This window comes from Enhygromyxa salina (assembly GCF_002994635.1).
In the GTDB taxonomy this organism is placed as follows: Bacteria; Myxococcota_A; Polyangia; order Nannocystales; family Nannocystaceae; genus Plesiocystis; species Plesiocystis salina_B.
On the sequence record NZ_PVNL01000001.1, the window covers coordinates 1 to 57671 of the forward strand.

General features: G+C 68.1%; 48 protein-coding genes (1 of these 48 running past the window's edge). 27 read left to right on the top strand and 21 right to left on the bottom strand.

Annotation, left to right across the window (positions count from 1 at the left end):
* Positions 1-314 precede the first annotated feature (314 nt).
* From ENSA7_RS00005 to ENSA7_RS00015, 3 genes are all read right to left on the bottom strand, one after another.
* Entirely contained in the window at positions 315-1214 is a 900-nt protein-coding gene (locus tag ENSA7_RS00005; protein ID WP_106087117.1) for a TIGR01777 family oxidoreductase, read from the bottom strand.
* Between the two features lie 85 nt (positions 1215-1299).
* Positions 1300-2136, bottom strand: coding sequence for an ergot alkaloid biosynthesis protein (locus ENSA7_RS00010; protein WP_106087118.1), 837 nt, complete (start codon positions 2134-2136; stop codon positions 1300-1302).
* Positions 2133-2597 carry a nuclear transport factor 2 family protein gene (locus ENSA7_RS00015; RefSeq protein ID WP_106087119.1) on the bottom strand — a complete coding sequence of 155 codons (465 nt, stop codon included), beginning with the start codon at positions 2595-2597 and terminating at the stop codon, positions 2133-2135. The genes ENSA7_RS00010 and ENSA7_RS00015 overlap by 4 nt, the downstream gene beginning before the upstream one ends.
* A gap of 141 nt (positions 2598-2738) precedes the next feature.
* Here ENSA7_RS00015 and ENSA7_RS00020 point away from each other — a divergent pair, with 141 nt between their 5' ends.
* The 5 genes from ENSA7_RS00020 (at position 2739) to ENSA7_RS00045 (ending at position 8064) form a co-directional block, all read left to right on the top strand.
* Positions 2739-3308, top strand: a complete 570-nt coding sequence (locus ENSA7_RS00020) for a TetR/AcrR family transcriptional regulator (protein WP_244923669.1) — start codon at positions 2739-2741, stop codon at positions 3306-3308.
* A gap of 184 nt (positions 3309-3492) precedes the next feature.
* Positions 3493-4626, top strand: coding sequence for an OmpA family protein (locus ENSA7_RS00025; protein WP_106087121.1), 1134 nt, complete (start codon positions 3493-3495; stop codon positions 4624-4626).
* Between the two features lie 103 nt (positions 4627-4729).
* Positions 4730-5161, top strand: a complete 432-nt coding sequence (locus ENSA7_RS00030) for a tellurite resistance TerB family protein (protein WP_106087122.1) — start codon at positions 4730-4732, stop codon at positions 5159-5161.
* Positions 5162-5273: 112 nt separating this feature from the next.
* On the top strand, positions 5274-6881 hold the full coding sequence (locus ENSA7_RS00040) for a hypothetical protein (protein ID WP_181232802.1): 1608 nt from the start codon (positions 5274-5276) through the stop codon (positions 6879-6881).
* Positions 6882-6918: 37 nt separating this feature from the next.
* On the top strand, positions 6919-8064 hold the full coding sequence (locus ENSA7_RS00045; RefSeq protein WP_146157144.1) for a choice-of-anchor L domain-containing protein: 1146 nt from the start codon (positions 6919-6921) through the stop codon (positions 8062-8064).
* Positions 8065-8106: 42 nt separating this feature from the next.
* On the opposite strand, the gene ENSA7_RS00050 is transcribed toward ENSA7_RS00045, so the two are convergent.
* Positions 8107-9303 carry an MFS transporter gene (locus ENSA7_RS00050; RefSeq protein ID WP_219907883.1) on the bottom strand — a complete coding sequence of 399 codons (1197 nt, stop codon included), beginning with the start codon at positions 9301-9303 and terminating at the stop codon, positions 8107-8109.
* Between the two features lie 108 nt (positions 9304-9411).
* On the opposite strand from ENSA7_RS00050, the gene ENSA7_RS00055 reads away from it, so the two are divergent.
* Positions 9412-10416, top strand: a complete 1005-nt coding sequence (locus ENSA7_RS00055; RefSeq protein ID WP_106087126.1) for a LysR family transcriptional regulator — start codon at positions 9412-9414, stop codon at positions 10414-10416.
* Between the two features lie 175 nt (positions 10417-10591).
* On the opposite strand, the gene ENSA7_RS00060 is transcribed toward ENSA7_RS00055, so the two are convergent.
* The 4 genes from ENSA7_RS00060 to ENSA7_RS00070 form a co-directional block, all read right to left on the bottom strand.
* Positions 10592-12382, bottom strand: a complete 1791-nt coding sequence (locus ENSA7_RS00060) for a lysyl oxidase family protein (RefSeq protein WP_181232804.1) — start codon at positions 12380-12382, stop codon at positions 10592-10594.
* Positions 12367-12918 (bottom strand): hypothetical protein, encoded by a 552-nt coding sequence (locus ENSA7_RS42910; RefSeq protein WP_181232806.1) that lies wholly within the window; start codon positions 12916-12918, stop codon positions 12367-12369. Before ENSA7_RS42910 ends, ENSA7_RS00060 begins: the two co-directional genes overlap by 16 nt.
* Before the next feature lie 55 nt (positions 12919-12973).
* A complete protein-coding gene (locus tag ENSA7_RS00065; protein WP_106087128.1) occupies positions 12974-13894 on the bottom strand; it encodes a hypothetical protein in 921 nt (306 codons plus the stop codon).
* Between the two features lie 162 nt (positions 13895-14056).
* The gene (locus tag ENSA7_RS00070; protein ID WP_106087129.1) at positions 14057-15688 is read right to left on the bottom strand and encodes an alkaline phosphatase family protein; all 1632 of its coding nucleotides are present in this window, start codon (positions 15686-15688) and stop codon (positions 14057-14059) included.
* Between the two features lie 158 nt (positions 15689-15846).
* Here ENSA7_RS00070 and ENSA7_RS00075 point away from each other — a divergent pair, with 158 nt between their 5' ends.
* From ENSA7_RS00075 to ENSA7_RS00085, 3 genes are read left to right on the top strand one after another with little or no spacing between them, the layout of a single operon-like run.
* A complete protein-coding gene (locus tag ENSA7_RS00075) occupies positions 15847-16482 on the top strand; it encodes a TetR/AcrR family transcriptional regulator (RefSeq protein WP_106087130.1) in 636 nt (211 codons plus the stop codon).
* Between the two features lie 30 nt (positions 16483-16512).
* Positions 16513-17373 carry a DUF4159 domain-containing protein gene (locus tag ENSA7_RS00080; protein WP_106087131.1) on the top strand — a complete coding sequence of 287 codons (861 nt, stop codon included), beginning with the start codon at positions 16513-16515 and terminating at the stop codon, positions 17371-17373.
* A 6-nt stretch (positions 17374-17379) separates the two neighbouring features.
* A complete protein-coding gene (locus ENSA7_RS00085; RefSeq protein ID WP_106087132.1) occupies positions 17380-19770 on the top strand; it encodes a hypothetical protein in 2391 nt (796 codons plus the stop codon).
* A gap of 3 nt (positions 19771-19773) precedes the next feature.
* Here the strand turns inward: ENSA7_RS00085 and ENSA7_RS00090 are convergent, their stop codons facing one another.
* Complete coding sequence (locus tag ENSA7_RS00090; protein WP_146157145.1) at positions 19774-20463, bottom strand: tellurite resistance TerB family protein; 690 nt, start codon at positions 20461-20463, stop codon at positions 19774-19776.
* A 587-nt stretch (positions 20464-21050) separates the two neighbouring features.
* On the opposite strand from ENSA7_RS00090, the gene ENSA7_RS00095 reads away from it, so the two are divergent.
* Genes ENSA7_RS00095 through ENSA7_RS00100 form a run of 3 tightly spaced genes read left to right on the top strand, consistent with a single transcriptional unit; the run spans position 21051 to position 22003 of the window.
* On the top strand, positions 21051-21443 hold the full coding sequence (locus ENSA7_RS00095; protein WP_146157146.1) for a DUF6531 domain-containing protein: 393 nt from the start codon (positions 21051-21053) through the stop codon (positions 21441-21443).
* 50 nt (positions 21444-21493) lie between these two features.
* Complete coding sequence (locus ENSA7_RS41915; RefSeq protein ID WP_181232808.1) at positions 21494-21730, top strand: hypothetical protein; 237 nt, start codon at positions 21494-21496, stop codon at positions 21728-21730.
* 45 nt (positions 21731-21775) lie between these two features.
* On the top strand, positions 21776-22003 hold the full coding sequence (locus ENSA7_RS00100) for a hypothetical protein (protein ID WP_146157148.1): 228 nt from the start codon (positions 21776-21778) through the stop codon (positions 22001-22003).
* A 312-nt stretch (positions 22004-22315) separates the two neighbouring features.
* Here ENSA7_RS00100 and ENSA7_RS00110 read toward each other — a convergent pair whose 3' ends face one another.
* The 6 genes from ENSA7_RS00110 to rsmD form a co-directional block, all read right to left on the bottom strand.
* A complete protein-coding gene (locus ENSA7_RS00110) occupies positions 22316-23347 on the bottom strand; it encodes an alpha/beta hydrolase family protein (RefSeq protein WP_106087137.1) in 1032 nt (343 codons plus the stop codon).
* 161 nt (positions 23348-23508) lie between these two features.
* Entirely contained in the window at positions 23509-24342 is an 834-nt protein-coding gene (locus tag ENSA7_RS00115; protein WP_106087138.1) for a hypothetical protein, read from the bottom strand.
* Between the two features lie 80 nt (positions 24343-24422).
* A complete protein-coding gene (locus ENSA7_RS00120) occupies positions 24423-26156 on the bottom strand; it encodes a tetratricopeptide repeat protein (protein ID WP_146157149.1) in 1734 nt (577 codons plus the stop codon).
* 150 nt (positions 26157-26306) lie between these two features.
* Positions 26307-27419: a 3-deoxy-D-arabino-heptulosonate 7-phosphate synthase gene (locus ENSA7_RS00125; RefSeq protein ID WP_106087182.1), complete on the bottom strand. Its 1113-nt coding sequence runs from the start codon at positions 27417-27419 to the stop codon at positions 26307-26309.
* Positions 27420-27493: 74 nt separating this feature from the next.
* The gene (locus ENSA7_RS00130; protein WP_106087140.1) at positions 27494-28714 is read right to left on the bottom strand and encodes a pyridoxal phosphate-dependent aminotransferase; all 1221 of its coding nucleotides are present in this window, start codon (positions 28712-28714) and stop codon (positions 27494-27496) included.
* Positions 28711-29427, bottom strand: a complete 717-nt coding sequence (rsmD, locus tag ENSA7_RS00135) for a 16S rRNA (guanine(966)-N(2))-methyltransferase RsmD (RefSeq protein ID WP_146157150.1) — start codon at positions 29425-29427, stop codon at positions 28711-28713. Before rsmD ends, ENSA7_RS00130 begins: the two co-directional genes overlap by 4 nt.
* Here rsmD and ENSA7_RS00145 point away from each other — a divergent pair.
* Positions 29426-31042 (top strand): polysaccharide-degrading enzyme, encoded by a 1617-nt coding sequence (locus tag ENSA7_RS00145; RefSeq protein WP_181232810.1) that lies wholly within the window; start codon positions 29426-29428, stop codon positions 31040-31042. The genes rsmD and ENSA7_RS00145 overlap by 2 nt on opposite strands.
* Positions 31043-31049: 7 nt before the next feature.
* Here ENSA7_RS00145 and ENSA7_RS00150 read toward each other — a convergent pair whose 3' ends face one another.
* Positions 31050-33143 carry a hypothetical protein gene (locus tag ENSA7_RS00150; protein WP_106087143.1) on the bottom strand — a complete coding sequence of 698 codons (2094 nt, stop codon included), beginning with the start codon at positions 33141-33143 and terminating at the stop codon, positions 31050-31052.
* A 95-nt stretch (positions 33144-33238) separates the two neighbouring features.
* On the opposite strand from ENSA7_RS00150, the gene ENSA7_RS00155 reads away from it, so the two are divergent.
* On the top strand, positions 33239-34357 hold the full coding sequence (locus tag ENSA7_RS00155) for a GNAT family N-acetyltransferase (RefSeq protein WP_181232812.1): 1119 nt from the start codon (positions 33239-33241) through the stop codon (positions 34355-34357).
* 3 nt (positions 34358-34360) lie between these two features.
* Here ENSA7_RS00155 and ENSA7_RS00160 read toward each other — a convergent pair whose 3' ends face one another.
* Positions 34361-35632: a lipopolysaccharide biosynthesis protein gene (locus ENSA7_RS00160; protein ID WP_106087145.1), complete on the bottom strand. Its 1272-nt coding sequence runs from the start codon at positions 35630-35632 to the stop codon at positions 34361-34363.
* A gap of 206 nt (positions 35633-35838) precedes the next feature.
* Between ENSA7_RS00160 and ENSA7_RS00165 the strand changes: the two genes are divergently transcribed.
* The 4 genes from ENSA7_RS00165 (at position 35839) to ENSA7_RS00180 (ending at position 43316) form a co-directional block, all read left to right on the top strand.
* Complete coding sequence (locus tag ENSA7_RS00165; protein ID WP_106087146.1) at positions 35839-36924, top strand: hypothetical protein; 1086 nt, start codon at positions 35839-35841, stop codon at positions 36922-36924.
* Positions 36925-37555: 631 nt separating this feature from the next.
* Entirely contained in the window at positions 37556-38290 is a 735-nt protein-coding gene (locus ENSA7_RS00170; protein ID WP_244923666.1) for a hypothetical protein, read from the top strand.
* Between the two features lies 1 nt (position 38291).
* Positions 38292-42479, top strand: coding sequence for a pilus assembly protein (locus ENSA7_RS00175; RefSeq protein WP_244923667.1), 4188 nt, complete (start codon positions 38292-38294; stop codon positions 42477-42479).
* Between the two features lie 42 nt (positions 42480-42521).
* Entirely contained in the window at positions 42522-43316 is a 795-nt protein-coding gene (locus ENSA7_RS00180; protein ID WP_106087147.1) for a thymidylate synthase, read from the top strand.
* Between the two features lie 58 nt (positions 43317-43374).
* Here the strand turns inward: ENSA7_RS00180 and ENSA7_RS00185 are convergent, their stop codons facing one another.
* Positions 43375-44094: an SGNH/GDSL hydrolase family protein gene (locus ENSA7_RS00185; RefSeq protein ID WP_106087148.1), complete on the bottom strand. Its 720-nt coding sequence runs from the start codon at positions 44092-44094 to the stop codon at positions 43375-43377.
* Positions 44095-44164: 70 nt separating this feature from the next.
* Positions 44165-44698, bottom strand: a complete 534-nt coding sequence (locus ENSA7_RS00190) for a hypothetical protein (RefSeq protein WP_146157151.1) — start codon at positions 44696-44698, stop codon at positions 44165-44167.
* 67 nt (positions 44699-44765) lie between these two features.
* Here ENSA7_RS00190 and ENSA7_RS00195 point away from each other — a divergent pair, with 67 nt between their 5' ends.
* Genes ENSA7_RS00195 through ENSA7_RS00205 form a run of 3 tightly spaced genes read left to right on the top strand, consistent with a single transcriptional unit; the run spans position 44766 to position 49417 of the window.
* Complete coding sequence (locus tag ENSA7_RS00195) at positions 44766-45602, top strand: peptidoglycan-binding domain-containing protein (protein WP_146157152.1); 837 nt, start codon at positions 44766-44768, stop codon at positions 45600-45602.
* Positions 45595-46701, top strand: coding sequence for a pentapeptide repeat-containing protein (locus ENSA7_RS00200; RefSeq protein WP_181232814.1), 1107 nt, complete (start codon positions 45595-45597; stop codon positions 46699-46701). Before ENSA7_RS00195 ends, ENSA7_RS00200 begins: the two co-directional genes overlap by 8 nt.
* A gap of 46 nt (positions 46702-46747) precedes the next feature.
* Positions 46748-49417, top strand: coding sequence for a metallophosphoesterase (locus ENSA7_RS00205; RefSeq protein ID WP_106087152.1), 2670 nt, complete (start codon positions 46748-46750; stop codon positions 49415-49417).
* A gap of 24 nt (positions 49418-49441) precedes the next feature.
* Here ENSA7_RS00205 and ENSA7_RS00210 read toward each other — a convergent pair whose 3' ends face one another.
* A complete protein-coding gene (locus ENSA7_RS00210; RefSeq protein ID WP_106087153.1) occupies positions 49442-51388 on the bottom strand; it encodes a membrane dipeptidase in 1947 nt (648 codons plus the stop codon).
* A 141-nt stretch (positions 51389-51529) separates the two neighbouring features.
* On the opposite strand from ENSA7_RS00210, the gene ENSA7_RS00215 reads away from it, so the two are divergent.
* The 5 genes from ENSA7_RS00215 (at position 51530) to ENSA7_RS00235 (ending at position 56383) form a co-directional block, all read left to right on the top strand.
* The gene (locus ENSA7_RS00215; RefSeq protein ID WP_106087154.1) at positions 51530-52024 is read left to right on the top strand and encodes a dihydrofolate reductase; all 495 of its coding nucleotides are present in this window, start codon (positions 51530-51532) and stop codon (positions 52022-52024) included.
* A gap of 141 nt (positions 52025-52165) precedes the next feature.
* Complete coding sequence (locus ENSA7_RS00220; protein ID WP_106087155.1) at positions 52166-52981, top strand: hypothetical protein; 816 nt, start codon at positions 52166-52168, stop codon at positions 52979-52981.
* Between the two features lie 41 nt (positions 52982-53022).
* Positions 53023-54024, top strand: a complete 1002-nt coding sequence (locus tag ENSA7_RS00225; RefSeq protein WP_146157153.1) for a hypothetical protein — start codon at positions 53023-53025, stop codon at positions 54022-54024.
* A gap of 65 nt (positions 54025-54089) precedes the next feature.
* Complete coding sequence (locus tag ENSA7_RS00230; protein ID WP_106087157.1) at positions 54090-54965, top strand: hypothetical protein; 876 nt, start codon at positions 54090-54092, stop codon at positions 54963-54965.
* A gap of 8 nt (positions 54966-54973) precedes the next feature.
* Positions 54974-56383 (top strand): ArsB/NhaD family transporter, encoded by a 1410-nt coding sequence (locus ENSA7_RS00235; RefSeq protein ID WP_146157154.1) that lies wholly within the window; start codon positions 54974-54976, stop codon positions 56381-56383.
* Positions 56384-56387: 4 nt separating this feature from the next.
* Here the strand turns inward: ENSA7_RS00235 and ENSA7_RS00240 are convergent, their stop codons facing one another.
* Positions 56388-57293, bottom strand: a complete 906-nt coding sequence (locus ENSA7_RS00240) for a hypothetical protein (RefSeq protein ID WP_106087159.1) — start codon at positions 57291-57293, stop codon at positions 56388-56390.
* A gap of 353 nt (positions 57294-57646) precedes the next feature.
* Between ENSA7_RS00240 and hflX the strand changes: the two genes are divergently transcribed.
* Positions 57647-57671, top strand: the start of a protein-coding gene (gene hflX / locus ENSA7_RS00245; RefSeq protein ID WP_106087160.1) for a GTPase HflX. Its footprint extends 1352 nt past the window's final position; 25 of the gene's 1377 nt are visible here — the first part of the coding sequence; the start codon lies at positions 57647-57649; its stop codon lies off the right edge, out of view.

Consider the following 57671-nt stretch of genomic DNA (forward strand, 5'->3'; position numbering starts at 1 on the left):
GGTGTCCCCCGTCTCAGTCTGCGCCTGAGTGTCAGCTCCGGTCTCACCAGACGAGCCATCCGAGACCAAGTCGTCGCCACACGCAACGGTGAGCGAGAGGGACAGAACCGAAACAACCATGAGATGCTCGCGGGAGCGCATCGCGCGATCATAGCCAAGATCACTCAGTGTGATCAGGGCCGGGCCGAGCCGTGGCGCCAGATCGCGTTGGAGACGAACTCAGTGCCAGTTTCGGGACCGCGCAAAAATCTATAGCGGGCCACACGCTCATCGTGCCGAGTCGCCGACCGGGCGGTCGCGATCACAGCCCGCGCTCAGCTCAGAAGCTCCCGCAGCGCGGAATCGATCGCTGAGAATTCAAATTCGAACCCGGCGGCGAGCAGGCGCTTGGGCACCGCTCGCTGGCTGTCGAGCAGCAGCGCCTGGCCCATCTCCCCGAACAACACCCGGACCCCGAGCTTGGGCACGCGCATGAAGGTTGGTCGCCCGAGCACCCGACCGAGCGCCGCAGTGAACGCCGCGTTGTCCACGGGGTTTGGCGCGGCCAAGTTGTACGCGCCGATGCAGTCGTCGTGATCGAGCAAGTACATCAACGCCGCGGCGACGTCCCGCACGTGCACCCAGGCCATCCACTGATCACCGCGGCCGATCTCGCCTCCGAGCCCGAGCCGAAACGGACCGAGCATCGTCCCGAGCGCGCCGCCGTTCGCGTCCAACACCACGCCGAACCGCGCCAGACACAGTCGAACGGGAGGCCCCGGGAGCTGCTCCACCTCCCGCGCGGCGGCTTCCCAGGCCTGGGTGACGCCAACTAGGAATTCATCCGCGCTGCCTGGCTGGCTGTGTTCGTCGAGCGGCTCGGCGCCCCGGTCGCCGTAGATCCCCACCGCCGAGGCGTTGATCAACACCCGCGGCCGCTCGCTCGCCGACGCGATCGCCTTGACCACCGAGCCGGTCGCGTTTGTCCGGCTCTCCAAGATCTTGCGCTTCTTTGTGGCCGTCCAGCGCCCGGCGATGCTCTCGCCGGCGAGGTTGACCACCGCGTCGAAGCCCGACAGCGCGTCGGCAGCATCGAAACCGCGGCGGGGATCCCAGCCGATCATGGACGGCCCCGGCGAGCGCGACACGCCCACGACCTCGTCACCCCGCTCGCGCAGGGCCGCGCTCAGGGCTCCGCCGATCAGTCCTGTCGCCCCTGTGATCGCCACGCGCATGCTCGACCAGGCTAGCAGGACTTTGCCCGCCCGCGGTGGCGGGCCTGCGCCTCGTGAAGCACGACGAGGCGCGGGCCGGTACGGACTATGAACGCCAGACGCTGGCTTCGCGCGCGGCGAAATCCTCGAAGCGCCCTGGCGCGCGCCCCAGCACACGCAGCACGGCCTCGGACACCCGGTCTTCGGCCCCGGCGGCGATCGCCGTGTCCATCGCCGCGAGCGCGTCCGCGTACGCGGGGAGCATGCCCATGGCGACCATCCGATCGCTCAACTGGGCCTGCGTGAGCGTGTGGTGGCGGACGGGGCGGCCGGCCACGCGCGAGAGGATCGCGGCGACCTCGTCGTACGACAGCGTCCGCGGCCCGGTCAGGATCAGATCTTCGTTTGTGACCTCGACGTCGGTCAGCGCCCGAACGGCGACCGCGGCGATGTCCTCGGCGTCGATGAAGCCAATCCGCCCCTCGTTCGCGGCCGTGTAGAGCAGGCCCTCGTCGCGGATGGTTGCGAGGTGCTGCGCCTCGGAGAAATTCTGCATGAACCAAGTCGGCCTGAGCACGACCCACTCGGGCGCGTGGCGTCGCAACCACGTATGGACCTCGCCCATCATGGGTCCGCCCTCCTCCACTGACGACGCGCTGAGCAGCACAAAACGCTGGACCCCTTGCTCGAGCGCGCGCTCGAGCAAGGGGGCCATGATCGGCAGCTGCTCAATCGCATCGGTGGGCGCGAGCACGTAGATCGCCGCGACGCCGTCCAACGCGGCCGCGTGGGTCGCGTGATCGGACCAGTCGAAGCGCACGACCTCAGGCCCAGCTGGCGAGCGTGACGTCGTTCGGGGCTCGATGCCGCGGGAGCGCAGCTGGGCCGCGATGCGCCGGGCGGTCTTGCCAGATCCCCCGGTCAAGAGAACGCGGCCGGTCATTGGGCTGCGCCCCCACTCGCGGCGCGCAGGGCCTCGACCCCACCCACAGCCGAGAGCACGATCAGCGGGTTCCAGTAGTCGCGGTAGTGGACGATCTGCCCCTCGCGGACCCGGATCACCGATATGTAGCGCTGATTGTAGGGCTCGCCGGTTTGCACGCCCCGGCCCGTGCAGCCGAACTCGAGCACGAATACGCCCGCCTCGCGGCTCGGGTGCACGACCAGATCGTGCATCTCGTCGAACTCGAGCAGACCCGCGACCTGCTCGAGGTGGCGGGCCAGCGCCGGGCGGCCCTCGAGCCGCTCGACGCTGCCGGTCGGGCTGTACGGGAACTCCATCACGACGTGGTCCGCGAGCATCTCGAGGAAGGTCGTGGCGTCGGTCCGCAGGGCGTCGCCTAGGGCACGCCGCAGGAGGTCGGAGAAGCTCGAGATCGGGTCTGGAAGTGGGGTCGAGTTCATGGTGTTGATCCTGACTGGATGGAACGGTATCGTTCCGACCAAGATATGAGCCAAGACCGGACGAAACGCAAGCGTTCCGACGCTCCGGCGAACGATGAGTCGACAGATACATCGACACGGGCGCCGAGCGGCGCGGCGGTGATGCAGCCGACCGTGACCGCCGCGCTGACTCGGGCGCTGTTCGAGGAATGGGCCGCGCGCGGCTACGCGGCCATCAGCCTCGAGCGCGTCGCCAAGACCGCCGGCGTGGGCAAGGCGGCCCTGTATCGGCGGTGGTCCTCGAAGCTTGCGATGGTCAGCGAGTGTTCGGAGCAGCTCGGGATCGAGCTGGCGACGATTCCAGACACCGGCACGCTCGAAGGCGACGTCCGCAAGCTACTTGGCGGCCTGCGACGGCTGCTTCGCCACCCGATCGTCAGCCGAATTTTGCCGGACCTGCACGCAGAGATGCCCCGCAATCCCGAGCTGGCCCAGGCGATCCGTGGGCGCCTTCAGACCGAGCGCCGCCGTCGAGCCGCGACGATCGTCGAGCGAGGGATCGCCCGAGGCGAGCTCGACGAGCGTGTCGATCCCGAGCTGGTCAATGACATCCTCGGCGGCGTGATCTACTGGCGGATGATCGTGACCGGGGGCCAGGCCGACAGCCGCTATCTCGACCGTCTGACTCGCTTCGTCGTCGCCGGCATCCGTGAACAGGTCTCGCGCGAGTGAGCGCGAACCGGTGGCGCGGGTCTCGGGGCGTCCGTGAGCCAGTTCAAGCCAGCTTGGTCATGTCGCCCGCCCCGCGCCGTCGCGCAGTCCGTCGGTCAGAAGATCGACCATGCGCTGACTGTGGAGCGCTCCCCTCGTCCGCCGAGTCCTCGTCTGATGTAGGATCGCGGACCCACAGCTGCCGATGACTCTCCCTGGTACTCACGCGCTCGGTCTCGGCGTGTTGTTCACGCTCTTCGCCAGCGCGTGCGTGAGCGTGCCGCTGGCCGACCCGGTCCAGTTTGCGGTCGACGACGACCAACTCCGCGACGCCGGGGCCCACCGCGAGATCAACGCGGCCGCGCAGTCCCTCAGCGCCGATCCGGCCCTGCATCTGCTCATCGTCGGTCACGCCGACGAGGACAACACGGAGGACTACAACCGCGCGCTCTCGCTGCGCCGGGCCGAGAGCGTCCGCGCGCGCATCCTCGTCGCGGCGCCCGATCTCGAGGCCCGCGTGCGCGTCGAGGCTCGCGGCGAGTGGGACGCCACCGACCCCGGGTCCGACGAGCAGGCCAAGTCCCGCAACCGTCGGGTCGAGCTGCGGTTTTACTACCCACGCCACTGCGAACCCTCGTTCGACGCCGCGTTCTTGGCCTGCGAGTGGTCGCGCCTGCCCGAGCCCCCGCGAGCGCCCGCGCCCGAACCAGCGCCCGACGAGCCGGGCCCCGAGCTCGAGCCCGAACCAGCGCCGCCGTCGGCCCCGTCACCGCGCCAGCGCCAGGACTTTCGCGGGCCGTACTTGTTCGGCCTGGGCGGCTACGCGATAAGCTCGGGCGAGTACCTGCGTCAGCACGGCCGCTGGGGGGTCGGCGGTGGCTACCTGTGGGGGATCGGCGACGAGTTTCGGATCGCGCTGGGCATGCAGTTCGACCACCTGATTGACGTCGGCTTCCTGTTCGCGCAGTCCGGCGGCTGTGCGCCGTTTTGTTCGCGGGTCGATCGCAGCCAGATCCGCGTGGCGCCCGAGCTGCGGATCGGCGGCGCGCGCGGGGGCCTGTGGGGGTGGCTGCGGCTCTCGGCCGGCCTGGTCATGCAGCACAACGAGGCGCGGCTGGGCCAGGAGGCCGACCAGCCCGAGCCGGTCGAGCTCACGGCGGCGCGCTGGGATCCAGGGGCCGTGTTTGGGATCGGCCCCGGGATCGCCGTGACCCTGACCGCCCACCTGTTCTTGCTGATCGACGCGACCGTGAGCTACTCGGTGGTCCCCAGCGCCGGCGGAGGCGGGGGCGGATCAGGCATCTACGACGCTGGCGCAGGCCTGGGCTGGGTTTTCTAGCGCGGGCGCGCGCGGTCTGACACCCGGAGATCGCGCAAATTTGGTCCGGCGGACAGGACGCTTCCCAGCGCGCCCGCTCCTGGGTTACGCTGCGCGCCAAGCCATGTTCGATTTCCCCATCGCCGAGCTGATCACGCCTGAAGAACAAGTGGCAGTCGCCCGCTGCGTCGCGATCATGGCGTCGAAAGACGACGACGTCGCCGACAGCGAACGGCACTTCGTCGAAGAGCTGATGGGCCAAATGATGCTCCTCCCCGAGGAGCGCGATCGCGTCCGCCACGAGTTCGACAAGCCCAACGACATCGTCGAGGTCGCCAAGGGCGTCAAGCATCGCGAGGCCCGGATCTTCTTGTACTACCAGGCCGTGTGCGCCGCGATGGCCGACAATGTGCTGGTCGAGGGTGAGATCGACGCGCTGCTGTCACTCGCCCAGGCGTTCGAGTTCGACACCGAGGTCGCGCGGCTGTTCGTGACGTGGGTGCAAGACAGCCTCGAGCTGCGCGAGCGCGGCCAGCAGCTCCTGATGGAGCTGTAGTTCCGTACTGCTGCAACCCCGAACGAATCTCGGGCTCGAGGTACCGGGAGGCCGTCGTGCATTGCACCACGGACTTCTAGGTTCAGATCCGCGCGGGCGGTAGGCTCCCGCCATGCCCATCACATCTGCTCGCGCGTTCGCGTTGCTCAGCTCGCTCGGGATCGGGATTGCCTGCACAGACTCCGGGGGCAGCGCCGAGACCTCGAGCGCGCAGACGGATGACGGCACGGGCGCTGGCGACGGTGATGGCGACTCGGGCGATGGCGATGGCGACTCGGGCGATGGCGATGGCGATGGCGACTCGGGCGACGGCGACGGCGACCCGGGCGACGGCGACCCAGGTGACGGCGACGGCGACTGCGAGCCGATCGTCCTGAGCTCACTCGAGGCGTTCCCCACGGCCTCTGGCGCAGGATCGATCGCCAGCGGGGGTCGGGGCGGCGCGGTCCTTCACGTGACCAACCTCGCCGACAGCGGGCCCGGCAGCTTTCGCGCGGCGATCACCGCGACGGGCCCCCGCACGATCGTGTTCGACGTCTCGGGCCGGATTGACCTCGAGTCTCGAATCGAGCTGATCGACGTGCACAGCGATCTCACGATCGCAGGCGAGACCGCCCCCGAGGGCGGGATCACGATCGCAGGTAATACGCTGCTGTTCGCGGGCGGGTACGACCTGCCCACGCTCCCAACCGACAATCTCATCATTCGCCACACCCGGTTCCGCAATGGGAGCTACACGGGGGAGCCCGACGTCTACGACCACAACTGCATCATTAGCGGTGGGACTGACCGGTTCATCTTCGACCATGCATCATTTAGCTTTTGTGACGACCAAGCGATCTCGATGATCTCGCCGTGGGGTCCGCTGCAAGACGGCACCGTCCAGCGCAGCATCTTCTCGGAGAACGCGACGGCGATCATCTTTGGGCTCGCAGAGGTCTATCCGGCCGACCGGATCAGCACGCTGGAGAACTTGTTCGTGCATCAGAGTCACCGGACGCCCAACATCGGCGATGGCGGCAGGTACGACGTCATCAACAATGTCGCGTTCAACTGGGGCGGACGACTGACGAACGTCAACGGCGCCAGCCCGGAGGTCAACTATGTGGGCAACCACCTGACGGCGGGGGATGACTCGGGCGCGAACAACAAGGTCCAGCTCGGCGGGGGCGACCACAGCCCCTCGATCCATACCGCCTACAACTACCACAGCGTGCTGTATCCGGCGCCGCAGCTGGACGACCGTGGCATCTGGTCCGACTTTTGGACCAACGACCCCGTCGCCGACATCTACTTCACCACCACCGCGCACCCGCTGCTGCCGAGGACGAACGTCCTCGACGCCCAGGCGGCCCGCGAGCTGGTGTTGGCGGATGTCGGCGCCAACGCGTTTGTCAGCGACGATGGCGTCCCCGGTCGCTACCTCGACGACTATGACGTCGAGCGGATCAACGACGTCGTCAATGAGGTCAGCCGCGATCCGTTCAACAAGTCATGGACCCAGCCGGTCCTGCCGCTCAACACCCGCGCTGACGGGTTCTACTCGTCGTTGCCGGACATCCCCGCGTTCTTCGTGGAGGCCCACGGCATCCGCTCCAACGCGGACGTCATCGACGAGTACTCGTTCGGTGCGTGCACGATCGTGAACGCAGCAGGCTACAGCGCCTTCGAGATGTACCTGTTCTTCGCGGCCGGCGACTGGGATCGGCTGCAGGGCTGACCGGGCCCGGGGTTTCGGATATGCTCGGCCGCATCGCATGACTGGCCGCGCACGACTCTCCAGCCTCACACTGTCGCCCCTGGTGCTCGGCCTGCTCGTGAGCGCGGTTGCGTGTGGCGGCGAGGCCACTGGCGGGACCTCGCCGTTTGCCACGGCCACGCTCACCAACGCCAGCGCCAGCGCCAGCGACACGAGCGGCGGCGATGGCGACGGCGATCCCGGTGACGGCGACGGCGATCCCGGCGACGGGGACGGCGATCCGACGCTGTTCGACGTGGGCAGCGGCGAGGGCGACGGCGACGGCGACGGCGACGGCGAGTGCACGCTCCCGCACACGCCCTGCGACGCCGACACCAGCGACCCGTTCAACGCGATCGGCCTCGGCTGCGTCGGCGAATTGCAGATCAGCCCCTCGATCGACGCCCACCAGGACGGCATGGGGATCCGCTCGAGCTTTGGCGCGACCGACACCTACGATCCGCGCGAGGGGTCATCCTACTTCGTGCTCTCGACTGGCCACGTGGCCGAGCTCGACGACGAGCCGACTGACCCAGGCAACCAGATCTTCCATTGCAACAAGTGGTTCTCGCCCGGCGACGGGATGGACACCACCCAATTTCCGGCGCCGATCAAGAAGACAAACGTCAACGGCGATTGCCTGGTCGACCCCGGGTTGATCGGCACGGGCGACTGCTCGAACACGATCCAGGCCCAGTTTCAGCAGAGCGGGTTCAAGTACGACTATCAGGAGATCCGCCTGACCACGACCGTGCCCGACGACGCGCACGCGCTGGCGTTTGACGTGGCCTACTTCACGACCGAGTGGCCCGTGTTCGCGGGGCAAAACTACAATGACATGTTCATCGCGTGGCTCGAGGCGCCGAACTGGACCGGCAACATCTCGTTTGACGACAGTGGGCACGCGCTGTCGCTCAACGCCGCGTTCTTCGACTACGAGGACCAAGATGGACAGCTGCCCGAGTTTGCGGGCACCTGCATGCGCTACGGGGCCGGCACGCCGTGGCTGACGACGACCGCCGAGGTCGTGCCTGGTGATCAGATCGAGCTGGTGTTTGCGATCTTCGACCTCGACGACGTCAACCTCGACAGCTTCGTGTTCCTCGATAACTTTCGGTGGCTATGCGAGGGCAGCGGCGGGCCCTCGACCGTGCCCATTCCCTGACCTGCGACGCTTGGCAAGCTAGCGATGGCGTTGGGAACACGGTCAATCCCTGGCCTTCGAGATTCGCAGGCCGAGCGCGCCAACGGACGTCACCAACGCCAGCCACGTGACGGCGGTCCAGCCCCAGGTCTCCAGCAGCACGCCGCTCAAACCCGCGCCGATCGACATGCCAATGAACATGCCCGTGAACAGCACGGCGTTGAGCCGGCTGCGCGCGGCCGGCTCGAGCCCGTAAATTATGGTTTGGTGGGCGATCAACGTCACCTGCACGCCGAGATCAAAGCCGAGCACGCTCACCCCGATCAGCCACAGCTGTCCGTGCGGTGTGAGCAAGGGCGCTAGCGCGATGATCCCAAACGACAGCGCGGCCAGCCCCGCGCCCAGCCGCGTCACCAGCACTGGACCCTTTCGATCCGCGAGCCGGCCAGCCACGGGCGCAGCGAGTGCCCCGGCCGCCCCCGCCAGACCAAAGGCCCCTGCCGCTGCGCTGCCCAGATGAAACGGCTCGTCGTGCAGCATCAGCGCCAGCGTCGACCAGAACGCGCTGAAGCCGACCGACAACAGACCCTGGGCTATCGCCGCCCGGCGCAGCGCGGAGTGCCGCCGCCACAGGACCAGCAGCGATCCAAGCAGCGCCGAATAGGCCAACGCCGTGGTCGGCTTGACGCGGGGCAGGCCGCGCATGGCCAACACCCACACCACGACGATGCTGGCGGCGGCGCCCAAAAACATGGTGCGCCACCCGAAGCTCTCCGCCACCAGCCCACTGATCACCCGCGACAGCAAGATGCCCATCAGCACCCCTGTCATCACCGTGCCGACCACCTTGCCGCGACTCGTCTCGGGCGCGAGTGTGGCCGAGGCCGACACGACATCTTGAGCCAAGGTCGCGCTCAGGCCGATGACGAGGCTCGCCGCCAACAGGATCTCGAGGTTCGAGGCGACCGCGCTGACCAACAGAGCTCCGGCGAGCACGGCCGCTTTGATGATGATGATGCGCCGACGGTCGAAGCGGTCACCGAGCGGCGCGAGAAACAAGATCCCAAACGCGTAGCCGAGCTGGGTGAGCATCGGGACCAGGCCGATCTCCGTGTCCGAAGCTCCGATCGCCTCCGCCATCACCGCCAGCATCGGCTGGCTGTAGTAGAGCGAGGCGACCGCCAGGCCGGCGATGCTCGCCAGCAGTCCAATCAGAGCCGGGCCGAACCGAAGCGCCCGAAATTCCGCGGAGTCGGCCATCACCTCGTCATGCGAAGCTTGAATGAGGCTCGCCATGCATTTCACCGTAGCGTGTCACCGGGTTGGCTTGTAGACGGCCGAGAAACATATCAGTCATACTTCGGGCGTATGACCAAGTCTCCCCAATCCGAGATGCGCCGCGGCTCCCGTCCGGTCGCCACCTGGGGCACGACGGATCGGCTCGACCTGCTCCAGACCTACGTGCAGATCATCGAGGCGGGCAGTCTGTCCGCCGCCGCGGCTCAGCTCGGCACAACCCAACCCACGGTCAGTCGTCGGCTACAGCAGCTCGAGCGAGCCTTGGGGCGACAGCTGCTGAACCGCTCGACCCACAAGATGAAGCCGAGCAACGACGGTGAGCGCTGCTACCGTCGGGCCAAGGAGCTGCTGGCTAGCTGGGAGGCGTTCGACGCCGAGCTCAAGGGCGACGACGCCGAGCCAGAGGGCCTGCTGCGCGTCGTCGTGCCCCACGCGTTTGGTCAGCACATGCTCGTCGACGTGGTCGCGGAATTCATGCGCCGGCACCCCAGGGTGACCATCGAGTGGGAGCTGCGAGACACCGCGCCAGACTTCATCACCGAGGGGGTCGACTGCGCGATCTTGGTAGGTGAAGTCCGCGACCCGCTGACTGTCGCCATTCGCCTGGCCGAAATTCCACGAATTGTCGTAGGCGCGCCGTCGGTGCTGAACGGGGCCAAGCGGCCGAGCAACGCGCAGGAGCTCGCCCGCCTGCCCTGGCTAGCCTTCAAGACGTTCTATAAAAATGATGTCACGCTCAGCCACCACGCCACCGCCGAAGTTTGTCGGCTCACGGTGCGCCCGAAGTTTGGCACCGATAACTTGTACGCGCTGCGCAGCGCGGCCCTGCACGGTCTGGGCGTGTGTGTGATGTCCACGTGGATCGTCAGGGATGAGCTCGCCAAGGGCAGCCTGATCCGCCTCGCTCCGGACTGGGAGGCACCGCCGCTGCCCCTGTATTTGACTTACCCCTACACGAAATTTCAGCCGCCTCGAGTGCGTCGCTTTGTGGACGCGACGCGCGAGCTCATGACCGCCGCGCTGGGTGACACCGTGATCGAGAGCCCAGCACGAAAGCCCAGGTCGCCGGGCTGATGCCGCGAGCAGCCGATCAGTTTGGAGTCGCGTCGTCAGGTGCGTCTGGGGCCGGTCAATCCATATCAGGCCGAAGCTGTATCCGGCTTACTGCGAGCGCCGAGTCGACAACGGCAGGAGCGGCCCCAGATGTGCCTGGCGTCGTGAAGTCAAACCGGTCGGTGCTCTAGGAGACCTAGTCCACGACGACCGGGATCTCGAGCACGTTGTTGTCGTAGCGGCGCTCGACCAGGGTCGAGTGGGCCTTCTCGTCCGGCGGCATGTTGACCTCCATGCGCAGCGTGTACTCGCCGACCGGCACGTCGGTCACGTCGATCCACTGGCAGTCGAGGTGGGCCCCGTAGGTGTCGGACCAGCCCAGCGTCAGGCCCTGATTGAAGCAGGTGTAGACCCGGTCTTCCTCGCCCAAGAAATCCCACGCCCAGCTGTCCCAGTCGACCAGGCAAAACGCCTGCTTGTGACCGGCGGCGATCACATCGTCACCGTCGAGCAGGTAGTACGCGGCGTAGTTGTCGAAGTGGTGGTGCGCGTGGCAGGGCGAGAAGGTGTAGAGATCCGGGTGGTTGGCGGGGATCCCCAGGACCAGGTCGCGCGCGCCGACGTTGGCGGTCTTGGTGTCGAAGCGCAGCACCTTGCGCCAGCCAACACCATCGACGCAGCCTTCGTAGAGCGAGCACGAGTCGGGCGCGACCCAGATCAGCTGGGTGTAGACCGACAGATCCCAGTCGAGCACGGTCAGATCCGGCGCGTCGCAGCCGAGCGGACCGGTGAGCGGACCGCCCGGCTGCAGCGGGGGCGTGTCGCCGAGCTCGGGCGCTGGGTAGTCGCAGCGATAGACCCCGTCGTAGACCGGCCCCTCGGGACAGCACAGCAGCTCGGCCCCGCAGGCCGGCTCGGGGTTGTTGGGATCACACAGCGAGCCCAGGCCCTGCGCGCACACGTCGGTGTTGGGGTAGCCCTCGACCAGGACCTCGTCAATCGCGGCCTCGACGACCACGGCCTCGGGGACCACCAGATCAGTAGCCGTGATCCGCAGCCGCGTGTCGGGGACCAGCTCGATCCCGCAGGCCGCGAACGCGACCGATGTCCACAGATTCTCGGGCTTGGCCCCCGCCCCGCCGTCGAGCTTCTCGAGCACGTGGACGGTGACGCCGCCTAAGGCGTCGGGATCGGGGACCAGCAGCGCGAGCTCGAGGCTCACCCCGGTCGGCACCAGATCCGAGCGATAGAAGAAGCGCGCGAGTGAGACGCTGATGCTGGTCGCGGAGCTGGGATCGAACGGCGGTGAGGTCAGCACCACCGCGCCACCGTCGACGTCGGCCTGGCCGTGCGTGCCGCCCGGGTTGTCGCCCGTGAAATAGCAGTCGCCCGCCTGGCAGGCGCCGGGCTGAGCCAGCTCGCTGTCGACGTCGTAGACCTGCTGCGGCGTGCCCCGAACCCACGCGCCCGTGCTCGCGTCGCCGCTGACGGTCCAGCCCCGATCGTCGGAGAAGTCGTCGAAGAACAGCAGCTTGGTGTCGCCGTCCCAGCCGGTCGTGAAGCTCCACGTCTCGCTGTCGGGTGACTCGACGCTGGGATCGTCGCGCTCGAACGCACGCACGCGCCAGGTGTAGCTGCGCTCGCTCAGCAGGTTGAGCGGGCCCGTGCAGGTGCCCGCGAACCCGTACTCGCCGGTCTCGCCGTTGGCGAGCTCGACGTCGTCAACCCACACGCGATAGCCGAGTTCGTCGCCGTCGGGATCATTGGCGGGGTCCCAACACAGCTCCGACACCACCGCGACGTCGAGCGACTCGTGGGTGGGGCTGGCCAGGCGCGGCGCGGCGGGGGCCTGATTGGGCGGCGCGTCGGTGTCGCCAGCGGACTCGCTCGACCCGCCGTCGGCCTCGGCACCCGGCGCGGGCTGGCAGCCCACCCCGAGCAGACCCAGGACCAGCGTGACGCCCGAGCGAGTCAACCTGGCGCCCACGCGCCCTCGTCGAAGTTCGGGAACGTGACCGTGCAATTGGCGGCGCTGGTGATGCCCTCGATGCGGACGATCCCATGCCGATCCGTGCGCCGCCTGACGACCTTGCCGGTCGCGAGGGTCACCTCGCACATGATCCCCACGATGCCGCTGTCATCCTCGCCGACCAGCAGGATCTCGACCCAGTGGGGCTGCTCGTCGAACATGGGCTGCAGCTGGGAGGGCATGACCTGCGGCGGCTCGTAGCGCTCGATCACACCCGGCGTGACCCGGGGGACCACCGTGGGCAGCTCGTGGCAGACCACGCCCGTGAACGAGTCAGCGCCCGCGCCCCTGCGAACGTCACGGTGTCGAACGTGCTCGGGGCGGTGACTCGCAAGCTCGCGCTCGAGCCCGCGAAACGCTGGGTCGCCACGGTGCAGCGCGAGCAGCCGCCGAAGCTCGAGCGGCGTCAGCTTGCGAGCCCCGCGAGGCGCCGAGGTCCGACGGTCGCCGAACTCGTACTCGACACCTCCCAAGCGGATGCGACGGGCCCACACGCTCGATCTTCTCACACGGTTAAAACCCCGACAACCACGGCTTGCTCGGGTCCGGTCAGCGTTGCAGGCTGAGGTCGTGCACGGCGCGATCCCACGCAGGCGCGAGGCGCTGCACCACAAGCTGGCGGGAGCCTTGGTCGCCGCCGCGCTGGTGACCGGCGCTGGGGTGGGGTCGGTCCACGCCGCCAACGAGGCCCATGTCCGCACGCCCGTGTTGTGGCCGACGACGTGCGGGCGCGTGATCGATCGCAGCGTCGATCCGATCGCCCACTTCGAGTATGGGATCCCAGCGCAAGACACGACGATCGGGCCCGACGAGCTGCCCGACAGCCGCACGCACCAGTTCGTCGCGCTGTGTCGCCAGCACCCGCTGACCGAGCTGCTCCCGGTCTGGATCACCCGCGACGACGTTCAGCGCAGCGTCGAGCTCGGCCTGCTCGAGCCAGACACGGTCACCTACCGGGAGATCCTCGACGAGACCACGGTCTGGGCCGGCTGCTTCACCCGCATCACGGCCGATGACGATCGCCGCCCGATCAGCTTCGAGCAGGCGGCGACCGGGGTCGACTGGGACACCAGCGCGGTCGAGCGCGGCGTGTGGACGATCGCGGGCTACACCTTCGAGCCCAGCTTGAACCTGTGGCGCGAGCGGCCCGGGTTCGTGAAGATCCTCGACGACCCCAGCGACCCCGCGCAGGACCTGCCGGCTGTGGCGCTGCTCGGGCAAGAGCAGGCCGCAGCGCCCGGCGAGGCGATCGTGCTCGAGGCCTGCGTGGACGCGTACGGCCCGGCCGAGATCACGATCGAGTGGGCCCTGTTCGCGCCCTCGCTGAGCTGGCAGCCGCTCGCCACGCTGACCGCGGACGCCGACGGGCCCCTGGACCTCAGCGTGGTCGCGCCAGCCGCGGCCGCGAACTCGGAGATCCTGATCCGCGCCCGGATCGTCGACGCGCTCGGGCGCGAGTATGTCGGCCACGCGCCCGCCCGGGTGGCGGTGCTGGCTTGCCCCGATCCCGGCCCCGCGTGCGTCGAACCGCCGCCACCCGAGCGCCCCGAGGCAGGCTGCGCGACGACATCCCAACCACCGAGCGGGCTGTTGCTCGCGATCGCGTGGCTGCTCGCGTGGGTCCGCGTCCGTTCACGCCGGACGGATCAGCCCGCGGGTGGCCATGCGCGCGCGCAGCATCGCCACGCTGTCTCGCGACGCCCGGATCCAGCCGCGATCGCCCCCGGGCTGGCCCTTGGCGACCATCGCCGCGAGCTCGAGCTGCCCGCCGAAGTTGGCCCCGGGCACGAACACGGTCGGATCCGCGGGCGCCACGACGATCGGCAGGGCGATCGGCGGCCGCGGGTTGTCGATCAAGTCCGGGTCGATGCAGCTCGACAGATCCGCGGTCGCGGCCACCCGCTCGTTGAGCGGCGCCAGCCCCCAGCGGACCGCGACCGTGGCCGCGATCGAAGCATGATCGAACACGGTCCCGTTGACGCAGCCGGCCCGAACCTGCCCGCCCACGACCAAACTCGGGACCCGAAACCCGAGCTGCTCGAACCCCGGGTGCGGATCGACGGTCAGCGGCGGCGGGACGTGGTCATAGAAGCCGCCGTGCTCGTCATAGGTGACGACCAGCAGCGTCCGTCCCCAGTTGGGGCTGGCCGCCAGCGCGTCGTAGATCTGGGCGACGAACGCCTGGCCGTCGCGGACGTCGGCCGGCGGGTGATCATCGTTGCCGATCACGGGCCCCGCCGTCAGCACCGGATCAATGATGCAGAAGCTCGGCAGCTCGCCGTTCTCGGCGTCGGTGAAGAACTCACCGAGGTGGACCACGTGCTCGGCGTCGCCGGGGGTCCCGTAGGTGATCACGAACGGCAAGTTCGCGTAGTAGTAGCGATGCGACACACCCGCGTCGGCGAGCTGATCGAAGATGCTCGCGACCCCCTCGATCGGATCGTTGGACTGGGTCCCGGCCGAGTCGGCGCAGTGCAGGTAAAAGCGATTGGGCCAGGTCGACGACATGACCGAGCAAAACCAGCGATCACACAGGGCGTACTCGTCGACCAGCGCGTGATAGACCCCGAGCTGCGGCCGCAGGTAGTAGTTCATGACCTCGGCGAAGGTCGCGGCGCCCTTGCTCTCGAACTCGGTGACGAACCCGTCGTTGGCGCCCGCGTTGAACTGCGCGTGCGAGGCATTCCACGAGTGCGGCGGATCCTCGTCGTGGACCCACAGCCGGGTGTTGGCCACGCTGATCGGAGCGCCCTGGATCGTGGGGTTGGTCTCGGCCCCGGTCAGCCCGTCGACCGGCAGGCCCTCGACCAGCGACAAGCCGCCAAAGTAGTGGTCGAAGCTGCGGTTCTCCATCATCACGACCACGATGTGATCGATGCCAGACAAGAGATCGGCGGGGCTGAGATCGCTCGACTCGCACAGCTCGTAGCCGCCCTCGTCGGTGTCGGTTCCGGTCTCGGTGTCCGTCTCGGTGCTCGAGTCTCCGGTCTCGGTGTCGAGATCGCCATCGCCGTCACCCGTGCCACTTCCACTCCCAGTCCCACTCCCACTCCCACTCCCAGCGTCCGACTCGCCGCCACCGTCAGCGCCCGAGTCCGTGCACGCGCCGACCGTCGCAACCCCGACCCACGCGCCCAGGCCCTGCAGCGCGCGACGCCGCGAGACACCGAGGCTCGAGCCTGACGGGCCTGACCCCGCTCGGCGAGCTCGAGCACGGGAACGGCGAATTCGAACGGGCAGCGAGGCCATGCGCTCGTCTAACATGAGTTCTCATCTCGCGGGCTGGCCACCACGCTCTCGCTGACCGGTCGCAATCGCTGACGCGTCGCGCTTGACCGGTCTCGGGGCCGCGGGTACGGTTTCAGACCGCTGGTCCAACTCACGGTCGGTCCGCGGTCCAGCGCGACCCAGAACCCCCACAGATGCCCCTTCAACGGTTTGAAAAGCTCGATCCAGACCGCCAGCAGGCGATCTTGGCGGCGGCGCGGACCGAGTTCGCGGCGCGCGGCTTCTCCGGCGCCTCGTACAACGCGATCATCAAGGCGGCGGGCCTCTCGAAGGGGGCCATGTACTACTACTTCGCCGACAAGGCGGACCTGTGTCGCACCGTCATCGAGCGGGTGCTCGCGCAGCTCGCCGACGCCGCTGGCGAGCTCGGACCGTTCGACGACGCACCGGGGTTCTGGCGCGAGATCCGGGCCCTCACGGGTCGAGCCATGCTCGAGATGCTCGCGATGCCCGAGCTCGCGGACCTGACTCGCCTGATCTACGGCGAGGGCAGCAGCTCCGAGATCCTCGGCCCGCTGATCGAGCGCGCCGAGGCCTGGTGCACCGAGACCCTCGCGGCTGGCCAGCCCGTCGGCGCGGTCCGCAGCGACATCCCGCTGTCGTTCTTGGCGACCGCGGTGCTCGGCTTGTTGGTCCACACGGATCGCTGGATCGCCGAGCGCCTCGACACCCTCGAGGCCGCGGAGCTCGAGCGACTCAGCCTCGCGTGCCTCGACATGGTCGAGCACCTCGCGACGCCGGTCCCCGATCCGAACCCAGCCCGTGCCTAGCGAGGGTGGGAACGCTATAGTCGCGCCCGCATGCGAAGCCGCACCACGCCCTGGCCGCGCAGGCGCTTCCTCCACGCCGCGGGTGGACTCGGCGCGATGCTGCTCGCACGCGACGCCCGGGCCGCGCCGCCCAGCCGGCCCGAGCCACCGCCGGATCTGCTCGAGGAGTACGACGATCTCGGCTTCGACCTGTTCGCGCCGCGCAGCGGCCCGCAGCTCGAGCTCGACCTCCCCCAGCTCGAGTACGGCGGCGACTGGAACCCCCGGCCCGGCGCGCTGCGGCAGCTCGGCCAGGAGCTGCGCCTGCGCACTCGACTCGCGCCAATGCGCGATCCCTCGATCGTCAGCCTCGATCCCGCCGAGCTGTTCCAGACCCCGTTCGTGTACATCGCCGGCCGCGGCGGGCTCCCGGGCCTGGTCGGCAACGAGCAGGCCGAGGGTCAGCTGCGCCGGTTCGTCGATCTGGGCGGCATGATCGTGTTCGACGACGCCGACGGCGGCGCGGACTTTGGGTTCGGCCGTGACGTCGACGCGCTGGTCGGCGCGATGCTGCCCGGCACCAAGCTCTCGCGCGTGGGCGCCGACCACGTGCTGTATCGCAGCTTCTACATCATCGACTTTCCGGCCGGTCGCACCCGCGCCCAGGATCACGTGCTCGGCGTCCAGGACGAGGGTCGGATCAAGATCCTGGTCATGCCCAACGACCTCGGCGGCGCGCTCGCGCGGGGTGACGACGGGTACTACCGCTGGAACTGCACCCCGGGCGGCAGCATTCAGCGCGAGTGGGCGATCCGGTTCGCGGTCAACATCCTGCTCTACGCGACCTGCACCGACTACAAGTCCGATCGTGCCCACGTCGAGACCCTGATGCAGAGCCGAAGGGGCCGCTGAGCTCTGATGCAGCGCGAGTGGAGCCTGACGATCGGGCACGAGCCGGGGCTGCTGGCGTGGCTGTTGGTGATCGCGTGCGTCGGTCTGGCGCTGGTCGAGCTGGTCGGCGTGGTCCGGCGGGGGCTGGCGCGCAGCTCGGGCAAGCCCAACCCGCGCGCCCGCGCAGGCCTGGCCGCGGTCGTCGGCCTCCGCGTGCTGGCCGTGCTCGCGCTGCTCGCCGTGGTCCTCGAGCTCGGCGTGCGGATCCAGACCTATGCTGGCGCCAGTCGGCGCGTGGTCGTGCTCATCGATCACTCGGCGAGCATGGCCCTGGCCGACGGTCCCGCGGACGCCAAGCCCGGCGAAGCCACGACCGCCCGGTTTGATCGGGTGCGCGCGCTGTGGTCGGCCGCGGCCCAGGCCCGCGAGGACTGGCGTGAAGCCGGCGTCGACGTCGAGGTGCGAGGCTTCGCCAGCGACGTGACGGCGCTGACCCGCGCCAGCGCCGACGCGCTGGAGCTCGAGCCCACGGGCGGGGCCTCGGAGCTGACCCACGCGCTCGTGGAGCTGGCCGAGGCCGACGCGGGCGAGGGCGCGCCGCTGGCGGGTGTCGTGGTGATCTCGGACGGCCTGGTCACCCACGATCGCGCGGGCACCCAACACCTCGCCGCGGTCGTCGACACGCTGGGTGTGCCGGTCACCAGCGTCGCCGCGGGCGGGCCAACGATCCGCGACGTCTCGATCTCGGCCCTGCACGTGGGTGAATTCGCGTTCGTCGAGAACCTCACCGAGTTCTCGGCCGTGCTCGTGGCCCACGGCTGCGAGGGTGAGCGGGCCGAGGTCTCGCTGCTGCGAGATGGCGAGCCCGTGGCGACCAAGCAGCTGCGGCTCGACGCCGACGGGGAGCAGCGCGAGCTCCGGTTCGAGGTCGCGCCCGATCGCACTGGGCAGTTCGTCTACGAGTTCGCCGTGACCCCGCTCGCGAACGAGGCCAGCGTCGCCAACAACCGGCGCGCGTTCGTGATCAAGGTCCTGCGCGACAAGGTCAGGGTGTTGCACGTGGCCGGCCGCCCCGACTGGGACGTCCGCGCGCTGCGGACCCTGCTCAAGCGCGACCCCAACGTCGAGCTGCTCAGCTACTACATCTTGCGGGACATGGAGGACACGCTGCGCGACGACGAGACCGCGCCGCTGAGCCTGATCGCGTTCCCGACCGAGCAGCTGTTCCGCGAGGAGCTCGGCAGCTTCGATCTCCTGGTCATGCACAACTTCGACGCCGCGACCCACGGCGACTACCTCGGCAACGTGGCCACGTACGTGCGCGAGGGTGGCTCGCTGGTGGTGATCGGCGGCGACCTCGGGCTCGGCTCGGGCGACTTCGCGGTGCCCGAGTTCACCAAGCTCATGCCGATCGACATGCGGACCGCGCTCGAGCTCGATCGCAAGCCGTTCGCGCCCAAGCTGACCGAGGCCGGCCGACGCCACCCGATCACCGCGTGGCTGGGGTCATCGGGGCGCGGGGACTGGCATGGGCTGCCGGCCCTCGACAGCTTCAACCCTGCAAACCATGCACGCGACGGGGCCGAGGTCGACGCGACCGCGCTGCTGGTCCACCCCGAGCGCCACGCCGCCGACACCCGATTGATGCCGCTGCTCGCGGTCTCCGAGCCCGGCAAGGGTCGCGTCGTCACCCTGACCACTGGCTCGACCTGGCGGCTTGGCTTCGCCCCGGATCTGCCGTTGATCGACGGCGCCCGCCCCTATGATCTGCTGTGGCTGGGGGCGGTGCGCTGGCTGCTGCGCGACGCCTCGGCCGAGCGGCTGGTCCTCGAGATCGGTCAGACCGAGCACGCCCTCGGTGATCCGGTCGAGCTCTCGGTCCGCACGCTCTCGGCCAGCTACGCGCCCGAGCCCGCGGTCGTGGTCGACTACCAGGTCCGCCCGCTCGACCCCGCCCGCGCGCACGAAGCTGCCGCCGCCGAGGGTCAGCTGTCCACCGATGGGCTCGGCCGCGCCACGACCCGGATCGAGGACCTCCCGGCTGGCGCCTACGAAGCCACGGCGTGGCGAGCCGACGACCGCGAGCAGCCCGACGACGACGAGGGAGCTGAGCTGGGCCAGGCGGCGCGACGCGTGTTCTTGATCGGAGCAGGCGGTCGCGAGCTCGCGCTCGTCGACGCGGACCCCGGGACCTCGCTGCTGCGCGACCTCGCCCAGCGCAGCGGCGGCGAGTTCATCGAAGCGATCAACGGCGACGAGCTCCCGAGCGCGCTGAAGCTCGCCGACCTCGACACGCTCGAGCGCAGCGCGACTGGCCGCGAGGATGTCCCGCTGTGGGACAGCTGGATCGCCCTGTTGGTCGCGATCGCGGCGTTCGGCGGCGAGTGGGTCCTGCGTCGGCGGATCGGCGAGCGTTGATCGTCAGACCGCGGGCGGCAGCTGCCCGCGCGCGAACGAGAGCGTCGCCGACTCGGCGATCCCGAGGTTGGTGCGGACCTCCTCGAGCATCAACTTCTCTTCGTCCGCCACGTGCCCATCGGAGGCCGCGATCTCGGCGAGATAGCCGAACACCAGCCCCTTCTCCTTGTCCTCGAGGATCCCGCCGAGCAAGAACGCGAGCTCCGAGACGCCCGGCAGATCCTTGTGGTTGGCCAGGACCTTGAAAAAGTCGTCGGCCACGAAGTCCACGAACAGCTGGCGGCCGACCTCGATCGTGACCGCGACCTCCTCGTCTTCGACCTTGCCGTCGGCGGCGATCATGGCCGCGGCCAGGCCGTACGCCACGCGCAGGGGATCCGCCTCGGCGCCGTCATCGGGGATCCCGGCCTGCTCGAGGGCCCGCTTGACCCCCGCCTCGTCGGACCGCACGAACAGCCCCCGGACCGCGCCGTAGGTGATCATCATCGGGTTGAGCACGACCGCGGTCACGCTGAACCACCCGATCAAGGAGGAGACCCCCACTTCCTTGTAGATCGCCCGCCGGACGCAGCGACGGCAGCCCATGAATTTGCGAACGCCGAGGGTGTGGGCGACGACCATGCCGCGGACGTAGGGGATCGTCGCAACCGTCTCGATGTCGCGCTCATGGCAGTAGGGGCAACGCTGGCTCATCGTCGGCTCTCGCCCCGATGGTAGGACGAATTCGGCGTGCGTGGGCAGCACCGCGCCGCTGCGCTCGGCGAACGAGCGCGAGCGAGGCGGCAGCTGGCTCTCACGCCCGCGTGAGCAACAACACCGCCCGGCTCTACGGTGGGGTGGCGACTTGGCTCGCGCTGCCGGCCCGCCGGGGCGGCGGCAGATGGATCGGGTTCGGGTTCTCGGCCGTGTCCTGGCCAGCTCACGCCGATGCGTGAGACGACATCAGCGGCGAGGACGATGGGATCCGAGCCGAGCTCCGTCAGGTATTTTCGAGCCGTCGGGCCGGCGACGGACTCGCAAGCGCAACGGAGCCAAGCCAAGCGCTCGGTCGGCGCGAAGTTGCAGCGGCTGCAGCGACACGAGGTGAGTCGGGCCGAGCAAGCTGTGAGGGAGCCCTGCACCCACTCGGCGGCCGCGCCAAACGAGAACGCACAATGGGCTCAGCCTCGTACGAAACGACGAGAAAAGTTGCGGGCTCGACTCATGCGGATGGCACTTCGTCGGGGTTCCGAGCGTGGCAGATTGCCTCGAGGATGGGTGCTCTTCAGCGGTTGATCAGCGTGGCCATCGCCGCGTGTGGCGTGCTGCTCAGCGGGTGTGGGGATCGCCCGGACCTGCCCGGATCGGGGCTGCGCGGTGCACCAGATGTCTCGATGCTCGAGCCGCCCAGCCAGGCGCCCGGCGAGCCGCATCCCTTCGATCGTTGCTCAAATGGAGTCTGCCCGCGGGAACAGGCTGGGTATCTGTTTTCCGGGGAATTCCACGAGCGCGTCGTGGATCTCAGGGTCCATGGCTGCTCGATCGGGCTCGACTTGGTGTGGGCCCGCCGCTATCGCTCGCGCCTGGGACTGGCCGCGGGGCAGGCGGCGCTTGGGAACAACTGGGACCACAGCTACAACTGTCCCATGACAGCCGTCACCGCTCAATCGAGTTGGAAAGGATATGGAGAATGAAGTCGACAATATCAACAAAGGGTCGTCCTTGCGTGACACGACGCATCGCGTTGCTGTTCACCGGATTTACAGCAACAGCAACATACACCGAGCCCGCTCACAGCGCGCCAGCGTGCCTGGCGGGCGAGCATCTCGATCTCATCGACCCAGTGATCGAGGTGATCGAAGGGCCTGGTGACGCGACTGAGGAGCTCGAGCGATGGTCAAACCTGAGCTTCAGCTATTTCGAAGGTCCGCGTGAGCTGCACCTCAACAACGAAGGCTTCGAGCTACAGAGGGTGAAGTAGATGGCTGACCGTGTGACAACCTGGCTTGTATTTGCGCTCATATGGGTGGGCTCGGGTCAGGTCGCCAGTTGTGGCCCCTGTGGCCCTGACTTCGATCTCGTCGAGTCTGGTGAGTACGAGATTGTCGGGGGGCTCTACGGCAAGCTCAGCCCAGAATATGAGGATCTCGTCGGCGCTCGGCTGTTAGTCGACCGAGATACGGAGATCTCGACGATTCGCTACACGCGCGACGGCACCACCTACGAGGTCCGTCACTCGTTGGCTGACCTGTGAGACTCCGAGGAGTGGCGACCTTACCATCGGGTCGCCGTGCGTGCACAACCCGGACGAACCTCGCGTCCGCGGCGCTGAATGCCGACGATAATTTTCACGCCAGGCTCGGCGAACACCGCCTTGGGCCCCGTCGGCGCGTTGACGACCGCGAGCCCGGCCTGCATGCCGGTGGTGTTTGTCGCGGTCTCGCGCGCGAGCCATCTCAGCGCTGGCCGAGCATGGACGCGCCGCTCGACCAGCTCGCCGCGATCCCACAACCGATGACCGATTGACCGGTTGACCGGTCGAGCACACCGCCTGGCGCGTGCAGCCTCACTCCGCCGCGTAGAAGCTCTCGAAGAAGGCCTTGGTCGCGTCGGTGCCGAGCGACGGCCACACGTGGCCGCCGGGGTGAGAGCAGAACGTGACAGGGGTATCCATGCCGCAATTGTCGTAGGCCACGCAGCCCTCGGGCGCGCTGCCCATCGACGTGGGCTCACAGCCCGCGAGGGTGCGGAAGAAGTCGCGGAACGCCTCCCGCCCCGCGTTGAACTCGAGCTCGCCGATCGTGACCCACGCGGCTGGAGTCGAGACACACTGCTCTGGCTCGAAGTAGATGACGGCGCCGCCGACGGCGATCGCCCGGATGTACTCGCGTCGGCAACCGAGCACGCCGGAGAAGGAGCCGCCGCCGCTGAAGCCCATCGAGAAGATGTTGTCTTCGTCGATGCACAGCTGGTTTGTTGCGGTCTCGACGATCGTGTCGAAGTAATTCAGCTCGAGCTCGATGCCGGCCGGCCAGCTGTCTGCGGGGCTGTCGTAGTCACGCCACGCGTTGTTGATGGCCTCGGGGATGATGATGATCGCGTCGGTGCGAAACGCCGTGCGGATGTCGGTGTCGCCACCCAAGGTGTCCCAATTGTCGGGATTGCCACCGTTGCCGTGCAGCGCCAACACCAGCGGCCAAGGACGGTCCGTCGAGTAGCCCTCTGGCAGTCGCACGATGTAGCGGCGCTCGAGCCCGTCGAGCATGAACTGCTGCTCCCCCTCTTCGAGGCTGGTGAGCGCGGTGCAGCCAGGGCTGCCCTCGGGCAGCTCCATTCCGGTGTCGCCGGTCTCGCCGGTCTCGCCGGTCTCCTCGCCGTCGGTCTCGCCGGTGTCACTCGGGTGGTCGGTCGTGGCGCCGTCGCTGCTCCCATCCGTGTCGGACGAGTCGGATGGCTCACTCGCGCCGTCCGTCGAGCTGGCGTCACCGGCAGACGTGTCGGCGCTCTCGCCCGACTCGTCCGACCCACCAGATGGGGTTGGCTCAGCGGAACAGCCACAGCCAAGCAGAACCAGCACAATCGCACGTCGAGCGAGCATTGGCGGACCCTATCACGCGGCTGGCGCCCGCGATGCCTCCGCGATACGTCGGCCGATCTCGGCTTGGCTGACCAGCTGGCAGCCGCTTGAACGACTCTGCGGCTCCGGCTCACAGCCGGTAGGACCCCGGGTTACCCCGACTTGCATTAATCAGCCGTGACTCAGCCGTAGGGCGCTTGGACGTTCTCGAAGCGCATCGCAGAGAAGTCGCGGAGCAACGTCGGCTCACCGAGCCCGGCGCGGTCCGGCAAGCGCACGCGATACAGTGAGCCACCGCGCGCGAACACCAGCGAGCTCGCGTCCCGATCGGCCCACTCCCAGTCGGGCCACGCCAGCAACCGGCCCGACGCCGCGTGCTCGAGCTCGTGTTCGTCCCAGTAACATCCGTGGCCAACCGGCGCGCCGATCTGCTCGTGCGCGCGCTTGCGGAGCACCCATCCGCGCGGCAACGGCTTCTCGAACACGGTGCACCTGTCGTGTTTGACGCCGGTCTCCTCGACGAGGGTCCACCCGTCGCGCAGCAGTCGGACGTAGTACACGCCAGGGCACTCGCCGCCAAAGCACGCCGAAGGTACAAATGATGGATCGCGCGTGACCTCCGATGATCCGCGCATTGGCTTGTGCCCATATCCATCGTTGAGCCAGTACTTGCCCTTTCCCGTGAACAGGCCGCCGCCGTGCCAGCAATCGCCCTTGCCCAGCAGCACCAGCGCGCGCAGGTACGGCGCCCGAGAGATCGCCGTCCACGACCCGCCGGTGTCGGAGCCCCACCGCCCGTTCATCGCAAAGTAGATCAGGTGGCGGCCATCCGGCGACAGGTCAGCGCGTCGCTCATAGATGCGCCCACGCAGCCACTGGCCCAGCTCGAAGGTGTCCTTGCGGCGGTTCCACAGCAGCGCGCACACGCTCTTGGATGGCCCGCGCCGCAGCACGACACCGACCTCGGCGTTGCGGGCCAGGAGCACGTGCACGCGCGGCGGGAAGGCTTTGGTCATTGTGATTCCAAGTCTGGAACAGGAACCAGGAGGGCGGCCCCAGATGTGCCTGGCGTCGTGAATTCGAACTAGTCGGTGCTCTAGATGCCGACGATGATCTTCACGCCAGGCTCGGCGAACACCGCCTTGGGCCCCGTCGGCGCGTTGACGACCGCGAGCCCGGGCGTGCCGAGCTCGAGCTCGCTCTGTGACTCGCCGGCGACCTTGATCACGTGCTCGGTCTTGGGCCCGGCGATCTTGACCTCGAACTCGCCGCTCTCCTTGCGATCGAGCAGCAGCCCGGCCATGTCGGGCTTGTCGGCGGGCGCGAGCACGGCGTCGTACGGGTAGAACTCCGTGATCGTCTTCTCGAGCTGCGTCAGCCGGGTCTCGAACGCGGGGATCCGCAGGTAGTCACGGGCCGCGGCGTCGTCGTAGGCGGCCTGCACGAAGCGCACCTGGGCGAGCGCCCGACCGTAGTAGTTGATGCGACCGGCGGGGTAGCTGAAGGTCTCGAGCTCGCGGTAGCGCTCGTACCAGACCGTCTTGAGCCCCTCGAACCGAGTCTGGGCCTCGAGCTCGGCGCGCGCGAGGTGGTTGTCGAGCAGATCGGGGGCGTAGCGCTCGGCTCGCTCGAGTCCGGCTCGCGCGGCGGTGAACTGACCGATCCCCATCATGTTGCGGACATAGACGAGCTCGAGCAGCGCACGCAGTCGCGGGTAAGCCTCGTCGGCCTCCCACTTGGCGAGCAGCTTGCGAGCCTCACCCGTGCTGCGGGCGGCGGTCGCAATGATGTTCTGAAAGCTCAAGGTCCGGTTGCCCGGATCGAGCTCCAGGGCCTGGGCCAGGATCTTGCGCGCCGCGGCGTCCTCGTCGGCGGCCAGGTGGATCGCCGCCCGCTGCATGAACAAGCTCATCAGGGTCTCGCGCAGCTTGGCGAGCTCGGCGTCGGGGATCGCCCCCTCGGCCTCGGCGTAGGTCGCGAGCCCGCGCTCGGTGCCCTGGTCGTAGTCGCGAGCGTAGATCTGCAGCGAGGCCGCGTACATGCTCAGCTCGAACTTGTCGATGATCCGCTGGGCCGCGTCGACCTTCTTGCGTGGATCAGGCAGGGCGAGCGCCGCGGAGATCGCCGAGTCCTCGTGAGCGAGCGCGGCGTTGTAGATGATCGCGGTTCGCTTGTCCCACCACACCTGCTGGGCACCGACCTGATCGGGCGGCATCAGGCGCTGGGCGTGATCGAGGTAGCCGACCGCCTCGGCCCCGGTCCCGTAGTGACCGAGGGTGTAGACGTCGACCTTGTTCAGCACCGTGATTGGATCGCGGTTCATGCCGAGCGCGAGCTCGAAGTCCGCGAGCGCGTCGGCGTACTCACCGTCGCGCACGCCAGCTTGGCCGCGCTCGAGGTAGATGACCGCGATCATGGTCTTGCAGCCGCGGCAGCCCTTGCCCTCCATCAGGGTGTCGATCGCCTCGGTGTAGCGCTCGACCTTCATGAGCGCGCGGGCGTAGGCGATGCGGCTCTCGTCGCGGGTCGCGTCGAGCGACAGAGCCTCGCGCAGGTGTCCCATCGCATCGTCGGGCTTGCCGTCGCTCATCAGCCGGCCGCCCCGGTTGATCAGCAAGTTGACCAGCAGCGCCCGCGCCTCGACGGAGTCCTTGCCCTTCGAGCGCATGGTGTCGCGGTACAGCGCCTCGGCCGTGGCCTCGTCACCCGCGTTGAGGGCGATCTGTGCCTCCTCGAGCTTGCTCTGGGAGTTCTTGAAGTACGCACAGCCACTGACGAGCAGCAGCCCAGACAAGCTCAGCGGCAACAGACGGCGGTTCTTGAGCTGCATGATCACCCTTATATCGCTGCCGTTTTCGTATTACAAATCACGCCGAGGAACCCGTCCTATAGATCAGTAAATCTCCGGCGGAGCGCCGGATCCGGTTCAGTTCCGCGCCGCTTCAGCGGGAAAAATCGCGCGAGCTTCGAGCGAAAATCGTCACTCGCCAGACACAGCCCGCAACGCCGGTTGGATGTGCTCTTCGAAGCGCAGCACGGCCTCGACCAGGCTCGCGTACTTGTCCATGTCGAGGGCCTGCGCGGCGTCGCACAATTGCTGCTGGCGAAAGCTCTCGGTGTGCAGGGTCTCCGTCATGGTCCCGTCGACCAGGTACCCGAGCGAGGCGATCATGTTCTGCCCGACGATCTGGTGATCGCCCGCCGGGTGGCTGGGATCGAAGATCACCGGCAAGATCGTCTGCTTGCGCACGTGGGTGATCACGTTCAGATCCGGGTGAAAGCGGCAGTACCCACCCTTGACATACAGCGTCTTCATGCCGCGCTCGCACAGCACGATGTCGAGGTTGCCCTGGTTGGCGATGTACTCGGCGGCGAAGAACCACTCCTTGGCCTCGTTGCCGAACCCGCGCTTGAGGATCACCGGCTTGTGCGAGCGCCCGACCGCCTCGTGAAGATCGAAGTTCTGGGCGTTGCGGGTCCCGATCTGCAGCATGTCGGCGTGCGCGGCGATCTCGGGCACGAGGTTGTGATCCATGACCTCGGTGACGTAGGGCAGCCCGGTCTCCTCGCGGGCCGCGTCGAGCATCGCCAGGCCCTTCATGCCGAGCCCGCGCCAGTCGGTGGGCCGCGTGCGGGGCTTGAACGCGCCCCCGCGCAAGATAATGCGATCGAGCACGCCAAACCGCTCGCCGATCGACTTGGCCAGCTTGGCGATCGCCAGCACCTGCTCGAGCTCCTGCGCCGAGTCGGGCCCGACCATGAACACGTGCTTGCCCGCGCCGATCCGCCGGACCAAGCCGTCGAGCCCGGGGACCTCGACCGGTCGCCGCTCGCGAATGTGCGCGCGCCCGTCCTCGCTGCGCACGACCCGAGCGATGTTCTTGTAGTCGCTCGCAACCGCCCACGCCTGGCGCACGCCAGGCAGCCCGCGCAGGTAGCCCGCGCGGGTCTCGAAGGTCCGCGTATCCCCGACCACGCAGGCGGTCACGAACAGCGGCGCGTCCTCGACCTCGACCTTGTTGCCGCAGCGGGCCGCGAGATCGCGGATCTGCTGAAGCGTGGTCTCGTTGCCCTTCTCGACCTCGATGATCATCTCGGGGCAGCGTCCAGGATCGACGTGGCGCACGCAAGCCCGCCGCCGCGCGACCGCCCCGCGCGGCGATCGACTCAGGCCTGGGCCAAGGCCTGGCCGAGCAGCTCGAGCCCGGCTTCGATGTCCTCGCGCGAGCACGCGAAGCTCAGGCGCAGGTGGCCTGGCGCGCCGAAGGCCGAGCCCGGCACCGTGGCCAGGCCCTTGTCTTCGAGCAGGAACGTGGCGAGCTCGAGATCATCGGCGAACCGAGCCCCCTCGCCGCACTGGGCCGAGAAGTCGGGGAACACGTAGAAGGCGCCGTCCGGCTCGACGAGCTCGGCCCCGGCCGCGCGCAACCCTGCGATCATCGCGAGGCGACGCTCGGCGAACCGCTCACACATGACCTCGACCTCCGCGTTCGCGGCCGGGTCGGTCACCGCTGCGATCGCGGCCCACTGCGCGGGCGTGCTCGCACCCGACGTCATCTGGCCCTGGATCGCGACGACCGCGTCGGCGATCGGCTCGGGCACGACCAAGAACCCGATCCGCCAGCCGGTCATCGCGTGACTCTTGGACACGCCATCCACGATCACGATCTGATCTTCGATCCCCGGGATCCCCCGGACCGCGCGGACCACCGAGGCGTGCGGCTCGCCGTAGGTCAGCTTGCGGTAGATGTCGTCGGTCAGGATCCACGTCTGCGGCGCGTGCTCGGCCAGGACCTGCGCGAGCGCCCGCAGCTCGGCGGCCGAGTACGCCACCCCCGTGGGGTTGGACGGGCTGTTGAGCAGCAAGTACTTGGTCTTGGGCCCGACGGCCTCGCGCAATTGCGCGGGGGTCAGCTTGAAGTTCTGAGCGCGCGGACACGAGACGATCTTGGCGGTGCCGCCCCCGAGCTGGACCATCTCCGGGTACGAGACCCAGTACGGGGCGCAGAACACCACCTCGTCGCCGGGATCGAGCGTGGCCATGAACAGGTTGGCCAGGCTGTGCTTGGCCCCGCATGAAACGATCAGCTGATCGGCCGAGATCGCGATGCCGTGGTAGGCCGCGAGCTCGGCGGCCGCGGCCTCGCGCAGCTGCGGCAGGCCGGGGACCGGCGCGTAGCCAACGGGCGCGTTCACCAGGCGCTTGGTCACCGCGGCCGCGATCGCTGCGGGCGGCGCGAAGTCGGGCTGGCCCGCGCTGAAGTTGTAGATCTTGCGGCCGGCGGCGCGGAGCTGACCCGCGCGAGCCGAGATCGCCAGCGTCGCCGAGGGTTTGATCGAGCGAGCGACCGCGTTGCTGTTGAGGGGGTGAAACGGTTGGCTGGTCATGGAAGGCTCGTCTGCGAGGGAACGTGGCGGAGAAACTCGAGCGCGGTCTGGCCGTGGTCGCGCACGGCCTCGCTGTGCAAGCTGGCGGGGAACGGGATCTGGGGCGACCGTCCCCGGTGCTTTTGGTACTCGATCACGATCACCGCGTCGTCAGCGAGGTGCTCGTGGGTCACCAGCGCGTCGAGGACCGCCGCGTAGAGATCGAGCTGCTCGTAGGGTGGGTCGACGAGTACCAGATCGAAGCGGCCTGGGCCCAGACCAGCTGCGCGCCCCCCTGCCCGGCCGCCGCGGTCACCGAGCAGCTCCCGCGCGTCGGCTTGGATGACGCGTGCGCGGCCGCTGATGCCCAGCGTGTCGAGCTGGCGAGTGAGGAACCGCGACAGCTGTGGCTGCTGCTCGACCAAGATCGCGTGCGCTGCCCCACGACTGAGCGCCTCGATCGCGAGCGCCCCGGTTCCGGCGAAGAGATCCAGGACCCGCGCGCCGACGACCTCGCGCTGCAGTCGATCGAAGATCGCACTGCGCACGCGACTCGAGCTCGGGCGCACACCGGTGATCGAATTGGGCAGCGGCAACAGTCGCCGCCCCCGAAGCGCTCCGGACACGATCCGCTGCACGACCGATCTGTAGCGCTCCGGCGCGCCCGTGAAAAGTCGCCTGCGTGAGCCAGCTTGGATCCCGCGTTGCTCGGCTCCCTGTAACCTCGCGGCCATGCGCTCACCTCGATCACCGCTGGCCCTGCTGCTCCTGATCCCGCTCGTCGCCGCGTGCGGAGACGACGGTGGGCCAGCCGACAGCGGAGAGACCAGTCAGAGCGGGGATGGCGACGGCGATCCAACCGGCGACGGCGACCCAACCGGCGACGGCGATGGAGATCCCGGGGATGGCGACGGCGACCCGACCGGTGATGGCGACGGCGATCCGACCGGCGACGGCGATGGCGACCCAACCGGCGACGGCGACGGCGACCCAACCGGAGATCCCTGCACCCCCACGGACTGGGACCCCGCCGAATTCGCCGCGGTCTACGACGTCGGCCCCGGCCACGCCTACGAAGATCCCTCGGCGGTGCCCTGGGACACCTTGGGTCCGGGCTCGCTGATCCGGATTCACTGGCGCGAGCAGCCGTACCGCGACAAGTGGGTGATCAACACCGCCGGGACCGAGGCGGCGCCGATCGTGGTGACCGGCGTGCCCGAGAACGGCCAGCTCCCGGTCATCTCGGGTGACGGCGCCAAGACCCGGTCCGAGCTCAGCTTCTGGAATCAGCCGCGCGGCCTGATCAAGATCGGCGGCGCCGATGCCCCCGGCGGTGACGCGGCCTCGTGGATCTTCATCGAGAACCTCGACCTGCGCGACGCGAGCTCGTCGAACAGCTTCAGCAATTCCGGCGGCGCCACCCAAGCCTACTCGGGCAACGCGGCGGCGCTGTATGTCGAGTGGGGCGACCACCTGTTCTTCCGCAACAACGAGGTCAGCTGGTCCGGCAACGGGATCTTCACTGGATCGCAGTCGTCCGATGTCCACGTGCAGTGCAACTACGTCCACGACAACGGGGTGCCCGGCAGCATCTACGAGCACAACTCCTATACGGAGTCGGTCCGCATCACGTTCGAGTTCAATCACTACGGGCCCCCGTGCCCGGACTGCGGCGGCAACAACCTCAAGGATCGCTCGGCGGGTACGGTGATTCGCTATAACTGGATCGAAGCCGGCAATCGCCAGCTCGATCTGGTCGAGAGCGACCACGACGAGCTCGTCGCGCTGCCGGAGTACGCCCGCACCTACGTCTACGGCAACGTGCTGGTCGAGCCCGATGGGGCCGGCAACAGCCAGATCCTCCACTACGGCGGCGACCTCGGCGATCAGGCCTACTACCGCAAGGGCACCTTGCACCTCTACAACAACACGGTGATCTCGACCCGCAACGGCAACACCACGTGGATGCGGCTGTCGAGCAATGACGAGACCTGTGACGCCCGCAACAATGTGGTGTACGTGACCGCTGGCGGCGCGACGTTGGCGATGACCAGCGGCACGGGCCAGCTCGAGCTGCGCAACAACTGGCTGGTCGAGGGTTGGACGGATACCCACGACAACCTGACCGGGAGCGTGACGGATCTGGGTGGCAACGTGGTTGGGGCCGAGCCCGGGTTCGTCGACTTCGCGGGCCAGGACTTTGGTCCGGCGCCCGCGAGCGAGCTGCGCGACGTCGCGGGCCCGCTCGCCGATCAGGTGCCCGCCCCCACCTGGGCCTACATCAAGCACCGAAGCGGCGCGCCGCGGGTCGACGACGGCGAGCTCGACATCGGCGCCTACGAAGGCTGACGCGCCGTCACTCGAACCGGCCGATCAGCTCGATGACCGGCGGCCCCTGCCAGCGCTGACCGAGGCTGTCGGAGGTGATCTGCTCGCGGCCGAGCACCAGCACGCCCGCGCGCCGACGCAGGCGATCGCACTGATCCAGGATCCGCGCGACGGTCTCGGGGGCACGCGGCGCCAAGCTGGGATCGATCTCGCACAGTGAGCCCTCGTAGTAGAGGTGGCAGCCGTGCGCGTCGTCGGGCTCGGCGTCGTTGGGCATCGAGCGAAACCGCAGGTCCGGCGCGAGCAAGCGCAGCGGTGAGCGATCCGGGGCCAGGCAGCAGTCGAGATCCGGCTCGTCGGTGGCCTGACGCGGGCGCACGAACCACAGCGTGCACCCGTCGAGATCGCGCCCCTGCAGCTGCTTGGCCAAGAACACGTACTCGGCCTGAAACGTGTACACGTGGCGCCAACCCGGCCGCGCGGCCACGCTCTCCACCACCACCAGCGCCAGCGCACCAGCGCCCAGCCAGGCCCGCCGTTGTCCGGCCCGCGGACCTTGCAGGTAGTCGCTGGCCGCCTCGCCGACCTGGGCCGCCAGCAGCACCAAGATCGGGAGCGCCAGCACGAAGTAGCGGGCCCCGGTCAGCCCGTCGTGGGTCAGGTTGCGGCCGATCGGGATGAAGATCAGCGCGAGGCTGAGGACCGCGCCGAGCAGCAGGCGCCAGCGCCTGGCCCACGCGGCCAGCCCGATCCCGACCACCGCCAGGCCAAGACACAGCGGCGAGATCCAGTGCGGCGGCGTGATCGTCGCGACCCAAAATTGCGAGACCAACAGCTTGGCGGCGTCACGGATCCCGTCGAGCTCGGGGCCTGGGTGGTTGCTCGGCACCACCAGGCGGACCCAGGCGTAGGCCCCGAGCGCAGCCCAACACACCCCAAAGTAGAGCGCGTCGGCGAAGCGTCGCGCGGGCGCCAGCCAGGTCACGCGATCTTGCCCAAACACCGGGCTCACCACCGACCACACCACGATCAGCGAGAGCTGCGGCCAGCAGTCGACCCGAGTCAGCACCGCGAGCACCACCAACACCAGGCTCAGGATCCGCGGGACCACGCGAGGATCGGCCGCAGCGCGCAGCCACACCACCCAGGCCGCGAGCGCCAGCGTCCCGGCCAGCACATGCTCGGAGCTCGACGCCGACAGCCGCACGGCGATCGGCGCGAGCGCGAGCAGAACGCCCGCGACGACCCCCGCGCTCAGCGAGCCACCCAGGCGCCGGACCAACAACACGACCAGCGGCACCGCCAGCGCCCCGACGACCCGCGCCAGCGCGAACGCGACGTTCACGGTCCACGGGCTCAGGGCCCGGACGCTCGCCTGCAGGACCGCCGCGCTGGCACCAAAGCGCAGCTCGCCGACGCCCGCGGGCGGCAAGAAAGATCCGTACCAGTTGCCGACGCTCGCCACGACCCAGAACCGAGCAACCAACGCCAGCACGAACACCGCAACCATGGCGATCCCCCAGCGGCGCGCGTGGCTCCGCGCCGCCTCGTCGCCCGCGAGCTCGCGCCAGCGCTGCCCCGCCGCGACCAGGCCCAACCCCAGCGCAGCCAGCCACGCGACGCTCGCGACCACCAGCGGATCCGCGACGTCGACCCCCGCGAGGCTCTCGTCCGCCTCGCCGTCGGTCACGTCGCTGATCTCCGCGACCTGGTCGGGCATCACTGGCGCCAGCTGTTCGCGGACGTCACCGACGAACGCCCGCAGCAGCTCGACCGCGGCCGGGCAGCGCTCGCCCAGCTCGGGCGGCGCGTAGTAGGCCAGGTCCGCCCCTTCGTGGGTCGGCTCGCGCACGCACCCGCGCGGACCCAGCAGCGCCGTGTGAGGCCCGGCCTCGCTGATCCACTCGATCTCGGTGCGGAACAGCGAGGTGTCGACGCGGCCCAGCGAGCACGGCCCGGCCGCCGCGATCGGCCGCATCCGATCGAGCAGCTCGTCGACTTGGTCCTTGGACAGGGCCTGCTCGCAGGTCTCGCTGAACCCCGGGCTGGCCCCCGCTCGCGCCGGCCACAGCGCGATGAGCAGCACCAGCAGGCTCAGCACGCTGCGCAGGATCGCGGCCACGGTCCGAGTATAACGAGCGCACGGGGAGCCGTCGCGCGACCGCGAGCCGTGACCGGCGGTCGCGCGGACGACCGACCAGGACTAACATCGTGGCCGTGAGCGACTCCGAACCAGGATCTCCGCGGTGGACGATCGCCGACTACGTCGACGGCGACGAGGGGCGCATCGTCGCGCTGTTCGAGCGCGTGTTCGCCAAGCCGATGGGCGCCAGCGAGAGCCTCGACCACTGGCGCTGGAAATTCGCCGCCAATCCGGTCGGGCCCAAGGTCATCGAGCTGGTCTGGGATGGCGAGCAGCTCGTCGGCCAATACGCGATCTCCCCGCGCAGGCTGGTGTGCAACGGCGAGCGACAGCTCGCCGCGCTCAGCCTCGACACCATGACCGACCCCGACTACGGCCGGCAGGGCATCTTCACGGCCAGCGCCGAGGCCAGCTACGCGCGCCTGATCGACAATGGCTTCACCTGCGTCTACGGGTTCCCCAACGCCAATTCGATCCACGGGTTCGAGAAGCGCCTGGACTGGCGGGTCGTCATGCCCACGCCCGTGCTGGTCAAGGCCCTCGACGTGGGTGAGTTCGTCGCGGACAAGCTCGGGCGTCCAGGCTTGGGTCCGCTGCTCTCGGTCGCCTCACGCCAGGTCTCGCGCGCGCCCTCGCTGGTCGACGCCCTCGCGGCGCGGCTGCGTGGGATCGAGGCGCTCACGGTCGGGGAGTTCGAGCAGTTCGAGGCCTGGGCCGACGGGCTGTGGACCCGCTGCCAGGCTCAGCATGGCGCGTGGGTGATCCGCGATCACGAGTTTTTGGCCTGGCGCTACGACGCCCGGCCCGAGTCGGACTACCTGCGGCTGCGCGTCGACGGCCCCGATGGCGAGGTCGCCGGCTACGCCGTGCTCGCGTTCGCCGAGCGCGAGCAGGGTCTGTGCGCCTTCGTCATGGACCTGCTCGTCGATCTCGAGATCCCGGGCGCGCTCGCCAGCCTCCTGCACGGCGTCGAGCAGCACGCGCGAGACCGAGGGTGCGCGTTCGCCAGCGCCATGGCTGGGCCTGGTTCGCGCTATCGCCAGGCCCTGCTCCGTCAGGCCTATCTTCCGCTGCCCGAGCGGCTATTTCCGCAGGAGCTCTACTTTGGCGCGCGGGTGTTCGGCGACGGTGACCAGGCGCTGCTGCAGCCCGAGCGCTGGCAGCTGAGCTGGGGCGACATCGACGTGCTGTGAGCGTCAGGCCTGCGCGCCACGGGGCCGCGCGCGAGGACCAACCGCGAGGTTCGCAACCAGGTACAGCAGCAACCGAAACCCGGCCAACACCAGCAGCGTCTCGATCGCCCCCGTGATCCCTCGCGTGGGGATCAGCCACAGCCCAACCCCAACTGAGCAGCCCAGCGCCGCCAGGTTCAGCCACAGCTGCAGGCGAAAGCGCGAGAGCGCGGTCAGGGTCTGCGACAGCATGTTCGCCAGCCCCAACACCACCGCGGTGATCGACGCGATCACCAGCTCCGGCAGGTACACCGCGTACTCGGGGGTGTACGCGTAGCGCAGGTACGCGTCGCCGATCACCGCGACAATCGCGACCCCGAGCCCGTTGAGCACCACCACCAAGCCGAGCAGCTTGACCAGCAGCAGCCAAAACCCGCGGGCGTCGTCGATCGACAGGCGCGCGAGCTTGGGGATCGCCGCGTTACCCAGCGCCACGTTGACCACTCCGCTGGCTTGAATGACCGACAGCACCGCCGCGAAGAACCCGGCAGCCTCGAGCCCGTGGGTGTCCTCGAGCACGTAGGTCGGGACATTGCCGGTCAGGCCCAGCAGCCCCGCCGCGAGGCCCATCGGCAGCGCCTCCCAGATCAGCCCGCGCAGCCGGACCGGATCAAAGCGGGGCCGCAGCGATCGATCGCCAGGCGTTGGATCGTCGGGGACCTCGACCTGCGCGGCCTTGCGCCGATCGTAGAGCAGCGTGTGCAGCGTCAGCCCGACGGCGACGAGTGCCAGCGCAAAGATCTCGTCGCCCACCGCGAGCCCGAGCGCGAGCAGCCCGATCCACAGGCCGCCCTGCACCGCCCGCGAGATCCCGATCGTGTCCATCTTCTGGGCCCGCTGCGCGCGGGCATACAGAATGTCCGAGACGCTCCCCGCCACCCGGATCACACCGAGCAGCACCACGACCGCAGCCACCTCCCACGGCCAGCCGCGGATCAGACACACCCCCGCGGTCACGGCCAGCGACAGCGGCAACAGGATCGCCCGCAGGCCCAGATAGTCCGCGAAGCCCCAGCGCGCCCGGGTGTCGACCACGTAGATCGGTCGCAGGTGCAGGTTGGCCAGGATGATGACTGGCGTGGCCACGGCCAGACCCAGCGAGTACCGACCCAGCGCCTCGGGCGAGCCGAGCTTGGCCACGACGATCAACGCCAGCCACTGCGCGGCGGCGAAGCTCAGCTCCCCGAGCAAGGTCCACGAGAGGCTGCGACCGACCGAGTCCGGGGTCTCGCTCATGGGCCTCGGTGGGCCTGCGTCTTGGCGGTGGTCATGGCTGCGCAGATAGACTGGGGTATCATCGCGGGCATGGGCGAACCAGTGCTGCGCGCGGACAAAGACGCGCTCTCGCTCAGTCTACGGGCAAACCCGCGGCTCGTACGGCGCTGGCCAGGCGCCGGGTCGTGCGCGCTGAGACGGCCAGTCGCACAGGAGCCCTCACGGCCGTGACAGCGGAGCTCCGAGAAGCCAGCGAGCGCGACCTTCCCAGCCTCGCGGAGCTGCTTGGCGCCCGCGAGGGGCTCGCCGGTCCGTACCTCGGCACGCGCCGGGTCCTGCTCGACCTCGACCCCGCTCGGATCCGCATGTGGGTCGGCGTGACCGCCGAGCGCGTGGTTGCGATCAGCTGCGTGGAGCTCCGGCGCCTGCAGGTCGGCGCAACGATCATCGACGCTGGGTACTGGACCGAGCTGTTTGTCGATCCTGGGCACGATGAAGAAGAGCTCGACGCGCGACTCGGCCGGGCGATGCTGCGTGGTCTCGACCAGGCCGGGATCACGCGGGTGTATCTGGCCCTCGATCTCGGCGAGTCTCATGTTCGGTCGCTCGACAGGTACCGACGCGTCGGCATGCGCGAGCTCGCCCGCTACGTCGTGCGCGTCAAGCCGCTGCGACCGCTGTCGCTGGTGTCCAAGCAGCTCGGGCTCCCGGCGCTGGCCGTTCGGATCGCCGCGCCGCTCGACCTCGTGGCCGGGCTGCCGCTGCGCGTGCCGGGCTGGCGGCCCCGTCCCCCGCGGGGCAGCTCGATCGTCACGCTGAGCCTGCCCGAGGACAGCGAAGCCGTGGCGCAGCTGCTGATGCGCTCGCGCGCCGGAACGGTCACGCGTGCGTGGGACAGCGAGAGCTTGTGCGCGCGCTACCGATCAGCGACCGATGACGCTGGCTACACGATGCTGGGCCTGTGCCAAGCCGGGGTGATCATCGGCGTCGCCGTCTATCGTGTGGCCACGCGTCCGAGTGGCGTGCGCGTGGGCGTGGTCATGGAGCTCGCCGCGCGCGACGACGACCCCCAGACGCTCGCGCTGCTGCTGAGAAGCATCGAACGGCGCGCGCACGCTCGCGCGGCCGAAGCCGTACTCCTGCTCGACTCACTCGGACCCGGGGTCGCCAAGCTCGCGCGCGCAGCCGGGTACCTCGACAGCGGCGAACGCTTCGCGCTGCTGACCGCCTCCGCCGGCGAGCGCGAGCGCGAGGATCCGGTCCATGACGCCGACGCGTGGCGGTTTCCGGTCGCGGATCACGACGGACTTTGACCACATCCGCTCGCGCGGCCAAACCAAAAGCTCTCGGCGACAGCAAGTTGCCCGGTGGGAACCAGTGGCCAATGCCAGGGCAACTATCAACATTGATCAGCTCAGCGAATATCACGCAAATTACAGCGGCGCGACCGCAGCGCGAGCCCCTCGCAATCCCGACAACCGGGCGCCTGGAGTGATTTTCGTGCGGATACCGGCCCGTGGGCCGCAAGTCACCGGGGTCATGCGTGCGCCCGAAACGTGTCCCATCATACCAGTTTTTCAAGACTTTTGCTGGCACAGGACTTGCGTAAATGGAGCGCGCGCACCGCTCGCAGTCTCCGCCCTCGAGATGGACAACACTGCTCTGGCTGCCCAAATGCGCCACTTTGACGTCCATCCCGCGAAAGCCGAACAGATGACCACCAACCGCGACTGTCCCACCGTGACCCAATCGATCCACCGGGATACGCATTTGTTTGTAGGTGATCTCGGCTGGCTACGAAATCCTTTCATAGTAGGTTCGCGCCGGTTCAACATGCCACCCGTAGCAGGATCGCCCGAACTATCCCCCTTCCACCCCCCTCCGTTGGCTCGCACCGCGCTGCAACGACGGGGTCGCCAATTGGGCGCCACCATGGTCAGCGTCATGCTGCTGACCGTATCGTTGATGACCGTTGCGGTGCTCGTCGTGCGCTCGTCCAACCGCGAGGTCTCACAGGCCAACGCCGTCGTCGCCCGCGAGCGTGCGCTGATGGCCGCGCAAGCAACCATCGAGCTTGGCGCCGCCCAGTTTCGCCAGGCGATCACCACGGCTGGCAGCGCGCAGGTGGTCCTCAACCAGGCCCTGACCGGCTACAACAACCCGGGCGATCAGAGCGTCTGCAGCTCGATCTTCGAAGACTGCATTCCGGGCGGCAACGGCAACAGTCAAGTTCCCGGCACCGGTCAGAAGAACCGTTGGGTCACTGGCAAGTCCGACTGCGCAGGTCGTCCCTGCATGCGTCAGGGCGCGATCGCGTTCTTGCCCGACGCGGAGGGCGTCACCACCAACTGGGTGCAGGTGCCGCTGCGTGACTTGCTCGAGGGCGCAGACTCGGAGGCGCGCGTCAGCCTGTGGGTTCGCAACAACTCCGCCGACGCAATCGACACCGGCGGCGGCACCTGGACCACCGACACCGACGGTCGCATCATCCTCACTGGCGTCGCCACGGTCCGCAACACCACAATCGCGATTGAGCAAGAGATCGTCCTGGCCCCCGGCAGTCAGCAGCAGGCCTGGTCCATGAGCTCGCCCGACGTCGGCTACGGTGGTGGGCACAACAACGACAACGTCATGGCTGACGTCTGCGTCGAGAACTTTCTGGGCTACGAGGAGAACTGAGATGCGCAAGCAACACGACAAGCTGTCCACCCGCGGCCATTTGTTGCGATGGGGCCTGAAGCTCGCTTCGGCCACGCTCTTGCTGTTCGGGCTCGCCGGGCACGCACAGCAGGCCAACGCGCGCCTCGATCCCTTCTACATCGTCCACGGCGCCAGCTATGGCGCGATCTCGCCGCGGATCCTGTTCGTGCTCGACAACTCGGGCTCGATGGCCATGGACGAGACCTACTTCCCCATGGCCCCGTTCCCCAACACCAAGTGCTGGTGGTCCAACTGCGAGGACGCGAGCAAGGGCGTGCTGCAGAGTCGGGTCCACGCCGCCCGCGACGTCATCAGCGAGATCGCCACGACCAACTCCGGTCGCGCCGAGTTCGCGCTCATGACCTTTGGCACCGCCAATCCGCCAAACGACGATGGCGGCGAGCCGGTCCCCGATCCCTGCACCGCCCAGGCGACCGTGGGGTCCGTGGTCGCGGGCGAGACGTATCGCTTCACCTGGGTGAAGAACGTCAATCAGCCGTACTCCACCCAGTGGAAGCCGGCGACCAACGCCTTTGGCGGCCAGGGGTTCTGGGTATTGTGCGGCGACAACCGCCCATTCCCCTATTTGCGTCACGACGATCTCGGCGGCTTCTCCATGCCAAACAACAGCAATGACCCGCTGTTGGATCAACCCTTGTACCAGACAGAGTCCAGCCTCGCCGCGTTCGAGAGCCACGCCAACCGCGAGCGCAAGGTCCACTGGTTCCCGCGGTTTCTCGGGCGCCGCTTCAACGTCGACTGCGCCGATCCATACTATCAACACCTGGTGAATCGCTCGGCGGGCGACTACGGCAGCACCGACGCCGCCAAGCAAGCCGCGATCTGTGGGCGTGATTTCTACTACTGGCCCTACGTCGACGGTCACCCCGGCTATTCGTTCTACGATGGTCTCAGCGAAGACAACATGTCTCACCAGGAGTGTGACGACAACGCGGTCTGCTCGACCAAGACCAATCAAATTCACCGCACGGGCGTGACCCGACGCAATCAGTTTGTCGGCGCCACGCTCTATGCGCCGTTCTACTCCAAGGCCGTCAAGGACGACATCAACATCCCCATGACCGAGCAGGGCCCGCGCACGCAGGCCGACGCCGACTTGATGTTCAACGGAATCGTCGACAAGACCTTTGCGGGTGGCGCCGACGCGGCCTCGGGCACCCCAATGGCAGTCGCCATGGGCGTGCCCGAGTATATGGTCACGTCGGACATCAACGGCAACATCACCGGCGCCAAGCCAGCGATGACCAAGAGCAACCGGCCATTCGCGCAGCCCACGATCGCCTCGTATCTCGCGTTCATGCGGCTCGCCGAGACCGATCAGCTGTGCCGGCCAATGTCCATGATCATCGTCACCGACGGTCAGCCCGACCCCTGGGCCTCGCAGGGCGGCACCAAGCTGTACCAGCGCCTGCGCAGCGTCCGAAGGCTGCTTGGGGTCAAGACCTACATGGTCGCGTACACCGAGGGGGTCTACGACAATCCGACGACGCTCGAGCAGACCCACAACATGGCCTGCGCCGCGGCCGGGGCCAATGACACGACCAACCCCTGCGCGGGTGGCAACGATCACAACGATTGGGACACGTGCAACGACCCGACTGATCCGGTCAATGGTTGCGCGTGGCTATCATCTGATCACACGGAGCTCTCGGAGGCCCTGACCAAGATCATCACTCGGGAGATTCAGCTCGACGTTCCCAGCGGCACCCCCACCGTCGCCAACGACTTTCAGCTGTCGGACCCCAACAATCCGGAGTCCTCGCAGGCGGCGGTGCAGACCTCGATCAGCTCGTGGACGGAGGCGCCCGGCTGGACGGGTCACGTCGCGCGCACCGGCTGCACCGACGAAGATCCCAACAACCCGGGACAGCTCACCGCGTACTGCCAGAACGTCGCCGATGTGCCGCTCGACACCGATGAAGTCGAGACCTTTGGCCCCTGCCCGCTCAGTCGGGTCTGGGACGCGGGCGAGTGTCTCGCGCTCACCGACTGGACCGCGCGCCGGATCTACACGCACGATCTCAGCAACAACGTCATCAGGGTCACGGACGGTGGTGGCGTCCCAACGCCGGAGTTTGTCGCGCTCGTCGAGGCGCTCGACGGGCTCGGGCGCATCACCCCCGCCCTATCGGCCAACGGCCCGCAGAAGACCGCCGAGATCGTCGCAATGGCCGAGTGGCTGCAAGGCCGCAACATGCCCGACAATTGGAAGCTGGCCGGGACGCCCAATTCGGCGCCTATCCTGATTCGTCGGGTCCCCAAGCAAAACCCGTCGTTCCTCCCCAGCGTGGGCATTCGTGATCCGCACTGCGCGGGTCGCCGCAACGCGCAGGGTGACGAGGTCCCCGACTCGCTCAAGTCATTCTCCTCGGGTGCGTGGCAGATCGCGTCTGGCGGGGGTTTTGGCGACCACTACGACTACGCCGAGGCTGTCCTGATCGGCGATGACTTCGGCATGCTTCACGGCTTTCACTACGATAGTGGCAATGAGCTGTTCGGGTTCGTCCCGGCCGCGCTGCTGACCAACTCGCGCAAGCTCTCCATCAAGGGACCCGAGAGCTTTGGCCAGGGCAAGAACGCCAAGGAGCACCTGTTCGGGATCGCCTCCACGGTCAACACTGGCTGGGCCTTCGACAAAGACGCCGGCAAGTGGCGTCACCTGGCGGTGTTTGGGCTCGGGCCTGGTGGCACCGAGATCATGACGCTCGACGTCTCGCACATGGGCCGCCTCCAAGATGACGACCCGATCGAGGTCGTGTGGACCACCTCGACCGCCGCCAACGCGGCCGACTACGCGGCCACGCTCGGTCAGACCTGGTCACGTCCAGCCCTGACCTACGCCGCGCCCAACCACGAGATGTCGCTCGAGCCGACCGCCTACATGGTCTTCGGCAGCGGCTATCGCAACGGCGTCGGTGACGTCGAGCGGGGTCGCACCGTCTGGGTGGTCGACGCCATGACGGGTGAGACCGTGACCCAGCGAGCCTACGTCGCGCCGCCTGTCGCCAGCAGCTACGACGTCCTCGACGATCTCACCCAGGCCTCCGACATCGCCGTCGGCTCGCACTGCCTGTCGCGCTATTGGGGCGAGATGCAAGAGGCCTATTGGGTCGACAACGGCGGTCGTCTGTTCCGCTGGGACCTGGCGACCGAGACCAGCGACGTCACCACATTCCCACATACCGGCGACAGCGGCGGCGTGTGGCCACAAAACCTCGACGGATTCTCGGTCGCCACCGAGGCGTTCCGGTTCCCGGCCTGCGCGGGGACGGGCACGTTCTCATGCTCGATCGCCGCCAACAACAAGGGTGACGTATTCAGCTTCTCGCCGGCCGTCGTCGCCAACAACCGCATCGACGAGATCAACGATCCAGGCACGATCTTGCCGCTGGAGGACCGCGATCAGTTCCTGATCGCGCTCGCGAGCGGCAACCCCAACGACAACGCGATCGACAGCGGCGACGAGGAGAACGACTTCCACAGCAGCATCTACATGCTGACGGATGACCACGTCGCGGATCAGAGCGCGGGCTTCGACATCCCCGCCAACGCGCCCACGACAGCGCCTGGCGCCCACGCTCACTTCATGCGACTGCCGCTCAACCAGATCGAGCGCACGCGCACGATCTATTACCCCGACGGGACCGACAGCGTAGAAGTCCGAAACTTCGGAAAGGCGGCACGACCGATCCGCGCGCCCATGATTCGCGTCACCGGTCTCGCCGATGGCACCAACCAAGCCGACGCCGAGGTCTACTATGTGTCGTACACGATCTACGAGCCCGGTAATCAATCGTGCGACAGCCGGTGGTTCGACGACAACACGGGCGAGTGGGTCACCGATCCCGGCGCCACCTACGACATCACGTTCCGCTTGATCAACTCGGGCAATGATCCGTTCGACTTCACGAACGGCTACTCGCTCCCCGCTGACTTCAACGATGGCTTCGGCACTGGCGGCGGCCTGAGTGGGCCGGTCGTCAGGCAGCAAGAGTGCGAGGGCGACAACTGCGGCGCGGTGCTCAAGGCGCCAAAGACCTCACCTTGCGATCCCAACGAGGACGCCCCTCCAGCCGGCGGCGCGGTCTCGGTTCAGGTCGGCTACTCCGAGTTGGCGGGCTTCTCACCGCTCGAGGTCGAGTTCTAGCGCGGGGTAGGCGAGCACGGTGGGGCAGGCTACGCTCCCACCGTGCGCGCGTACCTCGATCTGATCCAGCGGATCCTCGACCACGGCGTCGAGAAGACCGACCGCACAGGGGTCGGAACCAAGAGCATCTTCGGACACCAGCTGCGCTTCGATCTCGCCGAGGGCTTTCCGCTGGTCACGACCAAGAAGGTCCACCTGCGCTCGATCATCCACGAGCTGCTGTGGTTCCTACGCGGCGACACCAACGTCGGCTATCTCAACGAGCACAAGGTCTCGATCTGGGACGAGTGGGCCGATGAACAGGGCGAGCTCGGCCCGATCTACGGCAAGCAATGGCGCAGCTGGCCCGGGCCGGACGGCCAGACCATCGATCAGATCACCGCGCTGATCGAGCAGCTGCGCCACAACCCCGACTCCCGGCGACTGGTCGTGAGCGCGTGGAACGTCGCAGATCTGCCGCAGATGGCGCTCTCGCCGTGTCACTGTCTGTTTCAGTTCTACGTGGCCCAGGGCAAGCTCAGCTGCCAGCTGTATCAACGCAGCGCTGACGTGTTCTTGGGGGTGCCGTTCAACATCGCATCCTATGCGCTGCTGACCATGATGATCGCCGAGGTGGTCGGCTTGGCGTACGGCGACTTCGTCCACAGCTTCGGCGACGCCCACCTCTACCTCAACCACCTCGAGCAGGCGCGCGAGCAGCTGTCGCGCGAGCCTCGGCCGCTGCCGTCCATGACGTTGGCGCGCGTCCCCGAGTCGGTGTTCGAGTATCGCTACGAAGACTTCGAGCTGCGCGGCTATGATCCGCACCCGCGGATCGTCGCGCCGATCGCTGTCTAGAGCGCCTTGGCGACGTCTAGAGCGCCTTGGCGACGTCTAGAGCGCGCCTTGGCGACGTCTAGAGCGCCTTGGCGACCGCGGGGACGATCGCGTCAGCGACGATCTGCGCGCCATGCAAGGTGTAGTGGACGCCGTCTTCGGTCCGGACCCGAACTTCCTTGCCGCCGATCTTCGCGAACTCCGAGTACCCCTGCACGCCCGGCATCAGCCCGCGCGTGGACAGGTAGTGCCCGTTCGCCCGCGCGGCCATGGCTGCCTCGTAGATGCCGTTCATTCGCTTCATTCGGCCGTCGAGCTTGTTGGACTTCATCTCGGGCATGCCCATCCAGAAGATCTGCTCACCGTTTGGCGCGACGGCGTCGGCGAAGGCCTCGACGCGGGACCGGTACTCCGGCTTCCACCCCTCGTCCTCCCAGCGGGTCCACTGCGGCTTGGCGCCCTCGCCCATGAACAGGCCTTGGCCGTCGTTGCCACCGAACATGACGACGACGGCGTCGGGCGAGAAGCGCTGACAGTAGCCCTTGGCGGCCGCCGGCCAGTCATAGAAGTCGGGGCGCGCGAGGCCCGACGAGCTCTTTGCGTGACGCTGGGTGGTGAACCCGGCCTCGGCCAGGGCGGTCTCGATGTACTTGCCGAGCGCGCCGTGGATCGTGCTGCCGCCGAGGACCATGATCTTGGCGGCGCCGGCCTGGGCCCGACGGGGCAGCAGCGCGGCCGCCAGCGCGGCGCTCAGACCGATAGAGAAGCTTCGCCGACCATGGCGCACGACGTTCGACATGCCCCCGGTTATACCGAAACGGCGGCGAGCGCAAAATCTCGCGGCCAGAGCCGCACCCTCCGCGGATCAGTCAGGCCGGATAGGTCCAAGAAACTGTGTCCAATTCGACGAGCGAGAGCTTGCAGCTGCCGGAGGGGATCCGCTCCCAGCGAGCGATCCCAAACTGATTGGTGCGGCCGCGGCGGAGTGAGCCGTCGGGCAGCTCGAGCTCGTACGCGACTCCGCTCACGGGCTGCTCGTCCTCGTCCTCGACCAGGATCTCGATCCAGTCGTTGTTCTCGACGATTTCTTCGGGGGCGGCCGGCTCGTACACGGGCGCCTCGGCGTCGAGCTGGGGACGGGCGCCAACCTGGATCTCGGGACGGCTGACCACCACGAGCTCGCCCCGGTCGATCTGCCTGCGCAGCTCGACCTCGAGGATCGCGTCGCGCAGCGACGCCGCACGAAGGTTCGAGCGCGAGAGCAGGGCTCGCAGCTGGTGGGTGGGGACCTCGGCCACCGCCGCGCGCAGCAATCGACTCAGGGCCCGCGCAGACAGAGCGACCGATTGCTCGTCGCGTGATGACCGACGCCTCAGCTCATACCCGCGCAGCCTGACCCGCATCGCCGAAATCTAGCACGGCTCGGGTCGCTCGCGCGCGACCGGTTTGCAGCGCAGCGCAGCCCCGTGGGTGTGGGCGCGACCCGACGGGGGGCCGGAGCTCGAGCGCCGATTGACCGGCCCCGACGGCGGTGCGAGCATCATCGAGTTCGCGCACCATGAGGGCACTACGTTGAGCACGGGAAGTCAGCACACGGCCAAGCAAGGTGACTCGATCGAGAGTATCGCCTACGCGGCAGGACACATCTGGGAGACCGTCTGGGACGCGCCGGAGAACGCCGATCTTCGCGAGCTTCGAAAGACGCCACATGTATTGCTGCCGGGCGACGTCGTGTTCGTCCCGCCGATCGAGGTGCGGACCGAGTCGATCCCCACGGGTCAGCAACACAAGCTGCGGCGCAAGAGCGTGCCGTCGAAGCTGACGGTGCGGTTCCTGGTCGACGGCGAGCCGCGGGCCGACGCCGCGTACACGTTCGAGTGCGGCGGGGTCGAGCGGCACGGGACGACCGACGGTGACGGCTGGCTCGACGAGTCCACGCATCCGCTCGCAAGCTGGGCCGAGGTCCGCTTCTCGATCGAGGCGCCAGAGAACCCCGACCTCGAGCCCGAGCCCGCCGACGACGACGCGGAGCCCATGGACGAGGATCCCGAGCCGCCCGAAGACGACGACGGCCCGCTCGAGCAGGTCTACCGGTTCGACCTTCGCAAGATGGATCCAAGCTCGGAGCTGACCGGGGCCCAGGCCCGACTGCACCTGCTGGGCTACGGGGTCAACGGGATCGACGGCGTCCTCGATGGCCCGACCCGCGAGGCCCTCAGCGCGTTCCAGACCGATCACGAGCTCGAGGTCACCGGCGAGCTCGACGACGCAACCCAGGCCAAGCTGTCCGAGTACACCGATGGCTAGCCTGCCCGCCCCCACGCCCGAGCAGCTCGGTTGGCTGTCCCGCGAGCCCCCGCGCGACGACCAGGATCAGCCGATCATCTGGACCCTCGCGGACTGCCGGATCAACGAGGTCAAGTGGGCGCAGCCGATCATCCACGATCACTTGAGGCTCGAGCGCGTGCAGTTCACGGCCGCGCAGTGGGATCGCCCGGTGTTCCGCAATTGTCTGCTGCGCGGGGTCTCGTTCGCGCGCACGACCTTCAGCCACGCGCGCTTCGAGGGCGTGGTGTTCGAAAGCTGCAGCTTCGAGGGCTCGACCTTCGAGGTCTGCGCCCTCGACAACTGCCGGTTCAACGCCTGCGAGCTGCGGTTCACGACGATGCTGCGCACGCAGGTGCAGCGCTGCGTGTTCACTGACCTCGACGTCACCGTGCTCGAGCTGCGCGAGTGCGATCTGTCGGACTCGAAGTTCGTCACCTCCAAGCTGCACGGGCCCCGCGTCACCCGGACCACCGCGGCGACCCTCGAGCTCGAGGGTGGTGAGCTGCGCGGGGCCGACCTCACCGCCTGCACGCTCGACACGCTGCGGCTCACCAGCGTCGCGGTCGAGGGCCTGCGCGTGATCGACTGTGAGCTCGGGGCCGCCGAGCTGCACGGCGGCCGCGTCGCGGAGTTCTCGATGTCGGGGACCCAGGCCAAGCGCCTGCTCGTGCGCGGCTGCTCGGAGCTCCCCGGCCCGCGCCTGCTCGACTGTCGGATCGAGACCCTACAGCTCGAGGCCTGCCTGAACATCCCCTCGCTGCTGATCGCCGACTGCGTGCTCGGGGCCCTGATCGCGGACAACGTGGTGCTCTACGACGCCGCGTTCGAGCGGGTCGAGGTCGAAGGTCACGGCCTGATCCGGGACAGCACGGTGACCGGCGTGTTGTTCAACGCGGGTCGCTGGACGCACCTTCAGCTCACCGGTGCCAGCGTCAAGGACTATGTGGCTGTCGACGGCGCTCACTTTCAGCTGCTGTCGCTCGAACAATTGAAGGTCGACGATTCCTTGCAGCTGCGCCTCGCTGGCGACACTTACGGTGACGGCTCGATGACCTGGGGAGACGCTCGTGGCGCGTAATATTTTTAATCTGATCTGGATCGTTCCCCCATCGCCAGACCGAACCATGGCCCCGGTCCCACAGCGCAGCAGGGCGACCGTCGCGGCCCGGCAGGCGCACACCCGCGGGGTGCTGCTGTTTCCGGCGTTCATGACCCCGCTGGTGTATCTAGAGGGTCGCGAGGCGGAGCCGTGGCTCGAGCTGCTGATCGCGACCGAGCGGGACCTGACCCGCGAGATGGTCAACGACCAGCTGAAGATCAGCATGGGCCTGCGCAGCGAGAAGCCGGTCAGCGTCGCCCCGCTGTTCGCGGGCGCGGCCGGCAACATCATCGTCGAGTCCGCGGGCGAGGTCGACGACGACGGCGAAGACATCATCTCGACCCACTCGAAGTTCTCCGGGATCCTGCACCCCTCCTACGGCGAGGCGCTGCGGGCCAAGAACGTCAAGAAGGTGTTTCGCGTCAAGATTCGGGCGTCCGCGCTGCCGACCGAGTGTCCGGTCAACGAGATCAACTACTCGTTCCGCGAGCGCAAGTGGACCGAGTACGCCCGGCGCGAGGGTCGGTCGGACCGGTTCACCCGCATGGCCAGGGTCGGCAGCGAGCTCAGCGATCAGATGATCCGCGAGATGACGACCCGCCGGTTTGGGGCCGACAACAGCTCGAACCCCAACAGCCTCCCGGGCCGCGGTCGCTACGCGTTCCCGATGCACGGCAACACCGTCGACATCCACCGCATCGACCCCGAGCAGCCGATCCAGTCGTACCACCCGGTGTTCGTGCTGACCGGCGACGACGCGACCGCGTACCTCAACTTCGGTCACGTCTCGGACATCCACATCAACACCCGCTGGCAGCTGCTCGGCAAGAGCAACGCCCGGGTGATCGAGTACGGCGCCGGGCAGTACGAGGACGAGTCGCCAGAGATCGGCGGGCTGCTGGCAGAGAACAACCGCAGCTTTCACGCGGTGCTCGGTCGGGTCGCGGGCGGCGACGCCGACGTGGTCATCGTCGGCGGCGACATCATCGATCACATCCGCAACGCCTACGACCCCGACGTCGTGCTCGAGGCCAACAACACGCCGCGCGAGATCTGGGACGCGATGAACCTCGAGGGCAGCGCCTACACCCAGGCGACCTACCCCGTCGGCATTGATCTGCTCGCGTTCTACTCGTTCATCTTCGACGCGATGACGCGCCACTCCAAGCCGGTGTTTGGCATCACGGGCAACCACGACTGCTACGTCGACGCGTTTGGGATCTCGCCCCGGCTCAACGCCGAGGTCATGGCCAGCCGCACCAACGAGGGGATCCCGGCCGACCTCAACCTGACCTTCTACGAGGCGCTGCTGGCCTTTGGTCCCAGCGCTGGCTTGTTGCGCAGCCCGTCGAGCTCGTTCGACGCCGACTGGTTCGACTGGTTTCACCAGGTCCTGACCCCGTTCAACGACTGGTGGTTCAAGTTCCCGCAGCAGTCGCTGGTCGGGCTGGGCTGGGGCACCAGCGAGGATCTCATCGATCCATTTGGTGGTCAGTCCGGCGGACACCTGCCGCGCTCCGACGACGCCATCTCCGACCCGCAGCTGGCCCTGTTGCAGCAAGCGGTCAACGGACGCGCCGAGCGACGGGTCACCCTGACCTCGCACTTCACGTTCTTGAGCTACATCGAGGGCGAGCCGATGAACCCCGGCGGGGCCCGGAGCGCGCGCGGGACCTTTCGGCTCAACGCCGACTCGTGGGGTACGGAGGACTACAGCCGGTTCGAGATGGGCACATTCGAGACCAACCGCGCCACGCTCATGAACATGCTCGCGGGGCGGCAGATCCAGTGCGTGCTCACGGGTCACTCGCACCGCCGCGGCATGCACCTGCTGGGCACGCGCGCCGGCAATGAGATCCCCGCGGATCTGTACGACACCGACCCCAACAACCCCCACAACATGTGCCAGATCCCGGCGGCGCTGCCCAATGGCGAGCCCGTGATCATCGTGTCGGACTCCGGGGGGCCGTACCCTCGCTACAACCGGAACAACGAATTTTTGGGCTGGGGCTCGGACCGCCCGGGCGGCACGCTGGTCAAGTTCAGCCAGAACAGCGGCCGCCTCACGGACGTCCGAACTCTGACCGCGACCAGCCGCCGCAAGGCGCGGGGGGCCGTGGTCATGGACTACGTCGACGTCTCGGCCGAGGGCGCGTTCAACAACAACCGCATGCAGACCCAGAGGGTCCCGGCCGACGTCAACAGCGGCGCGGTCACCAGCGCCGCGCCGGTCTGGTACATCGACGCCAACCTGACCACGCAGGTGCACACGACCTGGGGCATGTACATCGAGAAGATGATCTTCGCGGGGCGCCATGCCGGGCGCTGGATCCACGTGGAGGCCACCTACAACCAGCCCCGCAACGCGTTCGAGGTCCCGGCCGCGCAGACCGACGACTTCCGCCTGTGGCTGCGCAACGTGCTGCAACCAACCCGCTATGTCTCGATCAAGATGGGCTCGCGCGACGCGTTCATCTCGGGGCGCTACGACTGGGGCAGCTTCTGGAACTTCGAGGTCCTGGCCCAGCCGATCTTCGAACACCACCGCAACGCGCTCGGCCAGACGATCCGCTACGTCTCGTATCGGATCCTCCGGCCCCAGCGCGAGATCGAGATCACCGGCCGCAACATCTCGTGGCGCGAGTCCCCGAACTTCGACTGGCGCATGGCCAACGACCCCAAGTACGCGCGCTAGAGCGCCGAGGATTTCCCCGGCCTGCTAGTCACAAACTCCCTGCGGCGAGCCGCAGTCGCCCGCCCCCGAGCAGCTGCCGCTCTCGCACTCGGCGTCGAACCGGCACGCCTCGCCCGGCAAGAGCGCACCCGGGCAGTAGGGATCCCCGCACTCGGTCGGGAGCTCGCCGCGACGCTCGAAGTGCGAGGGCAGCACGGTGACGCCTGACACGTCGACCTCGAAGCCCTGCTCGGCTGGGCCGCTGCGGGGTGCGCTGGCCCGCTCCCACATCACCACGAAGTCGTTGGCCGAGCCCCGCAGCGCCTGGGTGTCGACTCCGTGCTGGTCGAGATCATCGAGTAGGTCGCCGAGCAGGCCGACGTCGCCGAGACCGTGCTCGTCGAAGCTGCTGCCGAGCTCGGCGGCGCCTGCGATCCGCTCGTCGCGAGCTTGGCACTGGGCTTCCTCGGCGAACGAGGCCGAGCACGCGTCGGGTCCGAAGCGCGGGCGGGTCTGCTGAATGAAGCCGTTGAAGTCGGAGCCCAGCCCAATCGCGACGCCGAGCCCCTTGCGCCCAAACTCGTAGGCCTGCGCGAACGAGCGCGACGAGCCATGGCAGGTGTTGGTGACCCCCGCGCCCTCGTAGGTGTTGACCTCCTCGTGAGCCGTGCGCAGGCCGACCATGCCGCCGGTCTCGCGGACCATGCTCATGATCCAGGCCGGGCTGGTCTTCTCTTCCTTGGACTTGGCGGGCAGCATGATCTCGCGGAAGTGCGCGTGCGACAGGTACAGCGGGTAGTAGTCGTGCTCGACCGAGAGATCGTAGACGTCGCGGGTCAGCGCCTCGGACATATGGGCCATGTCGATCAACATGCCGCGGTCGATCATCTCCGAGACCAGCGCGTGGCCCTCGTCGGTCAGGCCCTTGACGTTGCGACAGCTGGCGTCGACGTCGAAGCCCAAGGTCACGCTCGCTGTCGTGATCCCGCAGTCGGTGTCGATGTGGCAGCTCTCCTCGAACTGCGCGATGTGAAAGATGCCGTTGTGCGGCGCGGCCCCACCGAACCGGTTGTCGAGCTGATGGACGATCTGCAGGGTCCGGACGCCGAGCTCGTAGACCTCGTCGAGCTGCGCGAGCCAGTCGCCCTCGCCGAAGATGTGCGACGCCTCGATGCTCAAGACCAGCGCGAGCTTGTCCTCGCTGACGATCCGCCGGGCATCTGCGGCGCTCAGGGCGATCTCGACCCAGTCGTTGGCGGCCGCGAAGTCGTTGGCCATCTGCAGCTGCACGCGGACGTCGTCCATCTCGTCGCACTGCGGCCGCGTCACGTTACCGGCTGGAAGCGCCCGGCACAGCCAATCCAGGGTCACCGCCGACATCACCGAGATCCGCAGGCCCGAGTCGTAGGCCTCGTGTAGCCAGCCCTCCCACGACTGCTGGTGGGCGATCACGTCCCAGCGCGGCCAAGCCTCGAGCTCGGGCCAGCCGTCGGTGCGGTCGAGGTGGATGCCCGTGTCGCCTGCGCTGCCTGGGATGCTGGCGAGCAACTCCGAGATCCCCAGCCCACCGAGGGTCAGCACCGCCTGCAGCAGCGGGACCTGAGACGCCGCCTCCTGCAGCTGGGCGTCGTCGCAGTTGACGAACAAGGTGGTCAGCTCGTCACGCAGCCGGGCGTGATCACCCGGCTCGCCGCCGTCACACAGCGACAGCGCGACCTCGGCTGCGCCGGTGGCCTGACCGTGCAGCCAGCCGCCACCGAATGCCTCTTCGGCGAACATGTGCAGGTGCAGATCGGCGTAGCCCTCGAGCACGGGCAAGGGCTCACCGGTGTCGCCCGACTCCGCCGTCTCGGCGGTCTCGGCGGTCTGGCTCTCGCTCGCGCCGACGGTGTCCGTTGGCGCCGGGTCGGGCGTGCAGGCGGTCAGCGAGACCCCGAGCAGCGCGACGAGCGACGTGGGGACCAGTGGCGAGACTTGGGCGGGGGGCACCATCGCCGCCAGTCTACACGCGGGGCCGCCCAGCGCAGCACCCGCCCGTCGCGGGCGCACCCACGCTCGACGACGCTGAGCGGCGCGCAACCGGGACACACGCAGGGCCGGGCCTGGGCCGCGTTTGGCAGGCATGCTCCGGCCATGCGCATCTCCCTGATCGCCGCGGCCTCCGACAACGACGTGATCGGCCGCGACAACGATCTGCCGTGGCACCTGCCCGACGACTTTCGCCACTTCAAGCGCACGACCAAGGGCCACCACGTGATCATGGGCCGGCGCACCTGGGAGTCACAGGGTCAAAAGCCGCTGCCGCACCGGACCAACATCGTGGTCAGCTCGCGCCGCGACTACGAGACCCCCGGCGCGATCCTGGTCCACTCGCTGGACGAGGGGCTCGAGCGCGCGCGGGCGGCCAACGAGGACGAGGTGTTCGTGATCGGCGGGACCCGGCTCTACGCGGAGGCGCTCGGCGTCGCCGACCGCATCTATCTGACCCGCGTCCACACGAAGCTCGAGGGTGACGCCCACTTCCCGCGCTATGACCCCGCGCAGTGGCGAGAGCTCAGCCGCGACGTCCACGAGGCCGACCCCCGCCACGCCCACGCGTTCACGATCCTCACGCTCGAGCGCCGCTGATCGGGCGGGGAGCTCCCGCGACCCCGGTTGGTCACGGCACTGAACACGGAGCCCGTACGATCGACGCGCGGCCAGTTTTTAGCGTCGCGCGAACCTGCGCGATATGTGTGGCTGTGAATCAGCGGTGGACGAATCGACGCGATGTTGCAGCACCCCTACGTAGATAAGCACTATGTCCCCCACGTACGGCGGGCGCGGGCCAGCGCCCACGCGCACCCGAGCTTGCGCGCGCTGCTGTCCGACGAGCTCGACGCGACCGCGCAGCTGGGCTTCTTGATCGAATTCAGCGCGCTCGGGGTTCGGCTGCTGCGACCGGTCGAAGACTCGCTCGCGCGCGGCGCCTCGGTCTGCCTGGCGCTCGGTCTCGACGCGCTCGGTGAGGAGCTGCGCCGACTCGGCGGGCAGGCGGCCCAGCGACGGCTGCTGCTGATCGACGATCTGGTCCAGCTCGCGCAGCTGTGGCGCGAGCAAGTCACCAGCTCGGGGCAGCGCTTGGATCTGGCCGCGCTCGTGCGCCGGGCACCGCCCGCGAACGCCCGCCACCACGCGCAGGTCCGCGGGGCCGCGTGGGCCGGCGAGCTCCCGCTCGCGTCGCTTGGCGTCGAGCTCGAGCTCGGACAGTTCGCGGTCAGCGTGGGGCCGAAGCTGATCCGGGCGTGTGAGCGCAAGCTCGGTGCCCAGGTCTTCGTGGGCTTGAGCTACCTCCAGGCTCGCACCGATCACGCGGCGCTGGGGGCCGACGGCCTGCTCGAGCGGCTCGACGATCTGCTGCGGGCGGTGCCAGAGCTCGGCGAGTCGATCGCAAGCGCGGGGGCCGAAGCCCTCAGCGCCCACGTCGAGGTGCTCGGCGCCTGCATCAGCCGCGGCCGGCATCTGATCGAGAACGACGCGCTGGAAGCTCTTGGCCCGACCTTCGATCACGGTGCGACCGCGGTCGCGCACACCTACATGGAATAGGCGTAGCGAGTCGCGCGCGAGCGTGATAGCAATGAAAGTCTATGCGTCGACTTGAATTGCTACCCATCGTCTCGGCCGCGCTGGCTGTGAGCACCGCGTGTGCGCAACCCAATCCCGCGTTCAATGATTGTGAGCCGCCAGCCCAGTGCGAGGACGACGAGTCCGGCGACGCGACGCTGACCCACGGCGACGGCGACGGCGACGGCGACGATGACCCCGACACGGGCGACGCTGACACGGGCCGAAACGACACGGGCAGCACCGCGCCCGAGACCGGCGATGGCGATGGCGACGGTGACCCCAACGCGCTGCCGACCTGCCCGGACACCGTGGAGGTCGTGATTCCGATCGCCCAGGACACCTTCCTCGACGCGACCTATGCCGACGGTGGCAGCAATGGCTGCGTCATCGACTGGAACTACGACGTCGACATGCCCTACCCGCCGGTCGAGTCGCCATGTCAGGGCCTGGATTTCGGCGCGGTCCCGATGCACTGGGCCTGCGGCCACAACGGCGATGGTTCGTGCTCCAGCACCTATTTGGGCCAATTCGCGGTCAACGGCTGGGCCGATCAGGCGCCGGTCGTCAAAGACGCCTACTTCGAGGTCACCGCCAAGATCGAGAATCTCGAGCCCGCGCTCGTGTCGATCTACGAGCTCGACGTCGATCCCGCTGAGTACCACAGCTGCGGCGCGTGGTCAGCCGGCCAAGGCTACGGCGCCGAGCCGGAAGAGTGCGTCACAACCTTCTTGCACGCGGCCGCCCCCAACCTCTGGACCAACGTAGGCGCGGCGGCGATCGATCCCCACCAAAAGCCCACGATCGCGGCCGGCAACGCGCCGATCAGCCCCGAGTACGCGTACCACGACATCGCGCTCCCGGTCTCCAAGGCGCTGGTCCAAGCCTGGCTCACGGGCGAGCAGGATCATCCGGGCGTGCTGCTGACGTCCGAGGCGTGGTTGCCGACAGAGTTCAACCTGCTCGCGCAGGGCTCGATGGCGCCGCCCAGGTTGGTCACGAAGCTGTGCACCGACGCGCCCTGATCGAGGGGCGGGGACATGCGCGGCTTGGTCGTGCACGCGCGGACGCGTTACGATGAGCGCGCTGCATGAGCACCCTCGACCAATTCGAGAGCGCGTTTCGGTCGGCGAGCAAGGACACGTTTACCTGGGCTCCGCCGACCATTCGCAAGATCATGGTCGTGACCGACCTCGACGCGGACGCCTCGGCGCGGTTCCAGGCCGAGCTCGAGCGGTTCCTGATCGGCGTGGTCGACCCCGGCCAGGGCGCCGACGCGGCCCCGCAGTGGCGCCTGGTGATCGGTGACGACTACGCGCTGATCAGCGAGCTCCACCGGCTCGTCGAAGACTGGGCGCCAGACCTGGTCTGCACCTACCGCAACCTGCACAGCTCGGCGTGGACGCTGGAGTTCTCGCTCGGTGAATTTGTCGACGTGCTCACCCAGGCCACGCCAGCGCCGATCCTGCTCGCCCCGCACCCCAAGCTGCTCAACGCGGCCGCCCACGCCCTGCGCAACACCGACGTGGTCATGGCCATGACCGACCACCTCACCGGCTCCGAGCGGCTGATCAACTTCGCCGCGGCGATGACCCAGGCCAAGGGCGAGCTGTGGCTCACCCACGTCGAAGACGAGCTCGCGTTCACGCGGCTCATGGAGGCGATCAGCAAGATCCCACAGATCGAGACCGACGTGGCTCGCACGCTGATCCGCGCCAAGCTGCTCGCGCAGCCAACCGACTATGTCGACGCCTGCCGGGCGGTGATCGCCACGCACCGCCCGGGCCTCGACGTTCGCCCGCTGATCGTCATGGGCCAGCACCTGTCGACCTACCGTCAGCTGGTCCGGGATCACGAGGTCGACCTGCTGGTCATGGACACCAAAGATGACGATCAGCTGGCCATGCACGGCATGGCCTACCCGATCGCCGTCGAGCTCCGCGACATCCCGCTGCTCTTGCTGTGAACCCTGCCATGCCCCCGATTCAGCTCCTGCTCGCGTCGACAGCCCCGGCCAGCGAGACCCACGAGGTCCCGCTCACGATCACGCTCGTGTTCACCGGCCTGCTGGTCGGCATGATCCTGTGCCTCGCGTTCGAAGAGAAGATCCACGCCAAGAAGTCGCTGATCGCAGGCGTGTTCGCGGTCGTGTCGCTGTTGCTCGGGACCGCCGTGCACATCTTGCCATTTGGCCCGGTGATCGTCGGCGGCCACGAGATCGCCATGCCGATCTACATTCCAGCGATCGACTGGGGCGTGATCGCTATCATCTTGGGCTCGAGCCTGTTCATCGACGTCACCAGCAAGTCCGGCCTGTTCACGTGGATCGCTATCAAGCTGACCAAGGCCTCCAAGGGCGAGCCTCGCCGGCTGCTGTGGCTGTACGGCCTGATGACCGTGGTGTTCTCGGCGGTGCTCAACAACGTCACCGCCATGCTGATCGTCGGCTCGCTGACCGGCGTGAGTCTCAAGAAGCTCGGCCGCGAGCAATACCTGCTCGGGTTCTTGCTCGTCGAGGGCCTGCTCACCAACATCGGCGGCCTGCTCACGCTGATCTCCTCGGTGCCCAACATCATCGTGGGCACCGCGGCGGGCATCAGCTTCATCGAATTCTTCTACAAGGCCAGCCCCTACGTGATCGTGGCGACCGTGGTGACGGTCGCGATGGGCGTGCGCTTGTTCAAAATCGAGGCGCTGCCCGACGACGCCGCCCGCGAGCAGGCCGCGCTGCAGGTCGAGAGCTTCGACGAGAACGACGGCATCGAGTCGCCCGGGTTCTTCTGGTTCGGGACCGCGATGACGGGGTTGTTCGTGCTGGTCATTGCGACCACCTCGGTGCTGCCCTGGGTCAGCGAGCTGGGCATGGGTTTCGTCGCGCTCGGCTTCGCGGTGATCATGCTGCTGCGCTACAAGAGCAGCGTCGATCAATTTTACAAGGGCCTCGACTGGGACCTGCTCGGGTTCTTCGCGGCGCTGTTCGTGGTCATCAACGTGATGGAGCACGCCCAAGTCCTCGCGCTGATCGGCACCGGCCTCGCGTGGATGATCGGCCTGGGCGAGACGGCCGGGACCGGGCTGGTGTTGGTGAGCGCGTCGGCGTTCTCCTCGGTCACCGACAACATCCCGCTGGCGGCGATGTTGGCCAAGATCCTCGGGAACATGGGCACCCCCAGCACCGATCCAAAGTGGTGGTCGGTCGTGTTTGGGGCCAACCTGGGCGGCAACCTCACGCCGATCGGATCGGCCTCGACGCTGGTCGCGGTCACGATCATCCACCGCTACAAGTTGGACCTCAGCTTCGCGGGCTTCGTGGTCAAGGCCCTGCCCTATGCGCTGATCCAGATCGCGCTCGCGGTCGCCTATGTGCTGTTGGTGCTGGCCTGATTAGCTACGGGGTCGGGACCCGCTCGACCGCCTCCAACACGCCGCGCAGTTGATCGACAATGGGCGTGAACGCGGGGTCCAGGGCCCGCCCGTCTTCGAGCTTGGTCAGCATCGCCCGCACGCACTCCCAACGTCCGTCTGCGGCGCACGAGCGACCGATCTCCAGCGCCGCGCGGGTCTCACATTGTTGGCTGAAGTCGTCGTCGAGCCCGCGGGTGTCCTCCGCGATTCGAGCGAGCGCGGGTCCGTCGTGGTCGGTCCAGGCATCTTCGGCGATGAACCGCGCGCGCTCGAGCAAGCGGCGACGGGCGAGCGCCTGCTTGTCTGGATCCGTCCACGCGCGGTGCAAGACGAGGGTCGTCGCAACCTTCAACGAGGCGTCGCCAGCCTGGGCCAGGCGGTGGTCGTCGGCCTGATCGGCCTGTTTGCGGGCGAGCTGCTCGCCGTCGCGCTTGCCCTGGGCGAGGAGCAGCTCGTGCAGCTCGGCCGCGCCCTCGGACGCACGATCGTCAGCGTCGAGCGCGTCAAACTCGGCCTGGGCGCGGACGAAGTCGCCGGCCGCGGCGGCGACCCGAACGCCGTCGAGGCTCGGCGCCGGGTAGAACCAACACACCGCGATCTGAACGCAACACCCAAGCACGACGATCCCCGGCAAGAGCACAGCCAGCGGGCGCCGCCGAGACCGGTCGAGCAACGGAACGAGCGCGAGGAACAGCGCGACCGCGGACACGCCCAGTCCCAGCAAGATTGCGTCGTAGCTCGCGTAGTCGGCATACCACTCGCCGCGGTCTTCGTAGCGCGACAGCAGCCACCAGCCGACGATCAGCCAGCCCAGCGCGGCGGCGGCCGCAAACTTGGCCGCGCGGCTCAGCATGGAGCTCAGCGCGTCGGTCAGCGCGTCGGTCAGCATCGGGCGCGAGACTAGCAGGCCGACTGGACCTGGAGCTGCAGGGCAAGCGCTGACTTTCGGCGCGGGCGAGGCTCATTGCCCGCCACTCGCAGACTGGTTCACATGAGCAACGATCCCCTTGCGCGCCGTCGCGACTGGGGCTAGGGTTCGCGTCTACACGGCAAGGCCATGTACAAGTCGCACTTCCAATAGTCCGCTCGTCTCGAGCCCGTCACAACGTTGACTCGACGCCTCTGCTCCTGCGTGCCCGCTCGTCGTGGCCGCACTGGCAGAGGCAGGACCGCTCGTCTGCGCGCGCGCCCACACCTATTTGGTGCAGTGGCGCGAGTGAGGACGGCGACTGGAAAGCCGCGATGAAATTCCATTCGAAGCCAATTG

Bases quoted from the DNA above. Each gene is read 5' to 3' on its own strand.
- ENSA7_RS00040 (WP_181232802.1), top strand. From the start codon at position 5,274: ATGCCCATCACATCTGCTCGCGCGTTCGCGTTGCTCAGCTCGCTCGGG.
- ENSA7_RS00025 (WP_106087121.1), top strand. From the start codon at position 3,493: ATGACTCTCCCTGGTACTCACGCGCTCGGTCTCGGCGTGTTGTTCACG.
- ENSA7_RS00190 (WP_146157151.1), bottom strand. From the start codon at position 44,698: ATGCGGGTCAGGCTGCGCGGGTATGAGCTGAGGCGTCGGTCATCACGC.
- ENSA7_RS00125 (WP_106087182.1), bottom strand. From the start codon at position 27,419: ATGATCATCGAGGTCGAGAAGGGCAACGAGACCACGCTTCAGCAGATC.
- ENSA7_RS00080 (WP_106087131.1), top strand. From the start codon at position 16,513: ATGCGAAGCCGCACCACGCCCTGGCCGCGCAGGCGCTTCCTCCACGCC.
- ENSA7_RS00085 (WP_106087132.1), top strand. From the start codon at position 17,380: ATGCAGCGCGAGTGGAGCCTGACGATCGGGCACGAGCCGGGGCTGCTG.
- ENSA7_RS00055 (WP_106087126.1), top strand. From the start codon at position 9,412: ATGACCAAGTCTCCCCAATCCGAGATGCGCCGCGGCTCCCGTCCGGTC.
- ENSA7_RS00230 (WP_106087157.1), top strand. From the start codon at position 54,090: ATGAGCACCCTCGACCAATTCGAGAGCGCGTTTCGGTCGGCGAGCAAG.
- ENSA7_RS00120 (WP_146157149.1), bottom strand. From the start codon at position 26,156: ATGCAGCTCAAGAACCGCCGTCTGTTGCCGCTGAGCTTGTCTGGGCTG.
- ENSA7_RS00090 (WP_146157145.1), bottom strand. From the start codon at position 20,463: ATGAGCCAGCGTTGCCCCTACTGCCATGAGCGCGACATCGAGACGGTT.
- ENSA7_RS00115 (WP_106087138.1), bottom strand. From the start codon at position 24,342: ATGACCAAAGCCTTCCCGCCGCGCGTGCACGTGCTCCTGGCCCGCAAC.
- ENSA7_RS00200 (WP_181232814.1), top strand. From the start codon at position 45,595: ATGGCTAGCCTGCCCGCCCCCACGCCCGAGCAGCTCGGTTGGCTGTCC.
- ENSA7_RS00235 (WP_146157154.1), top strand. From the start codon at position 54,974: ATGCCCCCGATTCAGCTCCTGCTCGCGTCGACAGCCCCGGCCAGCGAG.
- ENSA7_RS00205 (WP_106087152.1), top strand. From the start codon at position 46,748: ATGGCCCCGGTCCCACAGCGCAGCAGGGCGACCGTCGCGGCCCGGCAG.
- ENSA7_RS00240 (WP_106087159.1), bottom strand. From the start codon at position 57,293: ATGCTGACCGACGCGCTGACCGACGCGCTGAGCTCCATGCTGAGCCGC.
- ENSA7_RS00050 (WP_219907883.1), bottom strand. From the start codon at position 9,303: ATGGCCGACTCCGCGGAATTTCGGGCGCTTCGGTTCGGCCCGGCTCTG.
- ENSA7_RS00225 (WP_146157153.1), top strand. From the start codon at position 53,023: ATGCGTCGACTTGAATTGCTACCCATCGTCTCGGCCGCGCTGGCTGTG.
- ENSA7_RS00175 (WP_244923667.1), top strand. From the start codon at position 38,292: ATGCGCAAGCAACACGACAAGCTGTCCACCCGCGGCCATTTGTTGCGA.
- ENSA7_RS00210 (WP_106087153.1), bottom strand. From the start codon at position 51,388: ATGGTGCCCCCCGCCCAAGTCTCGCCACTGGTCCCCACGTCGCTCGTC.
- ENSA7_RS00185 (WP_106087148.1), bottom strand. From the start codon at position 44,094: ATGTCGAACGTCGTGCGCCATGGTCGGCGAAGCTTCTCTATCGGTCTG.
- ENSA7_RS00110 (WP_106087137.1), bottom strand. From the start codon at position 23,347: ATGCTCGCTCGACGTGCGATTGTGCTGGTTCTGCTTGGCTGTGGCTGT.
- ENSA7_RS00010 (WP_106087118.1), bottom strand. From the start codon at position 2,136: ATGACCGGCCGCGTTCTCTTGACCGGGGGATCTGGCAAGACCGCCCGG.
- rsmD (WP_146157150.1), bottom strand. From the start codon at position 29,427: ATGGCCGCGAGGTTACAGGGAGCCGAGCAACGCGGGATCCAAGCTGGC.
- ENSA7_RS00215 (WP_106087154.1), top strand. From the start codon at position 51,530: ATGCGCATCTCCCTGATCGCCGCGGCCTCCGACAACGACGTGATCGGC.
- ENSA7_RS00005 (WP_106087117.1), bottom strand. From the start codon at position 1,214: ATGCGCGTGGCGATCACAGGGGCGACAGGACTGATCGGCGGAGCCCTG.
- ENSA7_RS00045 (WP_146157144.1), top strand. From the start codon at position 6,919: ATGACTGGCCGCGCACGACTCTCCAGCCTCACACTGTCGCCCCTGGTG.
- ENSA7_RS00160 (WP_106087145.1), bottom strand. From the start codon at position 35,632: ATGAGCGAGACCCCGGACTCGGTCGGTCGCAGCCTCTCGTGGACCTTG.
- ENSA7_RS00220 (WP_106087155.1), top strand. From the start codon at position 52,166: ATGTTGCAGCACCCCTACGTAGATAAGCACTATGTCCCCCACGTACGG.
- ENSA7_RS00070 (WP_106087129.1), bottom strand. From the start codon at position 15,688: ATGTTAGACGAGCGCATGGCCTCGCTGCCCGTTCGAATTCGCCGTTCC.
- ENSA7_RS00020 (WP_244923669.1), top strand. From the start codon at position 2,739: ATGCAGCCGACCGTGACCGCCGCGCTGACTCGGGCGCTGTTCGAGGAA.
- ENSA7_RS00170 (WP_244923666.1), top strand. From the start codon at position 37,556: ATGCTGCTGACCGTATCGTTGATGACCGTTGCGGTGCTCGTCGTGCGC.
- ENSA7_RS00030 (WP_106087122.1), top strand. From the start codon at position 4,730: ATGTTCGATTTCCCCATCGCCGAGCTGATCACGCCTGAAGAACAAGTG.
- ENSA7_RS00130 (WP_106087140.1), bottom strand. From the start codon at position 28,714: ATGACCAGCCAACCGTTTCACCCCCTCAACAGCAACGCGGTCGCTCGC.
- ENSA7_RS00145 (WP_181232810.1), top strand. From the start codon at position 29,426: ATGCGCTCACCTCGATCACCGCTGGCCCTGCTGCTCCTGATCCCGCTC.
- ENSA7_RS00015 (WP_106087119.1), bottom strand. From the start codon at position 2,597: ATGAACTCGACCCCACTTCCAGACCCGATCTCGAGCTTCTCCGACCTC.
- ENSA7_RS00075 (WP_106087130.1), top strand. From the start codon at position 15,847: ATGCCCCTTCAACGGTTTGAAAAGCTCGATCCAGACCGCCAGCAGGCG.